Consider the following 57671-nt stretch of genomic DNA (forward strand, 5'->3'; position numbering starts at 1 on the left):
GATGGGGCGGGCCGGCGTCGGCTCCGCTGCCTGCCACCGTTGGTGGCATGCGAAGGCGACGGCCCAGACCTGCGGGCTGTCGGCGGGCCAGTTGCGACCGGGAGCGGTATCGCCTCAGTGGGACGGTGACGTGGCGGCGTCGGGGCGGCGGGTGAGGCCGCTCATCCTGATGGCGGTGTAGACAGCCGCCGCGAGCGCGACGTCGGACAGCAGCATCAGGCCGATGGCGTAGGAGCCTTCGAGGCCGTACACCCAGCCCATGATCAGCGGAGGCACGAAGCCGCCGAGGCCCCCGGCGGCACCGACGACGCCGGTGACGGTACCGACCTTGTCGGCGGGAGCGACCTTGCCCACCAGGGCGAACACGCCGCCACTGGCGGCGCCGAGCAGCGCGGCCATGCCGAGGAACGCGACCGTGGCGACCGGCATGAGGGGCGGTTGGAACGCCTGGGCGACGGCGAACACGGCGGTGCCCGCGAAGCACCAGACGAGCACGGGTACCGGGTGGAGACGGTCGGACAACCAGCCGCCGACGGGTCGGGCGACCACAGCGAGGACGACGAACCCGGCGGTGCGCAGCGCGGCGTCGTTGGTGGTCAGTCCGTAGACGGTGCTCAGGTAGGCGGGCAGGTAGACGCTGAAGGCGACGAAGCCGCCGAAGCCGACCGCGTACAGGAAGCACAGCTGCCAGGTCACCGCGAGCCGACCGGTCTCGACGGTACGCGCCCATGCGGAACCGGCGGAACGCTGTCGGTTCGGCACACTGGCATTGGCGCCGCTCACCGCCGGGCCCGGCGTTACTCGCCAGGCTCGGCTCCCGTCGCCATCGGGGAAGGTGAAGTGCGGTGGGTGACTGTCCGGCGGCCACCGTGCGTAAGGGGACCGGTCAGGGCCGGTCGACGGCGGCGGTCAGGGTCTGCGCGGTGGGGCGCTGCAGTTGGCGGCCGTTGACGAAGACGGTGGGCGTGCCGTTGACGCCGCGTTTGCTCATCGCGTCGGTGACCTGCGTGACCCAGCCGGCGTAGCGGTCCTCACCCAGGCACTGCGCGAACTCCTCCCGCGGCAGCCCCGCCGCGACAGCGAGGTCCACGAGTCGTTCGTCGGTGTGTCCGGGACCGCCTTCGGCGGGCTGCGCGGCGTACAGCGCTTGGGTGTACTCGGTGATCTTGCCGGCGTCGGCGGCGCAACCGGCGCCAGCGGCGGACCGGGAGGAGTACGCGTTGCTGGAGTACCGGTCGAGGATCGCCACCGGATGGTAGACAAGGGTGATCCGGTTGTCCGCCACCAACTGCTCGAGCGTGGTGCCGGCGTCTTCTTCGAACGCCCGGCAGGCCGGGCACAGGTAATCGAGGTAGAGCTCGACCGTCACGGGGCCGGAGCCGACGGTGAGGCCGGTGCGATCGGCGGTGGCCATCGCGGGCACCGCGCGGCTGCCATCAGGCCGCTGGGCGGAGGAGACGGCGAATCCGACGAGCCCGGCGGCGACCAACGTCCCGGCAGCCGCGGCTGAGATCCACGCGGTACGACGCCGACGGCGTTCACGTGCCAACTGTTCGCGGATCACCCGCGCGGCCTGCTTCTGACCAACCCGCTTGCTCACCTGTCGCCCTCCTCGTCGCTGTCTAGGCCGCCGCGGTGGGTTGCTGCGGGGTCAGCCGGTCCCAGGCCGGAATCGGCAGGGCGATGACCGCGGCCGGGAACAGCCCGTGCTCCTCGTTGTCGATGTGCCGGTGCAGCCGGTCCAGGGCGGCCAGCACCGCCGGCCAGTCCGGTGCCGCGCGATCGACGGCGCCGAGGACACCGTGGATGTCGTCGTGCTCGTCACAGAGCCGGTCCACCGCTTCGGTGAGGCTGCCCTCGGCGCGCAGCTCGACGAACAGACCGCGCTCCTCGACGTCGGTGTGCGGCGTCAACAGCGCGAGCAGCTCGTCGAGCCGGACGACGGGGTCACCGACGCCGGAGGTGATCGCCGTGCGCAGCCGCCCGGCGGCGTTGGCGATCGCCTCGTGTTCGGTGGTCAGCTGACCGATCAACGGGAACTCCCGGCAGCCGCAGTAGTTGCACATGACCGATCTCCCGACGCTGTCGTGGTGATACATCCAGCTTGCCCCGGAAAACCCCGGCTCAGTAGGGCCGTTGGGCCTGCGACGGGCCGCCCGGCCACGACCGGCAGAGCAACCCGACCATCGCCGGGGCGGCGCAGTCACCACCCCGGCGATCGAGGGTCAGGCCGCGACGGGCGCCCGGTGCAGGCGGATCTGCCAGACGTCCGGGCCGTTCTGCAGCCACTCGGCGGTTACCTGCCCGGCGTAGCGGGCGTCGATCTCGGCCAGCAACGGCCGGGGCGCGTGCGGGGCGACCAGAACCATGGCCCCGTCGGCGGGCAGGGCGTCGATCGCGGCCAGGACGCGGGCGTGCCGCTCCCGGTGGGGTACGTCCCGCACGTCGAGCCGGGGGTCGATGGCCAGCAGCGGAGCGTCGGCCGCCACGCTCGCGGCGTCCCCGCCGCAGCCACATTCGCCACCGCCGCCGCAACCGCCCGCCGGCGAGCCGGTCTCGGCCCCGATGATGTCGTGCATGCCGTCGAGCAGCCCGGCCAGTGACACCGTGTCGGCGGCGACCAGCAGGGGCACGACGAGGTCGTTCTCCTTGGCCAGGTGGGTGGCGAAGACCGCCTGCAGCGCGCGGGCGGTGGCCGCCGCCACCGTCGGGGAGCTGGTCTCGGCCAGTTCGTCGACCAACGCCGCGATGACACGGTGCTCGCCGAGCATCCCCTCCACCAGCAGCTTGCCCTCCAGCAGGCCGGCGGCGGCCGGATACAGGGCCGCCTCCTCGGCGTACGCGTGCGGCAGCAACTCGCCGCGCAGCCAGGTCACCAGCTCGTCGCGGCACACCCACACCGGCGGCTGGACGCCGGTGTCGACGGCGTCGACCAGGCGCGCGACGTGCCCGGTCAGCGCGGCGGCCAGTTCGCTGTGGTGGCGCACCACCGAGCGTGCGGCCTGTTCGTCGGCGACGAGGTCCGACTGTGACATGAGACCCTCCCAGGGTTTCTACGTCGTTTGACGTTGTAACGTTATTCGACGTGGAAACTCCGCGGAAAGGCCCGAGCGGGGAGACGATCGACACTCCGCAGCACCGGGCGTTGGGTTCGGCCAGTCGAGTGGCGATCCTGCGCCTGGTTCGAACCGCCGACGGCGGCGTGACCGCGGCCGAGGTCGCCGCGCGTACCGGGCAGCACCTGTCCACCACACGCGCGCACCTGGACCGGCTCACCGAGGCCGGGCTGCTGGTCAAGGCGCGCGCCAGCGGCGGAGGGCCGGGCCGTCCGCCGTGGCGGTACCGGGCGTCGGCCGCCGATCCGGCCCCGGCGCCCTACCGGGCTCTGGCGGCGGCGCTGCTCCACCACCTCTCCCACGCCGGCGGCGACGTCCGGGCCGCCGCCGCCCAGGTCGGCCAGGGATGGGGCCGGCAACTGGCCGACGCCGCCCCGCCCAGCGACGATCCGGTCGACGCGGTCACCGCAGTGCTGGACGGGTTGGGCTTCAGCCCACGGCGACAGCCGACCGGGGACGGCGGCGCCGCGGAGGTGCACCTGCTGACCTGCCCGTTCCTGGAACTGGTCGGTCAGAACCCCGACGCGATGTGCGGGCTGCACCTCGGCGTCGTCCAAGGGGTCCTGCAGCGCGACGGTGCGCCCGACGGGTGGGTGGCGCTGGAGCCCTTCGGCGCGCCGAGCGCCTGCGTCGTACGTCTGCCGTTCCCGACGGCGCGAGCGGCCGGGGAGCAGTCATGAGCCACTCGACCGGGGTGCCCGTGCGGTGGCGGCTGCCCGTCCTCGCGGCCGCCGGCGTCGCGCTGCTGGCCGGCCTGTACGCGGGCCTGCTGCTGCTCGGCACGCCCGTCGCCGCACCGCCGGTGGCGGTGGAGCAGGTGCACGGGCCGCTGATGGTCCTCGGCTTCGTCGGCACGTTGATCGCGCTGGAGCGGGCTGTCGCGCTCGGCACCCGGTGGGCGCTGCTCGCCCCGGCCTGTTCCGGGCTGGGCGGGCTCGTGCTGTTGACCAGCGGGCCGAGCCTGGCCGGGAAAGGGCTGCTCATGGCGGCGTCGGTGATCCTGCTCGGGGTCTACCGGGCGCTGTGGCGCCGCCAGCCCGGCGCTGCGCTGCTCGCCCAGGCCACCGGCGCGTTCGCCTGGTACGCGGCCACGCTGCTGTGGCTGGCCGGCTACCCGGTCGTCGAGACCGTGCCGTGGCTGGCGGCGTTCGTCATCGCGACCATCGCCGGCGAACGCCTCGAGTTGGCGCACGTCGCGCTGCGCGACCCGTACGCCGAGCGTTGGTTCCTCGTCGCGCTGGCCGCCCTGCTGGCCGGAGCCACGGCGGCCACGCTGTGGCCGGCGGTGGGTGCGCACCTGCTCGGCGCGGGTCTGCTCGCGGTCACGGCGTGGCTCGCGATCGTCGACGTCGCCCGACACACCGTCCGGGCGCGGGCGCTCCCCCGCTACGTCGCGGTGGGCCTGCTGGCCGGCTACGGGTGGCTGGCGCTGGCCGGTGTGCTGTGGGCCGGCGCCGGACCGGCTTCGGAGGGCCCCCGGTACGACGCCACCATGCACGCGGTCTTCCTCGGCTTCGTCATGTCCATGATCTTCGTGCACGCGCCGGTGATCCTGCCCGCGGTGCTGCGCCGGCCCCTCCCCTACCACCGGGTGCTCTACGTGCCCCTCGTCGTGCTCCACATCTCGCTGCTGGTCCGCGTCGGCCTCGGCGACGTCGCCGGCCTGGAGCAGGTGTGGCGCTGGGCGGGAGTCGCGAACGTGGCCGCGGTGCTCGGCTTCGTCGCCTGCGCCGTCGCCCTGTCGCTGCGGCATCGGCGGTCGGCGCGGACCACGCCGTCGCCGTCCTCGAGCAGGCAGCGCCTCGCTGCGGGTGTGTCGTGATGGCCACCGCGGCGAGGAGCGAGGTGTCCACCAACGACGGCGGTCCCACCGGCCGGGCGAACTGGCACCGCCGCGCCGGAATCCTGCCCGTGGCGTACCTGACCGCGCTCGTCGCCGTCGCGCTCACCCACCCGTTCCTGCCGTCCTGGCGGTGGCTCGCCATCCACCTGCTGCTGCTCGGCGCCGTCACCAACGCGATCGTCATCTGGAGCGCCCACTTCACCAACGCCGTACTGCGCAGCCCGACGCCGGCCAACCGGCGCGGCGAGAGCGCCCGGCTCACCGTGCTCAACCTCGGCGTCGTCGGCGTGCTCACCACCGACGTCGTCCACCAACCATGGGTCGGCGTCATCGGCGCCGGCCTGGTGTTCGGCGCCGTCACGGCACACCTGGCGTGGTTGCTCGCGCGGCTGCGCGCCGCCCTGCCCGCCCGGTTCACCGTCACCGTGCACTACTACCTGGCCGCCGCCGGCGCCCTGCTGATCGGGATTCCGGTCGGCGCCTGGATGCTCGTCGCCGACGGCGACAACCGGCCACGGCTGCTGCTGTTCCATGCCCACGTCAACCTGTTGGGCTGGGTAACGCTGACCGTGCTGGGCACCCTGCTCACCCTGTGGCCCACCGTGCTGCGTACCCGGATGGCCGACGGCGCCGCCACCGCCGCCCGTCGAGCCCTGCCGATCGCGGTCGCCGGGCTCGCCGCGCTCGGTATCGGCCTCCTGGCGTGGTGGCCGCCGCTGGCCACCGGCGGGCTGGCGCTGATCGCCACGGCCGCTCTACTCACCGCCCTACCGGCCGGACAGGCCGCCCGCCGCAAGACCCCGGCCTCGTTCCCGACCTGGTCCATCACGGCCGCCGCAGGATGGCTGCTGGTAGCGCTCAGCGTCGACGCCTGGACGCTGTTGTCCGCGCCCGACCCGGCCACGGCAGCCGACCGCTTCGGCACCGTGCTCATTCCGCTCCTCGTCGGCTTCGTCGGCCAGATCCTGCTCGGCGCCCTGGCGTACCTGCTGCCCATGGCTCTCGGCGGCGGCCCGGCCCTGGTCCGCGAGCGCACCGAACGGCTGGACCGCAACTGGCCGCAGCGCGTCACCATGGCCAACGCGGCCCTGGCCGTCTTCATCCTGCCCGCACCGCCGTACGTGCGGATCACCACCTCGCTGCTCGTCCTCGCCGCCCTGCTGCAGTTCCTCATCCCCGCCCTGCATGTCCTGCTCGCCGCCCGGAGACAACCGTGACGTCACCTGTCGCCACACCCCCGGCCCGACCGCCCCGCCCGCTCGGCGGCGTCGCGGTCGGCCTCGCCCTGGTCCTGCTGGCCGTGCTGATCGGCGTGGCCGGCCAACGCGTGACCGCACCGACCACCACCTCCGCCGCCGCGACCGGCGTGCCGCCGACCGGGAACACCACCACCGTCGCGGTCACCGCCGACGGCATGCGTTTCCACCCGGACCGCATCGCCGTGCCCGCCGGTGACCGGCTCGTCATCGAGCTGACCAACCGCGACCACCGCCGCCACGACCTCGTCCTGGCCACCGGAGCCAAGACCCCCACCCTCGCCCGCGACGGCACCACCCGCCTGGACGTCGGCATCATCGGCGCCACCGTCGAGGGCTGGTGCTCACTGCCCGGGCACCGCCAGGCCGGCATGACGCTGACCATCACCACCACGGCGACCCCGGCCGGGACCGACAGCCACGCCCACCACGCCGCACCGTCCACGGATCCGGCAGCCGCGCCGCGCATCGACGCCATGGCCGAACCTCCGGCCGGCTTCACCGCCCGCGACGCCACCGCCCCGCCCACCCCGACCGGCCGGGTCCACCGCGTCGAGCTGCGCGTCCAGGAGGTCGTGCGGGAGGTGGCACCCGGTGTACGGCAGCGGCTCTGGACCTTCAACGGCACCGCACCCGGGCCCGTCCTGCGCGGCCGGATCGGCGACACCTTCGAGGTCACCCTGATCAACGACGGCACGATGGACCACGGCATCGACTTCCATGCCGGTGCTCTCGCCCCCGACCGGCCCATGCGCCCCATCGACCCCGGCGAGCGCCTCACCTACCGGTTCACGGCCACCAAGGCCGGCATCTGGATGTACCACTGCTCGACCATGCCGATGCTGCACCACATCGGCAACGGCATGTACGGAGCCCTCATCATCGACCCGCCCGACCTGCCCGCCGTCGCCCACGAATACGTCCTGGTGCAGTCCGAGCTCTACCTCGGGGCCGACAGCCAACCCGGCGACCTGGCCAAGATGCAGGCCGAACGACCCGACGCGGTGGTCTTCAACGGCTACGTCGCCCAGTACGCGCACCGACCGTTGACCGCGGGCACCGGCGAACGGGTCCGCATCTGGCTGCTCAACGCCGGCCCCAACCGCTCTACTGCCTTCCATGTCGTCGGCGCCCAGTTCGACTCCGTCTACGCCGAGGGCAGCTGGCGGCTGCAGCCCAGCGACCCCGGGGCGGCGCAGGTTCTCGACCTCGCGCCCGCCGCCGGCGGCTTCGTCGAGACCGTGCTGCCCGAGCCGGGCAGCTACCCGTTCGTCACCCACGCCATGGTCGACGCCGAACGCGGCGCCCGCGGGGTGATCCAGGTCCGGTGACCGTACGCGGCACCGTTTGACCCTCACCCAGCCGGTGGTGGCGGTGTTCGAGTGGGCTGGTGACCGGCTGAGCTCATCGGCGCCCAACCCGGCCCGGTCGATTCGTTCGCCCCGGTGATGCTCCTCGCTGTCCTGTTCGGATGCCGTCAGCGATCAGCTCGCCTCGGCCGCCAACCCCGCCTGATGGTTCGCCTCCACCTTCGGCACCCCGGATGCTTGAAGCACCTCGCTGATGGCAAGACGCAGCCGCGAGACGAGGACCTTTCCACAGAACTCGATATCTTCGGCGCAGGCCCGCTCGACGTCCTTGATGGCCTGTTGCGCCCGGGCGCGCGCACGGTGCGGTTCGCGGTGGGCGAGGAAATCGCGATGCAGCAGCCTCACTGCCTGGCCGAGGTGCTCGATCGACTCGGGAATGCCGGCCGGTATCGGTTCACGCTGCCGTACGGTCGATACGATCCAATGCGCCATCTCCCGGCTGTTGGAGTAAGCGAGTTGGAGGTGTTCGGAGGCGTGCTGGTACCGGCGCAGGATGCCCAATCGCCGCCACCGCCAGGGTGAGAGAATCGCGATCTCCGCCGCCGCAGCGACCATCTCGACCGACCTGTTCCTCTCCTTCTCCGCCGCAACGAGGCGCTGCAAGGCATCCTCGGTCTGTTGGACGTCGCGCTGCTCCAGGGCCTGAGCGATAGCGGTGAGATTACGGGCGAAGATATCCAGCGTCGGGCCGGCAGAGCGGTGTACGACGCGTACGGGGTTGGCAGGCAGGATCAGCAGCGCCACGGCGATGGCGGTCGCCCCTCCGATCATTCCGTTGACGGTGCGCGCCACGGCCAGTTGGGAGTGTTCCGCAGTCAGCGTTCCCAGCAGCAGGGCGGTACTTCCTGCGTGCACCATGACCGCGCTGCCCCCGCGAATGACGGCGGTCGAGGAGATCGCGAAGGTCACGATCAGGCCGGTCTGAATCGGCCCCGTCCCGATGACCTCGATGATCAACTGTCCGGCCAACACTCCAACGATCACACCGGCGATGAGTTCCGCCGCTCGCCTGATCCGATTGCCGAGGGCGGCCGCGATCGTGCCGATCGCGGCCGCGGGTGCGAACAACGGCTGCGGGTTGTGCAGGACGTCTTCCGTGATGAACCAGGACAGGCCGGCCGCCACACCCGCCTGGACCGCGAGGATGAAGTAGGTGCGCAGCCGCGCGTAAGCCTCCCGGCTCTCTCGCCGCACCATCTCCGGCGGCACATCCGGATTCCGGCTACGCACGTCTCACCTCGTGAGGAACAGCGGGTTTCATCAGGCAACATCCTCTTACGCCCGTGCGGGTGCCGGGTCCGAGATCCCTGATCTGCCGCACCCTCGGTCGGTAGCTGGCGAGGTGCGCGGTCAAGCCAGGGCTGCTCACCATGCAGCCCGGCCGGAAATTGATCCGCGTCGTCCGGGGGTCCGTTGACGACCCGCCGCCCCGCAAACCGGGTGGGTCGGCAGGGTCTCAGCGGCGGCGGCGTCCGTCCCGCTCGACGAGGCGGGAGTAGTCGCGTATCAGCAGCTTGGTCGCCTCCTGATACGCCCTGGCTCGCACCGCCGCGTCGGCAGACTTGGCGTTCCGGGCCGTGGCGTGCCAGCCCTCCGGGGCGGTGGCACGTGTGGCTTCGCCGAGGGCGGCGCGGTACGCCGCCTCCCGGGCCCGCTGCCGCTCCCGCCAGGGACTCTGCAGGTCGACGCCCCCGATCAGGCCGGCGAGAACGTACCCCACCGTCGCCATCACGAGGAACGCGATCGTCACCAGCTCGCCGAAGGACGGCAGGCTCCCGTGGTCGGGGCGCACCAGACGCTCATCCCGGGAGACCAGGTAGTCGAGGGCGATCAGACTCGAGGCGAGCAGGGTGCCGCCGGCGATCGCCCCGGCGGTGAGGGCGGCGCGCCGGCGGGGCACCCAGGAGTTCCGTGCGTCCAGCGCGGGACGGTACGCGGCACCCAGGCGCGCGGCGTTGTAGGCCAGGCCGGCGGCGACCACCGCGCCGGCCGCCGACGCCTGCCGCGTCAAAACCACCGCGAGGTCGGCGTCGTAGAGGCCCCAGATGAGCCATGCCACCACGACGACGGCCAGCGTCCAACCACCGGTGATCGTCACGGCGAGCGCCGCCGCGCGTACCCGGGCGAGCGGGCCGAGCCGTTCGGCCTCGGCAGCGGCCCAGTCCTGCTTGAGCTGTGCCAGGTCGCGCTGCGCCTGCTCCAACAGTTCCCGCTCGGCGCGGTGACGCTGCTCCTGCGAGCGCTGCCGGCGTTCCTCTACCTTGGTGGCGATGAGGGCGTCCAGTTCAGCCTGCTTCACCATGAACGCGGGCGGATCAAGGACCCGGACGACACCGCGGTCGCGCAGGGGATGCCCGGTGGGTACATCGGCGGGCAGTTCGACCCGGCGTCCGGCCACGACGATCCGCATCCCCGCCTCGGGCCGCGCAGGCAGCAGCGCGGCGATGCTGTACGACTGCGCCCCCTCGCGAACGCCGGAGTCCTGGTCCAACCCGTCCACCAGCAGCACCAACCGCTGGCCCTGACGCCGGCACGCATGAGCCGCCCGGTTCAGCAGGCCGAGCAGGTGTGCCTCGCGGGTGGCCCCGGTCAGGTGCGCGGGCATCGACTCGCCCAGCAGCTCAACCAACTGTTCCAGGACGACGTCGACGAACCCGGCACGGTCGCGCTGCCCGGCGTGCCGGGTCGTGACAAAGAACGACACCACCCGCACACCTGGCGGAGGGTTCAGCACGAACCACGACATCAGGGCGGTCTTGCCGACGCCCGCGTCAGCCTGCCACCACAGGTACGGGGGCTGCTTCGCGCCGGTGCAGAACTCCGTCAGGTGCCGCAGTTCCGGCTCGCGGTCCTTCAGTTCGACGGGGGCGAACTGCCGTACCTGCTCCAGATACGCCGAACGCACCACCGAGCCGTACTGATGGAAGGTGTTGTACTGGATGTTGTTGTCGCCGACCTGCAGGCCCTGGGCGTTCGGCGCGTCGAGCGCCGGCCGGGCCGGGTCGGGCTTGCCCTTGTTGGCCATCGACAGCCGACCCGTCAGTTGAAGGTGTTGTGCTGGACGTTGTGGTCGCCAAGCTGGACTCCCTTGGCCTGCGACAGGTCCACCCGACGGCCGTCGAAGGGCCCGCCGGCGGCCTCCACCCGGGCCAGCAGTTCGCGGGCCGCCGCCAGGATCCGCTCGTCGCGGTCGGCGCCGCTGTCGATCAGATCCGGACCGAGTCGCACCCGCCAGACGCCGGGATCGCTGCTCTCGGCATCGAGTGCTCGCACCGCCCGCTCGCCGCGTTTGGCCAACGCCCGACGCAACGCCTCCCGCAACGACGCGTACCCATCCTGGATCGCGGTGCCGGTCACCTCGGTGACACCCGCCGCCGCGCCACCCGCCAACGCTGCCACGATCAACTCCACGCCGGTCACCGCAACCTCCGCTCCCCCGTGCCGCCAGGGTCATCGCCGGCCCGAGCACGACAGAGTAGAGCTAGCACCCGCGCCGCGACCGCCAATGACGGCTCTCGTAGTCAAACAGTTACCGCTGTCATCATCGGTGATCCAAGCCGTGCCGCGCCATCCGCTGCACCGGCGGCGGGCCGGCTCGTGCGTGGAAACAGGAACGGGTCGACGCACCGCCCTCGGCACGACCGGGAGCCAGCTCGATCCGTTGTGGCGGCGGTGGGTTAGCGTGTCGTCGTTCTGCTGGGGTGAGATCGAGCCCCAGAATCCTTCGGGGAAAGAAGCTGTCACGTGTCCTTGTGGAAGAAAACCACGGTAGTTGCGGTCTCCGCGCTCGCGGCGCTCGCCATGTCCGCCTGCGGCTCGGAGTCTGGCTCGTCCGACGCTCCGAAGCAGCCGATCGTGCTGGAGCTGCTCGCGACCGATCTCAAGGGATCGCTGCAGAAGACGATCGACGCGACCGGCAAGAGCGACTCCGTGACCGTGCAGATGGAGGGCACGACCGGCGGCGAGAAGGTCTCGATGCAGGGCGTCATGGACCTGGGCGACCCGGTCAAGGCCGAGGTGACGACGGAGGGCCCCGACGGCACCCCGACCACCGTGCGCATGATCGGTGACGTGGTCTACGTCGAGATCCCCGAGAAGGACCGCGCGGAGCTCGACGGGAAGCGCTGGATGAAGCTGGACCTGGCCGCTGCCGGCGCCGCGGCGGGGATGGACTTCAGCAAGCAGCTCGAGGACATCGACCCGACCAAGCAGGTCAAGACGCTGCTCGCCACCGAGGGCACCACCGTCGTCGGTGAGGAGACGGTCAACGGGGCGCGCACCGTGCACTACACCGTCACCGCGCCGGTGGCGACCTACCTCGGCCAGCTCGACGCCGAGATGCGGACGGACGTCGAGAAGGGCTTCGCCAAGCAGGGCGTCAAGGAGATCAAGCTCGATCTCTGGGTCGACGAGCAGTACCAGCCGCGCCGGGTGCAGATGGAGATGGGCAAGATCGGCGACATGACGGTCAACTACACCGACTACGGCAAGCCGGTGAACATCGAGACGCCCCCGGCGGCGGAGACCGCCGACCTCGCCGAGATGCTGGAGGGCCTGAAGGACCTGGCCGCCAGCTGACGAGAGCCGCAACACTGCCCGGCCGGCGAGCCTGTTCGCCGGCCGGGCAGCTTCGTCTTCCGCCCTGCCACCGCCCGGCGGAAGACGGGTGCGAACCAGGTTCGCGGTCAGTCCGCCTTCTGCAACTCCTCCGCGAACATCACGAGAATGCCGCTGGGACCGCGGAGATAGGTGAGCTTGTAGACATCCTCGTACGTGGCGACGCCACGGAGCGGGTGACAGCCGTGCCTGGCGGCGACCTCGAGGGCGGCGTCGATATTGTCCACGGCGAAGCAGACGCGGTGCATGCCGATGGTGTTCGGCTCGACGGGCTCAGCCTCGATCGCGTCCGGGTGCACGTACTGGAACATCTCGATGCGACCGTTGCCGTCGGGCGTCTGGAGCACGGCGATGTCGGCGGTGTTGCCATCCAGACCCACGGCGGTTTCGGCCCACTCGCCGCTGATCCGGGCGCGTCCGACCACCGTCAGGCCGAGGTCGGTGAAGAAGGCGATGGCGGCTTCCAGGTCACGGACGGCGATGCCGACGTTGTCGAGTCTGATGGACATGGGTGCTCTCCTGTGTCACGTGACAGTACGGTGGTCAGTCCGTCGCCGACGCCCCAGGAGGACCGGTCAGGACGGTGGGAACGAACTCCAAGAGCTGGAGCCTGCCGTCGAAGGTGCGCGAGTCGACCATCTGCAGCGCCACATCCGGCCAACCATCGTAGATCCGGTCGCTGCCGGTCGCGCCGTTGACGACGGGAAACACCACCACCCGGTACCGGTCGACCAGCCCTGCCTTCAGCAGCGACCGACACAGGCTGGGGCTGCCGATGGTACGCAGCGGAGACCGACCGTCCTGCTTCATCGACCGGACAACCTCCACCGCGTCCTGATCGACCAGCGTCGTATTGGCCCAGCTCAGCGGGGTGGTCAAGGTGCGGGAGAACACGACCTTCGGGATGCCCGCGAGTTCCTCGATCCCCTCCTGGCCGGATTCGGCGAAGCCGGCGAACAAGCGATACGTGTTCGCCCCCATCAGCAGGGTGTACTCACTCTTGGCGTCCTCGCCGAGCCACGCGAAGTACTCCGGGCCGCCCAGGCCCCACAAGCCCGGCCAGCCCTCGGCCGCACCGTACCCGTCCAGGGAGGTGATGTAGTCGATCATCAATCCTGGCATGTCAGTGCCTTCCGTGTCGCGCCTGCGGGTTCCTCACCAGCATTGACCGGTCAACGCCGCGCGGCTCATCGCGCCACGCCATCCCGCGTACCTCTTGGGGGTCATGTGGGCGCGTATGCACGAGCGCTGCGAACGCTGAAGCGGACGATGCGTCGACCTGCTGCGTACGCTGTCGTCAGTTCGACGCTGCGGGCAGGCCGCCCCGCAGGGCCCAAACCCCGGCGCCGCCGAAGACGGCGAGCAGCAGCGCCCGCAGTTCAGTGGCCACGGCCACGGCCCGGCCGGCTGCCCGGCGTGAACTGCAGCGATCTCGACACCCTAGCGCGCGGTGGCTGCGTCAAGTGGACGGCGTGCCGTCTTACCTCCGGGTGGCGCGCCCCGGGTCGCCCCTCAGCGCTGGGACCGCAGCCGGTCCAGCGCGATGTCGACGATCATGTCCTCCTGGCCGCCGACCAGCCGGCGGGCCCCCACCTCGATCAGCAGGTCCCGCGCGTCCACGCCGAACCGCTGTGCGGCCGTCTCCGCATGCCGAAGGAAGCTCGAGTAGACCCCGGCGTACCCGAGCGTCAGCGTCTCCCGGTCAACCCGCACCGGACGGTCCTGTAGTGGGCGCACCAGGTCGTCGGCGGCGTCCATCAGCGCGAACAGGTCGCAGCCGTGCTGCCACCCCTGCAGCGAGGCCACGGCCACGAACGCTTCGATCGGACAGTTGCCGGCACCGGCACCCTGCCCGGCCAGCGAAGCGTCCACCCGGAACACGCCGTTCTCAACCGCGACGACCGAGTTGGCCACGCCGAGGCCGAGGTTGTGGTGGGCGTGGATGCCGATCTCGGTGGCCTCGTCCAGCACCCGTCGGTAGGCGAGCACCCGGTCGCGGACGCCGTCCATTGTCAACCGTCCGCCGGAGTCGGTCACGTAGACGCAGTGCGCGCCGTACGACTCCATCAGCTTGGCCTGGGCGGCCAACTCCGCCGGCCCGCTCATGTGCGACATCATCAGGAAGCCCGCGACGTCCATGCCCAGCTCGCGCGCCGTCGCGATGTGCTGGGCGGCGATGTCCGCCTCGGTGCAGTGGGTCGCGATCCGGACCGAGGTGACCCCGAGCTCGTGAGCGCGCCGCAGGTCGTGCACGGTGCCGATGCCGGGCAGCAGCAGGGTGGTCAACCTGGCCCGGCTGACCGCGCCGCGGGCGGCCTCGATCCACTCCCAGTCGGTGTGGCGGCCCGGGCCGTAGTTGAGGCTGCCGCCGCCCAGCCCGTCGCCGTGCGACACCTCGATGGCGTCCACGCCGGCCGCGTCGAGGGCGGCCGCGATCCGGGTCACCTGGTCGAGCGTGTACTGGTGGCGGATGGCGTGCATTCCGTCCCGCAGGGTGACGTCCTGTACGTAGACCGTGCTCACTGCGCGACCTCCACTTGCCGCTGAGCCATCCGCTCCGCCACCCGCAGCGCAGCCGACGTCATGATGTCGAGATTGCCGGCATATGCCGGCAGGTAGTGTGCCGCACCCTCGACCTCCAGGAAGACGCTCACCAGCCAGAGCGGCGTGCCCGGCGGGGCGTCGATCAGCGTGTCGACCGGCACGTCGGCCCCGGCCGGGGTGAACTGGACCTCCTGCTTGAGCCGGTAGCCCGGAACGTACGCCTGGACGTCAGCCACCATCGCCTGCACCGAGTCCGCGATCGCCTGCTGGTCAGCCGCGCCGACCAGGCACAACACGGTGTCGCGCATGATCATCGGCGGTTCGGCGGGGTTCAGGATGATGATCGCCTTACCCCTGGCCGCGCCGCCCACCTGCTCGATGGCCAGCCGGGTCGTCTCGGTGAACTCGTCGATGTTCGCCCGGGTGCCCGGCCCGGCCGAGAGCGAGGCGATCGAAGCGGCGATCTCCGCGTACCAGACCGGGGTGACTGCCGAGACGGCCGCCACGATCGGGATCGTCGCCTGCCCGCCGCACGTCACCATGTTGACGTTCGGTTCGCCCAGGTGCGCGTCGAGGTTCACCGGCGGGATCACGTACGGGCCGATGGCGGCCGGGGTCAGGTCGATCAGGCGCTTGCCGTACGGTCGCAGCAGCGCGTCGTTGGCGTGGTGCGCTCCAGCCGATGTCGCGTCCAGCACCAACTCGATATCGTCGAAGTTCGGCATCCGGACCAGCCCCTCCACGCCTTCGGCAGTGGTCGGCACGCCCAGCCGGTCGGCCCGGGCCAGCCCGTCCGACCTGGGGTCGATGCCGACCATCGCGGCGACCTCCAGCGACGGGGACACCCGAAGTATCTTGATCATCAGGTCGGTGCCGATGTTGCCCGACCCGATGATGGCTACCTTTGTCCTGCTCATTACCGGCCTCCATCGCCGAAGCAAGCGGTCACTGATCCGAGGCCCGAGAGCTCCGCGTGGAACACCGCGCCAGGCTCAACCGGCACCATCGCGCCCAGCGCGCCGCTGAGCACGAGGTCGCCGGCCCGTAGCGGGGCGCCCATCTCGATGGCGGTGTTGGCCAGCCAGGCCACCGCGTCGAGCGGGTCGCCCAGGCAGGCCGCGCCGGTCCCGCTCGACACCACCTCGCCCCCGGAGGTCATCGTCATCTCGACCGTGCGGAGATCGAGTCCGTCCAGCGGGATCGGCGCGGAACCGAGCACCACTACCCCGCTGGACGCGTTGTCGGCCACGGTGTCCACGATGCTGATGTCCCAGCCGGCGACCCGGCTGTCGACCACCTCGATGGCCGCCATCACCGCACGGGTCGCGGCGGCCACGTCCGCCGTGCCGACCGGGCCCGTGGCAAGGTCCACGTCGAGGATGAACGCGATCTCAGCTTCCGCCTTCGGTTGCAGCAGCCGGGTGAGGGGCACCAGCTGGTCCTCGCGGTAGACCATGTCCGCGAAGATGGTGCCGAAGTCCGGCTGGTCCACCCCGAGTTGCCGCTGCACGACCGCCGAGGTCAGCCCTATCTTGCGGCCGATCGGTCGGCGGCCCCGGGAGATTCCCCGCTCCGCGATGGCCCGCTGGACGCCGTACGCGGCGGCGACGTCGCCCGCGGCGAACAGGTCCCGGATCGGCGGGCAGGGTCGTCCCTGCTCCTCCGCCTCGACGAGGATCCGCGCGGCCGCTTGGACGGGATCGCTGGTCCGGTCCACCATCAGGCCCCTCCCGATCTGGTCAGACATCGAGCACCAGCCGTGGCGACAGTGCTCGCGAGACACACGGCAACATGACCTTCCCAGCGGCCCGCTCGTCCTCCGACAGCAGCGAGTCGTGGTGATCCGGCACGCCGTCGATGACACGGGTCTCGCAGGTGCCGCAGATTCCCTCGCGGCACGCGCTCGGGATCCAGATGTCGACGGTCTCCAACGCGTCGACGATCGAGGTGTCCGCATCAACCTGGACGGTGCAGCCGGACTGTTGACACACCACCTCGAACGCCATTCCCGGACCGGTGGGCTGCTCCTGTGGCTTCGGCGCGAAGCGCTCCAACCGCAGGCTGCCTGGCGGCCACTCGGCACAGCGTGACTCCACCGCCGCCAGCAGCTGCTCCGGCCCGCAGCAGTAGACCAGGGTGTCCGCCTCGGGCTCACCGAGCAGGGCGTCGAGGTCGAGCAGGCGGCCCTGTTCGTCCTCGGCCACCACGCTGACCTGGTCGCCATATCCGGCCAGGTCGCTCAGGAACGCCATCGTCGCCCGGCTGCGCCCCCCGTACGCCAGCCGCCACGTGCGGCCTTCGGCGGCAACTTGACGGACCATCGTCAGGATCGGCGTGATGCCGATCCCGCCGGCGATGAACAGGTAGTTCGGGGACGGCTCCAGCGTGAAGTGGTTACGTGGGCCACCGATCCGCACCAGCTGTCCGGGCCTGAGCCGCTCGTGCACGAAGGCCGACCCGCCGCGGCTGTCCGCTGCTCGCAACACCGCGATGCGGTATCGGCTGCGATCGGCCGGATCGCCACAGAGCGAGTACTGCCGGATCTGGTCGCCGACATACAGGTCGAGGTGCGCGCCCGGCTCCCACGACGGCAGTTCGTGTCCGTCCGGGTCCACCAGGCTGACCGACACGACCCCGTCGGACTCCCAGGTGAGCTGTTTGACCCGCAGCTCCATCTCGTTCACCACCTTTGCTGAAGATCCGCCGCAACGGCCGCCGTCGCCGCTCAGTCGCGCCCGGTCAGGAACGGGATGTTCAGCTCGTTGAACCGGTCGGCGTGCTCGTGCTGCGGCCAGTGCCCGCACTCGGAGAAGATCTCCAACCGGGAACCGGGGATCGACGCGTGCATCCGCTCGGCCTCCGGCACCTCGCCGAACGGGTTCTGCGCCCCCCAGATGATCAGGGCTGGCGCGGTGATCCGGCCCATCTGCTCCACAGTCAGCAGGTCGGGCTGCCGGTTCTCCATTTCTTGGAGGCAGAGCAGGTTGTCGAGCGCCGCCTTGAACTCCGGACGGTGGTAGATCGCGTGCCGGACCTCGACCAACTCGTCGCTCACGTTGGCCGGATCGAACATCAACAGTTCGAGGCGCTTGCGGGTGAGGCCGATGTCGTCGCTCTCCACCGCCGCGCGGGTGCTCGTCTTGATCCGGTCCATCACCGCCGGGTTGGCGACGGTGCCGCCGGGGGCGATCAGGGTGAGCCGGCTGACCCGGTCCGGGTGGTCCGCCGCCAGCCGTCCGGCGACCCAGCCGCCCAGCGACTCACCGACCAGGTGGGCCCGTTCGACGCCGACCGCGTCCAGGTACGCCAGCAGATGGTCGACGTAGCGCGGAATCCGGTACGGGTAGTCCGGCCCTTCGGTGTACCCGTGCCCGAGCATGTCGATGGCGTGGCAGCTGAAGTGCTGCGCGTGCGACGGGATGTTGCGGACGAATGCCTCGAGGTGCCCGCTGGTGCCGTGCAGAAAGACGACGGCGTCGCCCTCACCTGCCCGGAGCGTGCGGGTGCGGATGCCCCCGGCGTTGACGAACCCGACGGAGTAGGAGACTCCGGTGAGGTCGGTCCAGATGGTCACGGCTCTCGCCTCCAGTGCTGTGTCGATTCGTGATCTCAGGCGCCCGGGACGGCATGCGGCTCGACCAACGCCACCGCCATCCCGGTGAGCCACTGCGGAATCGGGGCGTACGCGAGCGTGCGGCCCCGGGCCGGACCCACCGCCGCCGCCATCGTGATCCAGGAACGGATCTCCTGGCCGCCATTGCCCGCCTCGGTTTCGACCCGGTCGTTGCTGTAGGCGACGATCTCGTCGAGCTTGTCGACGGACAGCAGTTCGAGGAAATAGCGGTCGAATTCCGGGTTGATGTCCGGCTCGGCCGCCTGGATGATCTCCCGGCGGCGGACCTCGTACTCCTTCCAGGACTGCCGGCCGTTGATCCAGGCCTCGACCAGGAAGCGATCGTCGTCGGAGAACGTCTCGAACCACTTCGGCCAGGGCAGTCGGTGGGACAGTCCGCCCGAGGCGATCACGACCACCCGCTTGTCCGCGCCGTCGGAGCTGATGGCGCGGGCGATCGCCCGCCCCAGCGACTGGCAGCGCCGCAGGGTCGGCAGCGGTGGCGCGAACATGTTCAGCACCACCGGCACGATCGGTACGTCCAGCTCGGGCACCAGGTACTGCAGGCTGTGCGTGATGCCGTGGTCGACCTGCAGCCGTAACGAGAACGCGGCGTCGAACTCGTCGTCCAGCAGCGAGGTGCTGACGTGCCGAGCCAGGTCCACGTCGACCGGCAGCGGTCCTCCCGGGGTGCCCGACTCACCCGCTCCGACGCACTCGGCGACACCGATCGTGATCGTGGGCATCAGGTCGAGGAAGAAGCCGCGGAAATGGTTCGAGCCGATCACCACGATCGCGTCGGCCTCGGCGGCGGTGATCGCGGCGCGGGCATCCGCGAGGCCCTGCCGGAACCGGACCGCGTCGTCCAGGTCGGCGACCGCGTCCCAGTGGGTGTTCATCAACGTGCTGTGCGAGGCGCCAACCCCGAGAACGATCGAACTCATCACGTCACCTCCACATGCGGGGCGTGGTCACCGGATCCGCTTCTGGGTGCGGACCACCGTGCCGGTGCTCAGGACCAACAGCCGGCTCAGTCCCCGGCGTACGGGGGGCAGGCCGGCGACGGCCACGGCCGCCACGACGGCCACCAGCGCGGCCTTTCCACTCGTCATCTCGGGCTCACCTCTTGTCGTTGGGAGTACGGAAGGGGGCCGGCTGAACCACCGGCTTGGTCTTCTCGACGTGGCGCCGCCAGGCAGTGATCGACACGTCCGGCCGGTAGAGCCGCTCCGGCGGGGCGTCGGTGACGTCCACCATCCAGGCGTCCTGACCGGTGAACTGACCGTGGAAGAGCCACCGGATCGCGGCCAGGTATTTGAACTTGAATGCCGCGGCGGCCAGGCCGCTCTCGAACCGCACCATCATCTGGACGTAGCGGACATGGTCCTCGTCCACCGGCACGTACCACTCGTAGTGGATGAACTCCGGGTACGCGACCCGGAGAAGTCCGGGCAGCCGGATGGAGACGAAGCCCGGGATGTTCAGTCCGTCGATGACCGGGTTGATCCTCTTGCCCTTGCCGGGGCGGTCGGGCAGCGGCCGGCGCTTCCACCAGCGCTTGTTGGTCCACACGCCCAGCCCGGGGTATTCGGCCTCCCAGTGCAGTTCGTCCTGCACCCGAATCAGCCAGGGACCCTCCTGGACGATGTGGGTCTTGTTCCACGCGGGCATCACCTTGAACAGCCGCCACAGGGCGGTGTTGTGCAGGTACTTGGCATGCCCCTCGTCGAAGCCGTTCTCCGCGGCGAACCGCCAGTTGCCGTTGCGGATGTCGCTGCGGCCGCCCATCACGAAGTCGTTGTCGAGCAACTCGTCGGGGATGTCCCGTTCGACCGGTGGCACGGGGCCTGATCCCATGTAGACCCAGACCAGGCCCAGCCGCTGCTGCACCGGGTAGGTACGCACCTTCATCCGACCGCAGATCGGCGAGTCCGGCCCGTCGGTGAGGACGGCGCACAGGTTGCCGGACTTCAGGTCGAAGGTCCAACCGTGGTACGCGCAGCTCACCGTGTCCGGGAACTGCCGGCGCCCGTGCGAGAGCGGTACGCCACGGTGCGGGCAGCGGTCGTGCAGGGCGTAGATCTCAGCACCCTCCCGGACCAGCACGATGTCCTCGCCGAGCAGCTTGATCGGGACCGGCTTCTGCCCGATTCGCTCGGCCCACTGCACCGGGTACCAGTAATCTCGGAAGCCGAGGATCGCGCTGTCGTAAAGTGGCCAGGACTTCCAGTCCTGGCCCTCCCGAATTGGCGCCTGGCCGTCGGGGGTGTCGTTCTGCCAGAACGACGGCGTCGACTTCGGCGACGATTGTTCAGTGGTCATCTCGTGGGAACCTCCACCTAGGGATGTACCGGGCCGGAATCGGCGACCGCGTTGAGCCGCCGGTCGCGGTAGTTGTCACAGGGGCTGGGACGCGGTCCTGCGGCGGTCACGCCAGCCCTCGCGTCGACAGCCAGGCCACCGAGTCGTCCAACTGGATGACGTCGGCGTACTTGGCGTCCATCTCGTACAGGCTGACCGCGGCCGACAGCCGGGACCGGTCGAAGACCGCCTGCTCGACGACGAACGGCGCGAACCCGTGCGAGAACGCATCCACGACGCTGGCACGGACACACCCGGAGGTGGTGCAGCCGGCGACGACGACGCTGTCGACCCCGAGTGAGTGCAGGTAGGTCGCCAGCGGGGTGTTGAAGAAGGCGCTCGCCCGCGGCTTGTCGATCACCAGCTCGCCGTCGCGCGGCGCCGCCGCCGGGGCGAAATCGACCGCGCCGGGGCGACCGTTGACGTATTCACCGGCGAGTTCCCCCTTGACGGTGGGTCCGAGAAACCGGCCGGCCAGCCCGCTGGGTCGCAGGTGGACGATGGGCACGCCGCCTTCGCGAGCGGCCGCCAGCACGGCCGCCACCCCCGGCAGCGCCTCGTGGGCGGCGGGGCCGCACGCGGTCGGCCACTGCGCTATGGCGGACTTGAGATCCCCTCCCGGTGGGCCGACGAACGAGGTGACGACGTCGATCACCAGGAGCGCCGGGCGTACCCCACGGTCCTGGCGATGCGTGAAGGAGCGGTAGGCCGTACCCTCCGCACCGGCGAACACCTCGTGCCACCAACGGGTCATCGGGTCCCCTTCCCCTCGGTCGGCGCGGTGCCGATCTGCTCGATCTCGTTTCTGGGTCGCGCGCAGGCGTCGATCACCGCGGCGACCAGCAGCCGGGTCAGCTGGATCATGTTGGGCAGCGCGACCGCGTTCATGCCCATCGCGAAGTCGACCTCGGCGCCGTCGGCGTTGGAGACCCGGGGCATGCCGATCCGCGCGGTCGGGATGCCCCGGTTACGCAGGATGTTGCCGTCGGTGGCGCCGCTGGTCGTCCGATAGACTTCCTCGATCACGTGAGGCTGGTGCGTGACCGCCTCCCAGGCCCGCATGCAGGACTTGACGATCCACGCGTCGGGCGCAGTCGAGCTGCCCGGGATGGACAGGACCATCTCCCAGGAACACTCAACGTCACCGAGCCGGGCAAGCGCGTCGGCGATCGCCTCAGCGAACTGCCGGCGGGCGTCGACCGGCCGGGTGCGCGGGCTGATCCGCAGGTCGACGGTGAACTCGCAGACCGCCGGCGAGACCGCCGCCATCCGCTGCCAGCCGCCCCGGATCGACGCGACGTGCCCCTGCGGGGCGACCAGCCCCGAGGTGTTCCGGGCGGTGTACTTCGGGAACCACTTCTCCAGCTCGGCGATGAGCCGCCCGGCATCCACGATGGCGTTGCGGTACGGCAGGCGCTGCCGGCTACCGACGTAGTTGTACGTCCCGAACACCCGGACCGTGAACCAGCAGAGTCCGACCTCCTCCCAGGAGACCGACCAGCCCGGCTTGGCGAGGATCGCGTGATCCGCCTGCACGCCCTGCTCCAGCATGAAGGAGCAGCCATTGCCCTGTCCGGTGTTGGCCCGCGCGACCAGTTCGCGGCTGTTCGTCGGCATGCCTCCGGCACCGAGCCCGACCAGCACCGACCCGCGCAGCGGTACGCCGGCCGCGGCGACCGCCTCGGCGGCGGCCACCACGCAGGCGGCGTGGCCTTTCGGATTGCTCGCGCCCAGCCCGATCACCCGGTCGCCGTCCACGAAGCCCTCGGAGCGCATGTCCGGCCGCAGCTCCGGCCCCACCTGTGGCACGTCCTCCTCGGCCGTACCCACCGTGAGAGTGTCGATCGGCGCGTAGAGCAGCAGGTCGGCGCCGGTACCGTCGCCGGCCAACCGGCCGACCGCGTTGCCCTGCCGGTCGTCGATCTTCTGATACCAGGACTCCAGCCCGGACTTCGCCAGGTAGCCGGTCAGGAACTGCGCCAGCTCCCGCTCGTCTCCGGTCGGGCTCGGGATGGAGACCATCCGCACGATGAGGTCCCGCAGCCGGTCGCTGTCGATGGCCGCCCAGGCACGCTCGATCGCCGGCCGCAGTTCGGCCGGATAGCTGGCAAGGTCCGGCACGTCGCCGGCAACGGTCTGTCCCGTTGCCACGACCGACCGTGCTGACTGGTCCGACATCCGGTTTACCCCCTCTCGACTCTCGGGCCGGATCCCGCGCCGGACGGATGGGCGCGGAACTGGTGACGCCTCGCCCGGTCGACCGGGCGGCGGAACTCCCTCGGCGGGACCGATTCCCATGACGGACGGCCCCGGGACCCATAGGTTGCTGGTCCAACGGCTCGCTGGCCACCTCCGCATCCCGTTCAGTGGACCGTGCCGGCAGGCCAGCCGACCTGGAAGGATTAGCCTGAGCAGGGCACCTGCCGAACTGCCGCCGTCATCCGACAGCGAGGCCCCGACAGCGAGGATGAGATCCACGATGATCGCGCCGATGTTCTCCCCGCACTACGCCCGCACGCGCAGTGGATTGATCCACTACGTGGAGCTGGGGACCGGAGATCCACTCGTCCTGCTCCATCAGGCGCCGCGCTCGTGGGACGAGTTCCGCGAGCTGATGCCGCTGATGGCGGATCAACGCAGGGTCATCGCGCTCGACATCATCGGGTTCGGCGCATCGGAATCGATCGAGGACCACTCCATCGAGCGGTACGCCGACGCGGTGCTCGCCCTGCTCGACGAACTCGGCCTGGACCAGGTCGACGTGCTCGGGCACCAACTCGGCGGCATCGTGGCGGTTGAGGCGTCGGCCCAGCAGCCCGACCGTTTCCGACGGCTGATCCTGTCCGGCACCCCGTACGTGGACGAGGAGTTCCGGCAGCACCGCCCACAGATGCACCCGCTGAGCCTGGTCGAACTCTCCGACGACGGACGGCACCTGATGGAGATCTGGGTACGGCGCAGCGGCTTCTATCCGCCCGCGCGCCCCGACCTCCTCGATCGGTACGTCCGCGACGTTCTTCTTCAGGAGGGGCAGGCTGAGGAGGGACACCGGGCGATCACCAATTACCGCATGGAGGGACGAACCAGCTATCCCGGACCGGTGCTCTGCATCGGCGCCACGGCCGACCCGATCTCGTTCCACGAGGTGCCCCGGCTGGTACAGCAGTTGGCTGACGCGCGGTTGGAGGTCATCCAGGGTGGGATGGTGCCGCTGATGGAGCAGATGCCGGAAGAAGTGGTCGAAATTGTGACGAAATTTCTCGACGGGGCGCAATGACCACTCCTGGGGAGTCCGACCGACTCGACATGCGCTCGGTCGTCGGCAAGATCGAAATCATCCTCGACGCGTTCACCATCGACGACGTCCAGCTCTCGCTCGCCGAGTTGGTCCGCCGGACGTCGCTGCCCAAGACCACCGTCCACCGCATCTGCCAGGTCGCCACGACCTGGGGCGTGCTGGAGCGTGCCGGCGGCGATTACCGGTTGGGGCTGAGGCTGTTCGAACTCGGCCAGCGGGTGCCGCGGCAGCGCATCCTGCGGGACGCGGCCCGGCCGTACATGCAGGAACTGCTCTACAAGGCCAAGGCCGTGGTCCACCTGGCCATCATCGACGGACTCGACGCGCTGGTCGTGGAGCGGCTCTCACCGTACCGGCAGCCGACCCGGCTGACCCAGATCGCGGGTCGGATGCCGCTGCACTGCACGGCCGTGGGCAAGGCGCTGCTGGCCTTCTCGCAGGCCGATCTCGTCACCGAGGTACTGCGCGCGGGCCTGCCGCGACGGACCTCGCGCACCATCACCTCGGCCCTACACATCACCCGCGCCCTGGAGCGCGCCCGGGCGACCGGGATCGCCACCGAGGTCGAGGAGATGCATGTCGGCTACCTCGCGGTGGCTGCGCCCGTGCTCAGCTCCGAGAAGGTCGCCGTCGCGGCGCTATCGGTGACGGCTCCCCTGCACAGCAGCTCGATCGAGCAGCTCAGCGGGCTCGTCCGGGACGCCGCCGCCGGGACCGCGGCGACGCTGCGCGCATCGTTCGGCTGACCACCCGCGACGGCTCCGGCAGCGGAATCGGGCCGGACTTCCCGCACGAACCAGTCCGAGCGTGCCAGCAGGTCGAGCGCCTCCCGGACTCCGCGCCGGAGCAGGGCGGAGGCGAGCTGACGCGGATGCGCCCCGTTGCCCCGGCCGCCATCCGGCACCGTCTCCGCGACGGCCCCCCGCTTGCCGGAGCCCGGCCGCCCGCCGATCGGCACCGCGCGCAGCCGCGTCGCCCCCCGTGTGCCGTAGCGCCGAACAGCAGCCGGGCGGGTTCCGACGGGCACGCCCGACCGCGATCCCCCCGGACCGTCACCAGGAACCTCGCCGGGTCCGAAGGTGGCTCGCCGAACGCGAATCGCCGCCGACCTTGCCGGCACCGGGCGTTCGCCACGTGCCGCACGAGTCCGCCCAGTGGAACAAGCGGGTGCCCTGCTGGCCTGCGCGTTTGCGAATCTGGACCGGGCGTCACGGCCGGCCACCGGTCCCGGCGCCCGTCGCGACGGGCGCCGCAAGGGAGCCGGACGGACGGTGGGCGTGGGGAGAGTCATCGCAGCGGGCTCCGGCGGTCGTCGACGGCCGCCATCAGGACGGGGCGGCGGCCGGGCGCGGGGTACGACAGATCTCCAGCGCGGTGCGCAGGTAGATGCGGGCGCAGGCCACCAGATCGGCCTCCGCGATCGACACGTTCCCCGAACCGGTTCCCTGCCCGGGTCCGAAGGTCACCGCCGGCATACCCATCTCGTTCCAGACGTTCAGGTCACGCCACATGCTCGCCGGGGTGTGCCCCGGCGCGGCGATCCGGGCCGGGGAGACCTCCGCGCCGGTCGCGGAGCGCAGGGCCTCGACAAGTGGCTCGGCCCCGATGGCCTGGTAACCACGGCGGAACAGGTAGCACTCCACCTCCGCATCGATCCCGGCGCTGCGGACCAGGTCCCGCAGTTCCTCCTGGATCCCCAGCGGGTGGTCGCCGGGCGGCACCCGTACGTCGAGGTAGAGCGTGCAGGAGGCCGGGGTCAGGATGGGCTGGCTGGGATGTCCCGCCCGGATCGCGCCGATGTTCACCTTCGGCACCACCTCCCCGGCGTCCCGCACGGTCCGGGTCCGCTCCTGGTACTCGTACGCCCACTGCTCGATCAGCGGGACCAGCGGGGCGGCCTGGATGATTGCGTTGGGGTGCTGCCCGGGCTGGTAGGGGCGGCGCAGGTAAGGCGTGTATATGCCGCGGTCCCGGCCGCGCACCACGATCCGGAAGAACGCCTTGCCGGGCTCGACCCAGATGGGCGCGAACGAGGTGGTCTCCGCCACCACCACGAAGTCGGCGAGCCCGCCGTGTGTCGCGACGTACCGGCTGCCATGGTCCTTGCCGTGGTACCGCGGCCCCTGGAACTCGTCCACCGGCTCGTAGCCGATCTCCCCGGTCACCATCGTCAGCACCAGGTCCCCGGGGAGTTGTATGCCCGACCGGCGCAAGGTCGCGGCGGCCACCAGCCAGCACGCCATCGGCCCCTTGTCGTTGACCACGCCAACCCCGACCAGTTCGTCGCCGTCGCGCCAGGCCGTGTGGAACTCGGGCCGATCCGGCTCTCGGAAATAGGTGGTGTCCCCGCGCGCGACGGCGGTGTCCATGTGGCTGTTGAACAGCAGCGACATGCCGCCGCCAGCACCCGGTATCCGGGCCACCACATTGGCTGCCTGGTCTGGCAGGGCTCGGACGCGGCGGGGCGCGAGCCCTGCGTCGGCGCACCACTCGACGAGGTAGTCGCTGACCGCGTGTTCGCTGCCACTCGGGCTGTCGATCTGTCCCAGCGCGAGCGCCAGTTCGCTGACCTCGCGAGGATCGATCGCATCGATTACATCGAATATGTTCTTCAACGTCCCATTCCTCCGTGTATTTGAAAACTCACCGTCGAGAGAAGGACCGCACCGTGCCGAAGATCGCCGAGGTATTCGCCAGCTGGGCTGGCCAGTTGCGCCCGGAAGACCTGCCCGCCGAGATCCGCGACCGGGTTACGCTGCGCATCGCCGACGCGATCGGCCTGGTAGCCGCCGCCTGGTCGACACCGCCTGGCCGGGCGGTGCGTGACCTGGCCGGCGAGTTGGCCGGTCAGGGTGGGGCCACGCTGCTCTTCGATCCGCGGCCGATGCACCCGGCATCGGCGGCCCTGGCGCACGGCAGCCTCGTGCACGCCCTGGATTACGACGACACCTTCCCGGAGTCGGTGATCCACCCGATGGGCGTACTGCTGCCCGCCGCGCTGGCCGCTGCCACCGACGAGCGCGGCGGTGCCGAGGTGGTCGCCGCGATCGCCGCCGGCGATGAACTGCTCGCCCGGCTCGGCGCGGCTGCCGGGCGCGGGCTGCACGCCCGCGGCTTCCAGGCCACCAGCATCTTCGGCCCGCTCGCCGCCGCTCTCGTCGTCGGGGTGCTGCGGCGACGCGATCCGGCCACCATCGCCAGCGCGATGGGATTGTCCGGCAGCATGTCTGGCGGCCTGTTGGAGTTCCTCAGCGACGGCACCTGGTCCAAGCGCTTGCATCCCGGGTGGGCGGCCCACGGCGGCGTGATCGCTGACGGGCTCGCCGCCCGCGGTTTTCCAGGCCCGGCTTCGGTGGTCGAGGGCCGGCACGGTCTGTTCGCCTCGTTCCTCGCCGCCGAGGTGGACCCCACCGAGGTCACCACCGGGCTCGGCGAACGCTGGCTGTCCAGGGAGGCGGAGGTCAAGCTCTACCCCTGCGCCCACGTGCTGCACCCGTTCATCGCGATGGCCGCCGAGCTGCGCCGCCAGGGTGTCCGGGCGGCCGATCTCACCGAGATCGTCTGCGGAGTTGCGCCGTGGTACGTGCCGATTGTCTGTGAGCCGATCGCCGAGAAACTGGCGCCGGCGAGCGAGTACCAGGCCCGGACCAGCCTGCCGTTGGCGGTGGCGCTCGCCCTGCTGGACGAGGACGTCGACAGCGCCTCCTTCGAGCCGGCGAGCTTCCGCCGTCCTGAGGTACGCGAGTTGGCCCAGCGGGTCCGCTACGTCGTCGAACCCGAGCTCACCGAGGGATTCGGCGCCCGGCTGCGCCTGCACACCGCCGATCAGCAGATCGTCGGCGACCCGGGACTGCGGGTGGACGTGCCGCAGCGGGTCCGGCGGAAGTTCACCGCCGCGACCACCGCTGCAGCCGGTGCCGACGCCGGGCCGGACGACGTCACCGCCGCGGCCGATGCGCTGTGGGCGGCGGCTCGGGGACTCGACCGGCAGCCGGTCGGGAAACTGCGCAGCGCGGCGTTGCAGGTCGCCCGGCTCTGGGGCACGGCCCATCGTTAGCCGCCGTCAGCCGCGGTCGAACAGCGGCTGTATCCGCTCGGCATCGCGGCTCGTGGTCAGCGCCAACGCCAGCAACAACCTCGCCTTCCAGGGGTTGAGGTTGCCGGCGGTGACGAAGCCCCGGGAGAGATCCGCCGGCCGGGGCGTTACCCGGCCGGCGCCGACCCGGGTGGCCTGGCACACCACCACGCCGGCGGCGGCCGCCTGCTCCAGCGCGGCGGTCTCGGCCGGGGTCGGGTAGCCGGCCCCGGTGCCCGCGCTGACGATGCCGGCCGCGCCGGCGCGTACGCTCGCCTCGATCAACGCGCCGTCCGCACCCACGTACGACACCACCACGTCAACCCGGGGCACCTCCGCCAGACCGGCGACGTCGAACCGGCCCTGGGCCGGCCAGGGCTCGCGCCGGTGGTGGAAGACGACCGTCCCGTCGCCCTCGACGAACCCGAGCGGTCCCAGTTCCGCGCCCTTGAACGCCGACAGCCGGTTGGCCGACGACTTGGTCACGTCCCGAGCGGCGTGGATCGTGTCGTCCAGCAGCACCAGCACGCCCCGTTCCCGGGCGGCCTGAGACGCCGCGAGCCGGACCGCGTTGAGCAGGTTGAGCGGCCCGTCAGCACTGATTCCCGACGCCGGCCGCATGGCACCGGTCACCACGACGGGCTTGCCGGTCCGCGAGACCAGGTCGAGGAAGAACGCGGTCTCCTCCAGCGTGTTGGTTCCGTGCGTGATCACGACGCCGTCGATCTGTGGGTCGGCGGCCAGCCGCGCCACCGTCCGGCCGATGGTGAGCAGGTCATCGAGGCTCAGCGCGTGGCTCGGGGCGCTCGGCAGCGCGGCCGGACGGATCGCGGCGATGTCGGACAGTTCCGGGAGATCGGCGAGCAGCGTCTCCACCGCACGATGCTGGTTCGTCTCGCCGTACCGGGTCAGGTCGAGGCGGTTGTGCCCGACCGCCCCGATGGTCCCGCCGGTCGACACCAGCGCGACCTGCGGCACCACCGCCGGCACGGGCAGCGCGGTCGCCGTCAACGCCGGCTCCGGCGGCGCGCGAACGCGATGACGACGACCGCCGCCGCGATCGACAACGGTACGGCCAGCCGCTTGAGTACCGGCAGCACCCCGACCTCGAGCAGGTCGATCGCGTCGTCGGCCGGCGAGCGGACCGGACCGAACGGGTCGACCGACAACGATGGCGCGGCGGGCACGGTTGACGCGGCGCCGATGTTCGCCGCACCGGCAGCCGTACCGGTCGCCGCCGCGCCCGGCGCCGTGGCCTGCTCCCCGGCGGCGGATGGTGCCGTACCGGCGGTGGCGCGTCCACGGGCGAGCTCCTCCGCGAGTGCGGCGGCGAACCGGCCGATCAGCTTCTGGCCGACCTCGTCGATCACTCCGCGACCGAGCTGGGCGGGCCGCCCGGTGATCGCCAGGTCCGTGAGCACCCGCACGGTTGTCGCGTCACCGTCGGGCACGAGGGTCCCGGTCACCGTGGCCTTCGCCGTACCGGTGCCGCGACTTTCTTTCGCCGCCGCCGTCACGACCACCCGCCGAGCTGCCTCGTCGCGTTCCTCGAACCGTGCCGTGCCGCGGTAGACGACCTGCATCGGCCCGACCTTCACCTTGACGCTTCCGTCGAACTCGTCGCCGTCGACGCGGGTCACCGTTGCACCGGGCATGCACGGGGCGACGCGCTCGATGTCGAGCAGGACCTGCCACGCCTCCTCGACGGCCATCGGGACGGTGAACTCGTGTTCTAGCTGCATCTCCCCACCCAACTCGGCGTTGTTCCAAATGATCCGGGCGGCGGCGCCGGGCACGGCGGGCTCACCGCCCGCTCGGCCGCCAGCTCACCAGCAGAGCTCCAGCAGTTCCTCGATCTCCTCGAGGGAGACCTCACGCGGGCAGTACGACATCATCGGCTCCACCGATGTCGCCTTGGCCAGTTCCGGCAGGTCCGCCTTCGCCACCCCGACCTCACGCAGGGACGTCGGGATCGGCAAGGGCTCGAGCATCGCCCGCAGCCGCTCGGTGACCTGTGGCACGACCGTCTCGGGCGCGTCCCGGTCCGGCCGGGCCGAGACGCCGAGCGCGTTCGCCACCCGGTACAGCGTCCTTCCGGCGGCCGGGAGCAGCCGGCCGGCGACCGGGGCCAGGAAGATCCGGTGCGCCACGCCGTGCTGCAGCGCGTACCGGCCGCCCACCGCGTGACCGATCGAATGGACCAGCGACACCATCGCGTTGTCCGCCGCGATCCCCGACAGCATGGCGCCGATCTGCGCGTCGCCCCGGGCGGCGAGGTCGTCGCCGGCTTCGATCGACCGGGGCAGTGCGGTGGCCAGCAGGTGCAGCGCCTGGAGTGCGTAGCCGTCGGCGATCGGCTGCCGATTGCGCGAGTAGGTGGCCTCGACCGCCCGCGCCAGGGCGGTCACCCCGCTGGTCGCGGTCAGCCGGGGGCCGGTCGGTACGACGAGCAGCGGGTCGAGCACGGCAACGTCGGGCACCAGCAGCGGGTCCCGGAACAGCACCTTCTCCCCGTGCTGCTCGTCCCGGATGCCGGCCCAGGGCATCACCTCGCTGGACGACCCGGCGGTGGTAGGCACGGCGATGTGCGGGTGCGCCGTCGAGGCGAGCGCTCGTGCAGGGCGGCCCTCCCGACCCCGACCCTTGGGTACCCGGTACTCCTCCAGCGGATACTGATGCGACAGCAGCAGGATCAGGTACTTGGCGGTGTCGATGGCCGCTCCGCCGCCGAGGCTCAGCACCGCGTCGGCGCCCGACGCCTTGACGGCCTCGGCGGCGTCGGCCAGCGGGGTCATCCCGGCCTGCGGCCGGATCCCGTCGAAGACCCCGACGATCGCCTCGCCGAGCACCTCGCGCAGCGCGGCGAGCTGCGGCCCTTGGCCGACGGTGCGTCCGCAGACCACGAACACGGTGCGCGCGTCCAGATCGGCCAGTAGTTCGGGCAAGCGGCGGTGGGTGTCGACACCGGCGATCACCCGGGTACGTGGGTGGGTCTGCTCGAACCCGGTCGGTTCGGGCGTTGCCTTCGTCATCGTTCCTCCGTGAGTGCTGTCATCGCTACCGGCTCCGCCCCGGTTGGCGGCTAGCCCCGTCCCTACTGCCTCGGGCCCGGTCGGTGGTCACGGATCGGCCCGCCGGCCTGGCACGATCCACCGGCTCAGCGCCGGTATCGCGGCAAACGCCCCGATCACGGCCATCGCCGGCCCGAGCGGGAAGATCAGCAGCAACCCCGAGATGCCGAGCGGCGAGGTCAGCAGGGCCACCGCGCGGTAGGTACCGACCGTGGCGACCGCTCTGCCCCGCTCGTCCCGGGCCACTTCGCGCGCGGCCAGCGAGGAACTCAGGGTCTGCAACACTCCGGCCCCCACTCCGCTGATGACCAGCAGGACCGCGACGACCGGCAACGAACCCGGCCGCAGCCCGATGCCGGCGAGCCCGATGCCGGAGCCCAACGCCGCCATGACGTACAGGGAGCCCAGCGACCGGCCGGCGACGAGGCCGACCGCCATCGATCCGGCGATGCTGGTGGCCGACCCGAGACCGACGAGAAAGCCCACCGCCGAGGTGGCGTGCCCGGCACCGGCGAGCACCACCGGGACGTACGAGCTGAGCAGCCCGCGCCAGGTGCCGGCGGAGACCGCTGCCAGCACCGGAGCGTCGGTCCTGAGCCACCGCCGGCGACCGCGCCACCGGAGCTTCAACGGCCTGGCCGCCGCGGCGGCGGGCAGCGGCAGCGGGGCGAGGCGCAGCACCGGTAGCGCGCTCAGCGCGGTGGTCACGATGCTGAGCGCCAGGGTGGTGCGGACGGATCCACCGACCAGCCCGATCGTGGCCGGCCCGATCACCAGTCCGATCCCGCCGACGAAGTCCACCACGGCCAGCGGCCGTCGGGGTTCGGCCACCGTCCGAACCACCTGGGCCTGCAACCCGATCCAGAAGAACCCCCGCGCGATCCCCTGCCAGAGGTGCGCGAGCACGAACATCAGTAGCGACGGCGCGACCACGACGGCGGCACTGGACAGGCACAGCAGCAGCACCGCGGCCACGATCAGCCACCGCTCGGTCAGCCCACGTGGCAGCCACACAACCGCGATCCGGCTGCCGATCTGACCGGCTCCGGAGATGGCCACCAACAGGCCGACGGTCGTCGCCTGGTAGCCGTTGGCCACCGCCAGGAGGGGCAGCGCAACGGTGCTCGCCCCCAGCCCGTGACAGAACAGCAGTGCGATGGCCGCTGTCCGGGCCGCGTCCGCGCGGTCGCGCCATCTCACATCGCCTCGCCAGCCGTGTGCGCTTCGCTGTCAGACCTCCGCACTGCGGTCCTCGGCGCGCGTGATCAGCAGGTTGAAGACGGCCACCAGGACGAGGGCCACGAAGATGTACGCGTACAGCTCCGGGGTGCGAAACCCACCGGAACTCGAGGCGATCTGATATCCGAGTCCTTCCGTCGATCCGAGCAGTTCGCCGGCGAGCACGCCGATGAGGCACAGCGCCGCACCGAGCCGGATCCCGGAGAGCACGAGCGGGCGGGCCGCCGGGATGAGCACCTTGCCCACCAACTGGCGGCGGTTGGCCCCCAGAGCGGCAGCCGCGGTGACGTACCGGGTCGGCACGGCGGCGAGCGCCATCACGGTGTTCGCGGCGATTGGGAAGAAGCCGTAGAAGCCGCCGAAGACGACCTTCGACATCGGCCCGATCCCGAACAGCAGGATGCAGATCGGGTAGAAGAGAATGATCGGCACGGTCTGCGCCCAGGACAGCAACGGGGTGGCGATCTGCGAGGCAACGCTCCACCGCCCGACGATTACGCCGACCAGCAGACCGCTGACCGTGGCGAGCGCGAACGCGCCGACCAGTTCGAGCGCGGTGGTGCGCAGGCTGGTCCAGAACATGCTGTCGCGGAAGATCTCCGGGAACTCGGCGAGTACCTTCTCCGGTTGGGGTAGGAGGATCGGTGATACCCGGCCCTCCCGGGTCTGGAAGATCCAGATGGCCAGCACCACGACGGCGAGGCCGAGTTGGATCGCGACGACGGTCAACCGCTCACGCCTTTGCATGCCGCACGCCCTTCGCTCCCCCGGCCGGGCTGCCCAGTTCGGCGAGCGCGGCCGCCCGAACCTCCTCGTGGAGCAGGTCGAACAGGCCGTTCCGGGCGTGACTGAATGCTGTCGAAGTGGCGAATTCCGGCCTGCGCGGCCGAGGCTCTTCGATCGGGACGATTTCCTTGATCCGGCCGGGCCGCGCCGACATCACCACGACCCGGTCGGAGAGGAAGACCGCCTCCGCCAGGCTGTGTGTGACGAAGACGATGGTCTTGCCGGTCTGCTCCAGGATCCTGGCGAGTTCCTCGCCGAGCACCGTTCGGGTCTGCTCGTCCAGCGCGCCGAACGGCTCGTCCATCAGCAGGATCTCGGGGTCCATCGTCAGGGCGCGGGCGATGGCCACCCGCTGCTGCATGCCACCGGAGAGCTCCCCGGGGTACGCGTTGGCGAACGCGCTGAGCCCGACCAGGTCGAGGTTGGCCTCGGCCCGTTCCCGGCGCTCCCGCTTGCCGACGCCGCGGAACTCCAGGCCCGTCTCCACGTTCGCGATGATCGTCCGCCAGGGAAACAGGGTGTAGTCCTGGAAGACGAAACCGACCTTCGTCGGCACCGGGCCGGTCATGCGCTGGCCGTCCAGCAGGATTTCGCCCGAGGTCTGCCTGCGCAGGCCGCCCAGGATGTACAGCAGTGTCGACTTGCCGCAGCCACTGGGACCGATCAGGCTTACGAACTCGCCACGCCGTACCTCCAGGCTCACCGAGTCCAGCGCGGTCACTTGACGACCCCGCTGGCTCTGGTACTGCATCGAAACGTTCGTGGCGGCGAGAGCAATCTCAGTCATGGTCATCTGTGCCTTTGCTGTCTGCATACCTAGCCGGTCGTGGCGAAAGTCAGTTGGTGGTTCCTCGCCAGCGGCTCAGCCGCCGCTCCTGCCAGCGCCACAGCGAGCCGAGCAGGATCGCGAACAGCGCCATGCCCAGGACCAGGGCGTAAACCCGGTCGGAACGGAACGTGGAGGAATAGAGGCCGATGTAGTGGCCGATACCCTCCTGGGAGGCGAACAGCTCCATGATCAACACGCCGAGCAGCGCGTGCTTCATGCCGTACCAGAGAGCCGCCATCACCGCCGGCAGCGAGCCCGGAACGATAACCGTCCGCAGCGACTGCCACCGCGACGCGCCCATCGAACGCAGGGTCATCAAGAGCCGGCGATCGACCATGCGCACGCCCGCGGTCACCGTCACCGCCACCGGGAAGAATGCGGAGACCGCACCGTAGGAGATCTTCGAGGTGGTGCCGAAGCCGGCGATCAGGATGAAGATCGGAATGAAGATCATCTTCGGGGTGGAGAAGAGTCCGAGCACGATCGGGTGGAACACCCGGTAGGCCACCCGGGACAGACCCATCGCCGCACCGGCCAGCACGCCGGTCACTGCGGCGATGGCGAACGCCACCAGGAACATCCCGATCGCGCCGAGGAACGCGTTTCGCACGTCGGGCATCCCGGCGAGGTCGACCAGGGCCACGGCGACCTTGCTCGGCGGGGCGGCGAAGGTGTCGCTGATCAGGCCGGCCCGGACCGTCAGCTCCCACACCGCCAGCCACACGACCATGACCACGAAGATGCCGACCGCGGTGCGGGACACCCGCCACCGTGCCGGCGCCCCTTCGGGCTCTGACACGGCGGCGGTGTCACCTACCGCCAGACCGGCTGGCGTGCCCACCGTTTGGTTCGCGCTCATCCGGCCGCGACCGGAACGAAGCGCCCGTCCCAGAACGTCTCGATCGCCGGCTGCTTGTCGGTAATCCCCTGGTCGACCACCGACTTGGCGAGTCCTTCGAGGTTCTGCTGCGGGATGACGCCGTCCAGCGAGAGGTTGTCGATGTCGTGGTCGTAGGTCTTGGCCGCGACCGCCTGGGACACCTCGAACTTCTTCTGCATGAAGGCGATGGTCTCGTCGCGGTGGTCCTTCATGTATCGCACCGTCTCGTACCAGCCCTCGAGGTACGCCCGGACCGCGTCCTCGCGGTTCTTGATGGCGCTGTCATTGGTGACGATGTCCTCGAAGACGTTGTTCGTGACGATGCTGCCGAAGTCGAGCAGCACCCGGCCCTTGCCCTGCTCCTCAAGGGCGAAGCCGGCCTCGGCCGACCAGATGAAGGCGTCGGTCGCCTTCGACTCCATCGCCGCGAGTTGCTCGTTGAGCCCGCCCACGTTGGCCCGCTTGATCGAGTCCTCCGGCCAGCCCTGATGGGTCGCGATGCTCTTGGCCAGGTAGTCCGTCAGGGAGCCGGCCGCCGAGACCCCGATGGTCTTGCCACGCAGGCCGTTGATGTCGGTGATCGTGGAGTCCTTCGGCACCACGACCAGCATCATCTTGAAGTCCTTGCCGATCAGGCCGGTGATCTTGGCGGGAACACCGCTCAGGATGGCGTCCACGCCCGACGCCCCGGCGGTCAGGCCCATGTCCGCCTGGTTCGCGGCCATCGCCTGGGAGACCTGGCCGCTGCCCTGGACATACAGGTTCTCGACCTTGAGGCCCCGCTTCTGCCAGACGCCCATCTCGAGGCCGTACTCCGCAGGGAGGAACTCGAAGGTCTGCTGCGTACCGACTGCGACCTTGATGGTTCCGAGTCCGCCGCCCTCGCCCCCATCCCGGTCATCGCCGCTTCCGCACGCCGCCGCGCCAAAAAGCATCAAAGCCGCCGCCGCGGCAACCAACGAAACCCTCTTCTTACCCTTCATGCCGGCCCTCTTCTCATCAGTCAACATGAGATCGAAAGTGCACCTGAGGAACTGATGGCAGCGAGTGCCATCCACCGGCGCACCAGTTTCGAGCCAAACCCGAACCAGAGCGGTGGTAATGGTTCCTAGGCGGACTCGACCCGGTCGTCGCCCCGGTACGACAGGTTGGTGTGCGACAGGTGACGAAGCCAACATCCTGACCTTGAGCAGGGGCAAGGGCACCATCCCGGTCAGCGGAACGACCAGGCGCACGGGCCGGCGAGCATCGCTTCCTCAACACGAAGCGCAACGACTCAACCCCCTCTCGTGCCCGGCGCGCAGGAGATCTTGGACACTGTACGGACGGTGGCGGTCGAGGACAATGAGTTGGCACCGGAAGCGGACACCAGCCGCGGCCGGGCATGTAGAAACGCTAACTGCACCAAAACCGGACGTGGCTCTTCATTCACCGGGTCCGTGTTGCGTGGATTCGCCTCCGATCGGCCAATTGCCCCGCCCAGAATCGCGCGATGTGGCGCCACGGGGTGGCCCGGATATTGGGTTGACAATCCTCGATGATTTGCGCCCCGCACCGGTGGCTCCCACCGACGAATTATCGCTCTTGGTCGATGCCGGGCCACGGCAATCCGCTCCAGCAAATGCGACCAGCGCACAGGACACGGCCCGAAAGAGCGGTTAATCGAGCTGAACCGTAGAGCCCTTCCTTGAAAGACCGAGATGCGGCTGCGGTTTTGCGTTGACTGGCTTATCTTCTGGACAACTCAACGGCTGACTCCATGGTGAGCTCGGGCCTGCCAACGGTCAGGCGTCCGACCGGGCCAAAAGCCCGAACCTCACGGCGGTCAACGCCATCGCCGACAAACGGGAGCCTTGATCGAGTGTCACCCGGTACATCTCCAGTTCGGCAGAGCCGCACCGGCGTCGGCTCCGCAAGGTCCCGTTGGAGTGCGCGCTGAGTGCCGTTGCCGGGTTGGTTCTCGCGGCCGGCGGTGGTCGACGCTGGAGGTGCCATGCGTGACGTACTGAACGACCTGCTCGCCTGGTGGCGGGCCGGCCAGAAGGTCGGCCTGGCCACGGTCGTGCGGACCTGGCGCAGCGCCCCCCGCCCCGCCGGCGCGACAATGGCGGTCGGACCCGATGGCACCGTCGTGGGCAGCGTGTCCGGCGGCTGCGTCGAAGGCGCCGTCTACGACCTGTGCAACGAGGTCATCCAAACCGGCCGACCCCGCGTGGACGGGCCAGAAGACCAGCTCGGTTCCCGCCTACTGGTCTGGACCGACCGCCACGCCGGCTCGCTGGGATCCGCGCGCCTGGACGCCGCCGCCGCCAACGACGCCCGAGGCCTGCTCGCCGCCGGCCGCACCGGCACCCTTCACTACGGCCCCGACGGCCAACGACAAGGCGACGCACTGACCCTGTTCGTCGCCTCGTACGCACCCCCGGCCCGGATGATCGTCTTCGGAGCCATCGACTTCGCCGCCTCCGTAGCACAGATCGGCACGTTCCTCGGCTACAACGTCACAGTCTGCGACGCCCGACCCGTATTCGCGACACCCAAACGATTCCCCAGCGCCGACCAGGTCGTCGTCGACTGGCCACACCGCTACCTACGCACCGAAATCGACGCCGGCCGCACCGACAACCGCACCGTGGTCTGCGTCCTCACCCACGACCCCAAATTCGACGTACCAGTACTACAGATAGCCCTACGCCAGAACCTCGCATACGTCGGCGCAATGGGCTCCCGCCGCACCCACAACGACCGCCTCACCCGCCTACGCGCGGCCGGCCTCACCGACCAGGAACTACAGACACTCTCCTCCCCCATCGGCCTCGACCTCGGCGCCCGCACCCCCGAAGAAACCGCCATCAGCATCGCCAGCGAAATCATCGCAGCCCGCTGGGGCGGCACCGGCGCCAGACTCACCACACTGCCCGGCCGCATCCACCACGACTGACACCCATCACGGATCGGCCGTCCAGGGCGCGGCCGCGAGGCGTTCGTTGGCGACGCTTGTGTCACGCCAGAGGAGTTGGCGCCGGATCAGAGCGACGGCTCGCGGTAGCGGGGCTCGCCGACGAAGCCGCGACGGGGACGGCAGGAGACAGTCGTGATGTCGCCGTCGCCTCCAAAGCCCGTGAAGGCAGGGCAGATTTGACAACGGTCGATATCGATATCGCCCTGACGCAGTGGGCACCAAACGACACCGTTATCGACGATGCGAGTGCTTTTCCTGAGGTAGCCACTTGGTCGCCAGGGCATTTCGAACTCCTTGGTCCAGGTAACGAGCAGTCCGATCATCCGCTGACGCAAGTGCAGGAGTCAGGGTCAAAGGTCCCATGCACCGGGCCTATCCGACCCGGTCCAACTCCTGCCGGATTGTCGGGTCGAGCAGTCCGCGTCGTTCGTCAGATGAGCACCGGTCGGCGGCAGATCAGCGAGGCGCCTAACCGGCCGCCGCAGTACGGAAGTGGTGAGGCCGGATGAACCGAACCCGCTCGTGCCCGTCCACCAGCGCCGCCTTCTCGTGGCCGCCACGACGAACGCCGGGGCGTTGGCGCTCACCCGACTGAATCGAAGTGCGCCGAGCGGCACCGGCGCTTTCCCGCCAGGGCGTGGTCCGCGGTTTCCATGCCCTCGCCCGCCGCGATCAGTCGCGCGCGTGCAGGGTCGCCAGCGCCTCCGCGGTCGCGCGCCGGACCAGCACGGAGGTGAGCTGGCGCAGGTACGCCTCGTCGCCCTCAGAAGCCACCAGCATCGTTTCGGCCGTGGCCACCCCTACCTGGCGGAGCAGTTCATCCCCGGCATCGACACCAGCGCCGAGCAGTAATCCCGCGGGCTCGGTGAGGCTCGCCGGCACCGGCGTGGCCGCGCCCACGGCAACCTGCGCCGCGGTGACGACCCCGTCGGCGGCGGTGAGCAGGACCGACGCGACGACGGCGGGCCGCTCGGCCAGCACGAACCGCTGGTGCGCCAGGGCGCTGCCGGGAGGCGGCAGCGGCACCTCGATCTGCACGATGAGCTCATCGGGCGCGAGCACGGTCTGAAACGGCTCAGGCAGCAGGTCCGCCGCCGACACGGTACGGGTCGCCCCGCCTGGTCCCCGGCAGGACATGCGCGCGCCGACCGCAACCAGGAACGTGGCCGGGTCGGAGTGCGGCTCACCGAAGGCCAGGTTCCCACCGAGGGTCCCGCTGTTGCGCACCCGCGGATTCGCCACCTGCCGCTCCGCGGCGGCGAACGCGGGTAGCACTCTGGCCACCTCCGGCGACCGCTCGATCTGCTGATGGGTCGCGGTTGCCCCGATGCGCAGCGTGCCGTCGGCCACCGCAATGCCGGCGAGGTCCGGAACCCCCTTGAGGTCGACCAACACGGGGTAGTCGGCCAGGCCGAGCTTCATCGCCACCACCAGTTCAGTGCCGCCCGCGTAGGCGACGGCGTCACCGTCGTACTCGGCGAGCAGGTCGCAGGCCTCCGCGACCGACTCTGGCCGGCAGATGGTGAAGGTCGGCAGCATGGCGCTCCAATCTCGACGGGTCAGGCCGGGTCAGCGCTGGCCGGGGTCTGCTGGATCCACCGCCACACTCGGTCGGGGGACATCGGTAGCTCACGAACTGGCACGCCGGCGTCGGTCACAGCGTTGACCAGCGCGGCGGTCAGGCCGCCGAAGACTCCCTCGCCGCAGCCCTTGGCACCGAAGGGGCCGGGTCCGTCGCCGTTCTCGACGATCACGCAGGTCATCTCGGTGGGAGCGTCCAGGACCGTCGGCACCCGGTAGTCCAGCAGGCTGTCGTTGAGCAGGACGCCGTCCTCGCTGAACCGCATCTCCTCGAAGAAGGCGTTGCCGATCACCTGGAGCGTGCAGCCCTCGTCCTGGCGTTCGACGAGGCTCGGGTTCATCGCCCGTCCCACGTCGGCCACGGTCACCACTCGGGGCACGTCGACCTGCCCGGTCTCCGGGTCCACCGACACCTCCGCGCCGGCCACGCAGACCTCCCAGAACAGGGCCGGCCCGGGTCCGGTCAGCTCGTCGGCGTCGCCGTCCGCAGCGATCGATCCGCCCGCCGCCAGTTCGGTGAGATCCCAGGACTGGCCGTCCGCGCTGATTCGCCCGTCCCGCAGGGTCAGTTCACCGATCGGCACACCCCAGCGTTCGGACGCCGCGGCCAGCACCGAATCCCGCAGCCGTTGGCTGGCCCGCTGCACCGCCAGCCCGGCAACCGTCGTCGAACGGCTGGCTCCGGTGGAACGGTCGTACGGCGTCCGGCCGGTGTCGGTGGGCGGTACCTCGACCCGCTCCACCGGAAGGCCGAGCACCTCTGCCGCGATCTGGGCGTGCACGGTCCGGGCGCCCTGCCCGATCTCCTGTGAGCCGACGTGCACCGCCACGCGGCCGTCCGGCTGCAGTTCGACCCGGGCCTTCGACCGGGGCGACACACCGGCCGGTGAGACGCCGACAGAGATACCCCGCCCCCGCCACGCGGGCAGCTCGCCGCCCCAGTCCAGGCGCCGGGCCACCTCGCGCAGGTCACCAGCGAGGTCGGCGTCGAGCGGGCGCTGCCCCGGGATCAGGGTTTCGCCCCGGTCGAGCAGGTTGCGCAGCCGCAGCTCCAGCCGGTCGATGCCGAGCAGTGCCGCTACCTCGTCGACCTGCGACTCACCCACCCACTGCAGGTGGGCGGCACCGAAGCCACGGTACGACCCGGACGGCGGTAGGTGCGTGTAGACGCAGGCGGCGTCGACGTCCACCTGCTCCCATCGGTACGGGCCGACTGCGGCCATCCCGGCCACAATGGTGACCGTCGGTCCGTTGTCGGCGTACGCCCCGGTGTCCATCCAGATGCGTGCCTGGCGGGACACGAAGCGCCCGTCCGGGCGCACAACGGTGCGCATCCGGCAGCGCATTCCGTGCCGGCGGGTGGTCACCATCGCATCCTCGACCCGGTTCACCAGCCGAACCGGGCGGCCTGTTGCCCGGGCGACCGCGACCGCCACCGGTTCCATTTTCGCGTACGACTTGCTGCCGAAGCCGCCGCCGACGTACGGCACCTGCACCCGCACCTGCTCCGCCGGCAGGCCGAACACGGTGGCGAGTTCCTGCCGGACCAGGAATGGGTGCTGGCAGGAGGAGTGAACGCTGATTCCGTCCGGCTCCCAGCTCGCGATCACTACATGCGGCTCCATCGCGTACTGGTAGACCGCGGGGAACAGGTACTCGTGTTCGACCACCACGGCGTCGGTCTCGTCGACCTTGGCGTCCCGCTCGTGCTGGACCCGGTAGTGGTAGAAGTCGTTGTACGTGCTCAGTTGGGTGTCTGGCGGGCAGGAAAAACCCCTACGTGGTGGCCGGTCGTGCACCCGGGCCGCGCCCGGCGCTGCCGCCGCGGCCACGTCGAGCAGGGCGGGCAGTTCCTCGTAGTCGACCTCGATAGCCGTCACCCCGGCCGCCGCCGCCTCCTCGGTGTCGGCTGCGACCGCGGCCACGATCTCGCCCACGAAGCGCACCACCCCGTCGGCAAAGATCGGCCGGTCGCGTACATAGTGACCCCACATGGCGTCGAGGTCGGTGAGGTCGGCAGCGGTGACCACCGCCACCACGCCCGGCACCTCAAGGGCGGCGCCGGTGTCGAGGGCAGCGATCCGGGCGTGCGCGACGACGCTGCGCAGCAGTTTGACGTGCAGCACTCCGGGTGCCGGCAGATCGGCTCCGTAGAGCGCCGCTCCGGACAGCTTGGCGGCTAGGTCGGGCCGGGTGACCGAACGCCCGACGGTGGTACCGGGGGGCGTCACGGCTGCTCCCCGGTGGTCACGGCCGCGTCGGGTCCTGGCGCCGGCGGGATGCCGGCGATCTCGCAGATGGCGTCCACGATCGCCCGGTAACCGGTGCACCGGCAGAGGTTCCCGGCGAACTCCCGCTGGACGTCCTCGCGAGAGCGTAGGGCGCCCCGCTCAAGGAGCGGCTTGAGAGTCATCACGAAACCTGGCGCACAGTAGCCGCACTGGAACGCGTTGTGGGCGGCGAAGGCGTCCGCCACGGCTGCAAACCCGTCCTCAGCGGCAAAACCCTCGATTGTCTGCACCTCGTGGTCCCCGGCGTCGTGCGCGAGCAGACAGCAGGAGCTCACCGGCTCCCCGCCGACCAGCACGGTGCAGGTACCGCAGACCTGCATGTCGCACGAGCGCTTCGCACCGGTCAGTCCGAGCCGGTCACGCAGAACATCGAGCAGCAGGGCGTTATCGGCCAGCTCCAGCTCGTGTACGGTGCCGTTGACCTTCAGCCGTACCCCCACGCGGGGCTCCTTTCCACCTGGGCACGCCACCGGCGACCAGTACACCGGTACCGGCAGGGCCTGCCTACCGCGCCCGCCCACTCAGCGGAACGACCGGCTCCCCCAGCAACCGAATGCCATGATTCCTCACCGATCCGCCGCCCGGGCCGCCCGGCTGCGGGGCAGAGGACCTGCTCAAACCGGGGGTCGTCGACCGAATAGGTTCAACCGGTCCCGGCAACCACGCTGATCGTCCTCCGTTGGTTATCACCTCGTCCCGGGAAGAGGGACGCTCAGCGCCGATGCCGGCGCCGGCGGAACAGCCCTGCCACCACGAGCGCCGCCAGGGTGACCGCGGCCGCCGGCAGAGCGAGCCGCTTCAGCACCGGAACCGCCCCGACGTCGAGCAGGTCGATCGCCTCCTCGGTGGCCCGCCGATCCGGCCAGTAATCCGCCGGGGCAAACGGGGCGGCGGACGGTGACGCCAAAGCGGGTGCCGGTGCCGCGGCCGTCGCCGGTTGACGGTGGGCCAGCTCGGCGGCCAGCGACTCGGCGAACCGGCCAATCAGCTTCTGCCCGACCTCGTCCATCACCCCTCGGCCGAGTTGCGCCGGCTTGCCCGTGATGGCCAGGTCGGTCAACACCTGCACCCGCGTCGCGTTCTCGGCCTCGGGGACCAGCGTTCCGGTCACCTTCGCTTTCGCCGTACCCGTGCCGCGCGCCTCCTTGCCGCTGGCCGCCACGACCACTCGCCGGGCTGCGACGTCACGTTCGACGAACCGGCCCGTGCCCCGGTACATCACCTGCATCGGACCGACCTTCACCTTGACGGTGCCGTCGAACTCGTCACCGTCGACCCGGGTCACCGCCGCTCCCGGCATACACGGCGCGACGCGCTCGAGGTCGAGCAGCACCTGCCACGCCTCCTCGATGCCGACCGGCACGGTGAACTCATGTTCCAGCTGCATGGCTCTCCACCTTCCCGTTGCCTGCCGGCGACCATCACCAGCAGGACTTCAGCAGTTCCTCGATTTCCGGCGCCCATAAGGTCGAGGCCAGCGACCGGGGATCGTCAGCCCCGGCCGATGAACGGAACAGCCTTGTTCTCGGTTCGTTCGAGGTAGCGCGCGAACGTGTACTTGTTCTCGGCAAGATCTGTGGTGGGTCGTGGAATCTCCCGGTGCAGAAAGCTCTCTTCGACCTTGCAGACATAGAATCCAAATTCGTCTTCGTCGAGCGCGCGGAGACCCCTGTTCCTGAAGTCTTCGATGTCCTCAATCGTGTGCGCATTGGTGATACCCGCACCCCGCGCGATGGCCGTCAGGTCGGCATTGCCGGCCGTTGCGGTCGGATAGCTGATCCGGCTGCCGCTGTAAACGCCGTTGTCGAAGACGTATACGAGCAGGTTCTTCGGCCGCATGTTGCCAAGGGTCGCCAGGTTGAACAACGACAGCAACACACTCCCGTCGGAGTCCAGCGCGATCACCTTCCGGTGCGGCAGTGCCTTGGCCAGTCCCGTCGCAACCCCTATCGCGCAACCCATCATGCCGACGAGCAGGTTGCCCTCATGCTTCGACAGGTTCGACCACTCGATACGCTGGCCGCTCTGCGACGTGACCACCAACTGGTCGGTCATCCTGTCCGCCAGCAACTTCAGGCACTCATTGCGGTTCATACGGAGAACTCCCCGGAGAAGAGAAGGGCGAAGGGCGAGCGCCGGGCATTGCCTGTTCGCACGGCGTCGGCGATCTTCGTTTCGAGCTGGTCGCCGTCGTTGACCGTCGTGTACCCGATGTCCAGCCCGTCCAGTACCGGAATCGTGTGCTTGCCGATAGTCGCGTAGAGGAAACTGTTGCGCTGGTCCTGCACGCCGCCCAGATGTGCGATAACGAGGAGAATCGGCACACCGAGTTGTTTGCCGATCACGAGCAGGCTGTAGGTCGACACATAGATTCCGGTGCTCTCCATGTATACGGCAGCCTGCTTGCCGCCCAAGGTGGCGCCAGCCGCGATGGTCACGGCTTCTTGTTCACTCGCCGTCGGGACCAGCTCCATCTCCGGATCGTCACGTATCAGTGGGACGATCTGACTCAGGCGGGTTTCGGGTAGGTAGGTGACAAAGTTGATACCGGCGTCCTTCAGGCCTTGCACAAGGCGTGCGTCAAGTCCGTTCTCCATAGCGCATGCTCCATCGACTTGGTAGGGGTATCGAGCACGTGACCCGCGGCTCCCACCCGGCGGTGGGGGCCGCGGTCAGCGGTCGTAGTAGCCGGACGTGATGGCGTCGAACCAGATCTTGGCGCCCACCGCGGCGACGCCGCGCGGAAGCTCCGGTGTGGCCTTGTTGTAGTTGTGGATGCCGGCGCGCAGGTAGTAGACCTGCGCTTTCGGGGCCGGGTCGAAGGTTCGCAGCGTCGGCAGCAGGATGTTCGAGTAGTTGTCGAGCCGATGGTCCCGACTCCCCTCGTTGATGATGTAAAGCAGCGGCGGCACCGGAGGGTTCCCGGGGACGGGCAGCGGCTTGGTGTAGCTGAGGTACCGGTCGACGAGGGCCCGGCGGGCTTCAGCGTCGTAACCCTGATCGTCCGCGACGGCGTTCGCCGCCGCCGTGAGCGCCTCTTCGCCAGCGAACTGGATGAACTGCTCGGACTTGAATCCGGGATCGCCCGTGCGCCGCTCCCAGGCCTCGAAGACCTGCTCCATCAACAGCGGGAGGTGACGCCTGGCCATGTCACCGGCCTCCCACCCCAGGTAGCGAGCGGTGTCGCGCCAGGTTCTCATGGTCAGGTAGTTGAACGGGAACTGCTCGCCCCCGGATCCCGGCGGGTCCATCTTCTTCTTGATGATCCCGAACGAGCTGGTCTCCAGGCCGATCAGCCCACGCGCGTTGCCGATCCGCTGCAGCAGCATGTGCGCCTGTGGTCCGCCGGTGGAGTGCCCGTGCAGGTACAGGGAGAACTTGTCCGCAGGGAAATTGCGGGTGCAGGCGTCGAGGTACGCCGACTCGTAGGCCAGGGGCCACGCTGCCTGACGCCGGTAGAACTGGGTGCCCGGACGTGCGGCCAGGAAGAACGCGGTGCCGCCGTTGGCCCGGAGCACCGGGTCGTCGGCGTATGTCACGAGTTCGTACTCGTCGTGGCCGATCGGATCCGTGCGGTCCCAGATCGGCAGCCTCGGCCGTCCGGTGCCGTCGTCGAGAGGCTCGCCGGGCCATTCGTGGTCATCGCTGTCGTAGTGCCAGTGGCCCGGGTACGTGAGGGTGAGCGTCTTGATACCGAGCTTCCCCGCGAGGATGCTGGCGAGGTTGTCGAGGAACCGGTGGTCGCTGCCGCCGCCATGGAGGAGCAGGGCGCCGACCGCCTTGCCGTCCGAGCCGTGCAGCAGGTGCCCGGCCTCCGGCTCGTACAGCCACCCTGCGACGTCCCAAGCCATACCGGCACAGTCGATCCGGAAGTGCTCGTCGCGTCGTTCGAAGGGGACGTCGGGGCGGTCTAGCACGTCGGCCGACAGGACGGCGAGCTGACCGGCGTCGATCTCGATGATCTCGTCCATCACGAACTCGCCGCAGTGGCCCTCGGCGCGACCGAAGCGAGGTAGTCGCCGGCAGCCGCTAGGTCGATGACGTCGGCGTACTTCTGGTCCATGTCGAAGAGGTTGATCCAGTGCGACGCCTCGGTCCGGTCGAAGCACGCGTCGGCGACGACACCGACCTTGTAGCGATGCGTGGCGGCATCGACGACCGACGCGCGGACACACCCGCTGGTGGACTCTCCGCAAACGATCAACGTGTCGACCCCCAAGGCGGTGAGGTGGAACTCGAGCGGGGTTCCCTGGAAGGCGCTCGGTGCCGTCTTGTTGACCACGAGCTCACCTTCGCGCGGAGCGACCTCGTCCACGAACTGGTACGCCCGCATCTCCTCCTCGGCGGTCAGCCTGCTGAGGACGTTGCGAGTCTCGCGTGCCCACGGGCTGAGGAAGCCTGTCAGCAGGCCGATGTGAACGACCGGGACGCCGAGGTTGCGAGCTTGCTCCAGCAGCGTTGCGGTGCGGTCGACCGCCTCCCAACCCTGACTCCCGCACGACATGGGCCACCGCTCGACCGACTCCAGGATGTCGGCGCGCTCAATGCCCAAGGCGGCGTAGTAGACATCGACGAGGAGCAGCGCGGGCTTCGTCCCGAAGCCGAACGGCTGTGTCTTCTCGCGGCCTGCCCGCCGCAGGACCTCCTTGTCTCGGTCGGTCAGGAACCTGTCCCATCCGGCTTGCTCCATCGGTCTTCCTCTCATGCACTCGCCCGCGCGGCGGACGGCCCCACTTCGACGGCGTCTCTACGGACCAGAAGCGCGGCGCTCTCCAGGGGAGCCACCCACACCTCGTCCCCGATCTCGAACAGATGGCCGCTGCGGTAGACCCGCACCTTCACGGTCTGCCCACCCGTCTGCACCTCGTAGTCGGTGTGCTCGCCCCGATAGACGACCACCTCGACGACGCCCTTCCAGGCCGTGGAATCGGGCCGGCTCGCGCGCAGCTCAAGGCTCTCCGGGTGCAGGTAGACCTCGACCGCGTCACCAGTCGTCAGCTCGGCACCGCAGGGAGCCGACAATGTGCCCAGCGACGTTCCGACCGTCGCCATCGCGCCGTCCACCGCCTCGATGCCGCCGTGAACGACATTGCACACACCCATGAAGCGCGCGGTGAAGGCGTCCTGCGGCCCGGCGTAGATCTCCCGGGGCGTGCCCTGCTCGACGATCTCCCCGTCGCGCATGACGACGATCAGGTCGGACATCGCGAGCGCCTCGCCCTGGTCGTGGGTGACGAAGACGGTGGTGATGCCGAGGCGGCGCTGCACGGAGCGCAGTTGGACGCCCATCTGGTCGCGCAGGCCGGCGTCGAGGTTGCTGAGCGGCTCGTCCAGCAACAGCACCCGGGGCTCACGGACGATGGCGCGCGCCAGCGCGACGCGCTGCTGCTGTCCACCGGAGAGGTCGGGCGCCGGACGGTCAGCGAGCGCGCTCAGCCCGACCAGCTCCAAGACCTCCATGGCCTTCTCCCTGGCGTAGGCCTTCCTCGTGCCGCGCCGGATCGCCAACGGGTAGGCGACGTTCTCGAGCACCGTCATGTGCGGCCAGATGGCGTAGGACTGGAACACCATGCCAATCGGCCGTGCGTGGGCGGGGACGTAGCGACCGGACTCCTGCGAGTAGACGAGGTCTCCATCGATCCAAATGCTGCCGTCGGTCGGCCGTTCGAGGCCCGCGATCATCCGCAGCGTCGTGGTCTTCCCGCAGCCGCTCGGACCCAGCAAGGTGACGAACTGCCCCTCGGAAATTTCGAGTGATACATGGTCGACGGCGAATTCGCGATCGATGCTGTTCCCTTTGGTCGGGAACCGCTTCGAAAGACCAGCGAGCGAGATCATCGGCGCATTGACCCTTCGGAATTGGTGGGATAGAGCGAAAGTCCCTGCCCACGACTGATGCGATACATCAGCAGCAGAAGGCATACGAGCAGCAGGGTCATCACGACTCCGAGAGCGGCCACGAGCGGATAGGAGTTTCCGTTGGACCAGAGGTTGTAGACCGTTACCGCCAGGACCTGGTTGTCGTTCGTGTAAAGCAGGATGATTGCCGAAACCTCTCGGAACGAGAGCATTATCGTCCAGAGCGCGGACGCCAGCAGCGCCGGCCGAAGCAGCGGTAGGTAGATCCGCCAGATCGTCTTGCCCCAGGTGCCACCGCTGGTCGAGCTCGCGTCCTCCATGTCCTGGTGGATCTGATTCATGCCCGCCACCATGTACTGCATCGAGTAGGGCAGACCCACGGTGACGTAGGCGACTACGAGGATGGTCAACGTTCCGTACAGGTGAATCGGAAGCGGGGCGACGAGGTACCAGAACAGGATCCCGACGCCGATGATGATGCTCGGCACGGCGATCGGGACCATCGCGAGGAAGTCGAGCACACCGCGCCCGCGCGTCTTCGTCTTGACCGTGATGAAGGCGACCACCATGCTGATCGCGGTGACGATCAGCGCCGAGATCAGCGCGGCGAGCACGGTGTTGCGCGCCGACGCAAGCAATGACGGCGTCTGGAACATTTGAATGTAATTGTCGAACGTGAGGTGGCTCAAAGCTTCGATGCTCGGCGAGCGGTATCCATCGGTGATTGATGACCACAGCAGCATGAGCATCGGCAGCACCGCCGTTATGACGAAGAACGAGCCGGCTACGGTCATGCCGAGCCAACGCCACCGCCCCAGGGGCACTTTTGTCGGGCGAAAACCCTTGCCGGTGATTGTCTGCGCTCGCGACTGACGCACGAAGTACTGCGAGACCAGCAGACCGGCTGTCGCGATAATCAGGATGTACGTGCCTATCGCGCCGATCATGCCGTAGTCGGGAGGGAACTCCTTGGTAGCGGCGAAGATCTTCGTGACAAAGACGTGATTGCGACCCGGGACGCCGATCATCTGGGGCACCTCAAACGTCGAGATGGCCAGCACAACCATCAAGAAGCCGGCCGAGATGATGCTCGGTCGCACGAGCGGCAGGGTGACACTGGTGAACACCTTGAGCGGCTTCGCGCCCGACATGCGCGACGCCTCCTCCATGCTCGAGTCGAGGCCGGTGAACGTGGCCAAGCCCATGAGGAAGGCGAGCGGCGCGAGGCGGGTGCCCTCTACGAACACCATTCCCGGGACGGTGTAGATGTCGAAGGTCGGAAGTCCAACCCCACGGAACAGGTTGTTGAGAGCCCCGGCGTCGGGGGCCAATAGCAGCGTCCACGCCATCGTGCCGAGGATGCCGGGCAGGATGATCGGGAAGAGCGCGGCTCCCCAGATCAGCGGCTTCCACGGGCAGTCGGTGCGGGCCACGAGCCAGGCGAGACCGAAGCCCAGCGTGGTGGCGAGCACGGCGGAAGCCACCGAGTAGATGACGGACGTGGCGACGAGGTCCCCGAACCCGGGATCGCGAACCGAATCCACGAAATGGTCGAACGTCCACGACGACGTCTCAGCCGAAAGGAACGTCGTCCGGAAGCTGGCATACAACATGGTCGCCACCGGCACCAGCGCCAGGTAGCCGACCACTAGAGCGGAGACAATCAGAGCGATGCTGCGCACCGAAATGCGCTCGAGGATTCGACCGCCGAGGGGCGGCCGTTCCGCTTTCTCCGGCACTGCCGCAGGTTTCCGGGTGCGTGGTTGCGTCAAGACAGGGGGATGAGTCATCGCAGCGGGCTATCCCTCATGCTCAATGGGCGTGGGGGCACGGACGTGATCGCCGTGCCCCACACTCGGTAGGTCAGGGGACATTGATGGCTTCGCGGTACTCGTCGAGCTTCTCGTTGTACCCATCCATGCTGAGCATCGGGGCGAACACCGGCCGCCACTTGTTGGGATCCCAGATGGTGGGGTCGTTTTTGGCGTCGTTGCGCACCGACGTGAATCCCGTTGCCTGGATCATCACGTCCTGACCTTCCTGGGTACCCCACCAGTTGATGAAGAGCCGAGCCGCTGCCGGATTCGGCGCGTTCTTGGCGAGCACCTGGAAGTAGGGCACCGTCAGCAACGGATTGGTGTTGAAGAAGTCGAGGCGGTCCGGGGTCGACGCCTTCGCCGGCGCGGCGTAGGTGCCGTACGAGATCGCCGCAGCCGGCTCGCCGGACTGGACCTGCGTGATGGCCTGGCTGTTGCTCTCGACCAGCCGAGGCTCGTTGGCGCCGAGCCGGTCCAGCAGGTCTTTCGCCTGGCTCTCCCCCATCGCCGCGATGAGACTGGTGTAGAGGTCAGCCCCGTGCGGTGTCATGGAGAAGTTGCCCTTCCATTCGGGCTTGGTGAGGTCCTCGAGCGATGTCGGGGGCTCAATGCCCTTCGCCTGAAGGCTCTTGGGGTTGAAGGCCACTGCGCGCGTCGTGACGAAAGCGATCGACCGATAACCCTCGGGAATGTCGTCCACGCCCTCCGGAAGATCGGGCATCGTCTGCGGCGTGTAACGCTCGAGGCCATCGATCGAGACCAGCTGACTGGTGTGGATGCCATCCTCGGTGATGACGTCAGCGACGAACTTGCCACCTCGCTGTTCGGTGTTCACCCTCGCGACGAGGTCGTCGACGCCGAGCGTGATCGTCTCGACCTTGATGCCGGGATACGTCTTGTTGAACGCCGCGGCCACGTCCGCCATCGCCTTCGCGTTGATCGGGGTGTAGATGGTGAGCTTGCCTTCGTCCTTCGCCTGCTCGTACAGCTCTTCGACAGACAGCGAGTTCAGGCCGTCGGAACTACCACCGCCGCCGTCCCCGTCGCCACCTCCACAGGCGGCCAAGCCGAGTGGGAGAATCGCGATGGCCATCGCAAGCGCCAGGTGGCGGCGTCCCCGGACCGCACGCCGCCCCCAGCGCTCCCCTGCGCCTGCAGTGCTTCTCATTGCCATGTTCGCTCCTATCCAAGGACCGAGATCGGCCACTGAGGTGCGGACCGAGGTCCTGAGTTCGCCGTCGCTCGTTCGCGATCGTGGGAGCAAACCGTGCTGTAGCCGGGGCGGACAACCGCCCTGTACCGACCACTGGAACGCACGAGCCATGTCAGCTTGACGCGGTTATCGCCGCCGCCTTCGCTCCGCGACACCATTGCCGCAAGGGCAGACAGTCGCGACAGTTTCCCCAAAAGACAGACTGAGGTACTAAGCTCCCGCGTCCCCGCGCAGCGCTCGGAGCCGGCGCCGCTTCAAGATCATCGCTGAATGGATCGCCGAAGTTGAGGCCGATCGCCGCCGGTCCGCGCAGTGCTGCGCCAGAACCGGTCAGCAGTGCCGGCGCGACCACCCGGCCCCTTCGCACGGGCCCAGGTCGCGCCGCGTGCGCACCAGCACCATGCGGGCTCCGATTGCCCGGGCTTGCGGTCTGTTCGCCGCGCTCCGTGGATCGGTCGGGGTTCTCGCCTAGGTTTGCCCGCTCCCTGGCATGGAGCTTCAACAGGTCGTGACGGCGGTATCGGTTCGGTCCACTGCGGGCCAGCGCACGTGCAGCCCCACAGCGATTCCAGGTGGGGGCACGGGGGCGGCGTGGTGAGGCGACTGGCCGCCGCGTCCAGCGAGATGTCAGCTCCGCGGTGGCGGCCAACCAGCCGGAAGACCCGCGCCGTGTCGGGGTTCAACGTCTTGTAAGAGAAGACGATCCTTACGGCCGACAGCTCGTCGTCGTCGACGGCCAGGGGCGCCGTGATCGCTCTGCTGACCGCGGTCGTGGTGGGCCGAGCCCTCCCCCACCACGGCGCCCTCTGCCGGGTCAGGCGACATCGCGGCATAACCCGGTGGCCAGGTCCCGGCGGGAATCTCCGTCATTGCCTCGCCCGCCAGGTGTGGGACCACATCCGCTCCCGGCCGGGTATCCGCCTCCGCCACAACCAGCACTCACGCCCACCGTCAGGACAGCCTGCCCGTCCACGGAACCGCGGTGACGGCAGTGCCGCCACCGCGGTCCGCACCCGGTCGACGTCGATCCGGCGATCAACGCCTAGCCCTGCGGCTGGTAGACCTGCATGCCCTCGACGTTGTTCGTCGAGGCTTCCCTCGTCATCAGAGGGGGCGGAGCCTGAACTGCTGGTTGGCTTGTCCGTGGCAGTCGTACAGCTGGACCTGTGCTCCGTTGGCCGTGCTCCAGACGTCCAGGCAGCGCCCGGACTGAACGCCACTGATGGTGCCGTTGGAGTTGACGTTCCACTGCTGGTTGGTCTGGCTGTGGCAGCTGTAGATCTGGATCGCGGCGCCATTGCCGGAACCACCCGCGTCCAGGCACATGTCCCCGTACACCCGTAGCTGCTTGTTGGAGGTGTACGTCCAGGACTGGTTGGGCTGCTTGTTGCAGTCGTAGAGCTGAACTCGGGTGCCGTTGTTACGTGAGGCGTTGGGTACGTCGATGCATCGGCCCGACTGCGTACCGAAAATCTCGTTGGCGGATCCGGGTGCGCTGGTCGGTGTAGCGGTGGGGGTGGAGGTGGGGGTTGGCCCGGGGTTGGCTGCGTTCAGGGCATCCAGGGTGGCCGTGTAGGCGGCCTTCTTGTTGCCGTTGCACTCGAAGAGCAGCGGGGTGCCGCCGGAGCGCCACGAGTCACAGTCCCGTACCCCCCACACGGTGATGCCGTTGCACCGGGGAACCGCGAGACAGTCGTTGACCACGCTGCGGTAGGTGTTGGCCTGCGTGGTGCCGGAGCCCTCGATGTCCAGCTCGGTGATCTGCACGTCCACGCCGAGCGCGGCGAAGCTGGACAGCGTGGTGCGGTAGTTGCTGTTGTAGGGCGAGTTCGCGTTGAAGTGTGACTGGAACCCGACGCAGTCGATCGGCACGCCGCGCTGCTTGAAGTCCTGGACCATCCGGTACACGGCCTGGGTCTTGGCCCAGGTCCAGTTGTCGGTGTTGTAGTCGTTGTAGCAGAGCTTCGCGTTCGGGTCGGCGGTTCGAGCGGCGCGGAACGCCGCCTCGATCCAGTCGTTCCCGGTGCGCTGCAGGTTGGAGTCGCGCCGGGCGCCGCTGTTGCCGTCGGCGAACGCCTCGTTCACCACGTCCCACGAATGGATCTTGCCGCGGTAGTAGGTGGCGACCTGGGTGACGTGGTTGAGCATCGCCTGGCGCAGCGCGCTGCCGGACATGTTCTGCATCCAGCCGGGCTGCTGGGAGTGCCAGGCCAGCGTGTGGCCGCGCACCTTCCAACCTCGGTTGAGGGCGTGGTTGACGATCCGATCGGCGTTGGTGAACGTGAAGTTGTTCTGCTGCGGCTCGGTCGCGTCGATCTTCATCTCGTTCTCGGGCGTGACCGAGTTGAACTCGCGGTTCAGGATGCCCACGTACGTGCCGTCGGAGAGCTTGTTCGCCGCCACCGCAGCACCGAAGTACCGACCGGACTGGGCCGCAGCCGCACCGAGGGTGGACTCGGCAGCTTGGGCGAGACTTGGCAGCAACGACGCGACGAGGATCGCAACTGTGGCGGCAGTTCCGGGGACAGCGAGCGCTCGAAGTCGACGCCCGGAGGGACGGGTCCGGGAGATCATGCTGATCCTCCACTGGTGGGATCGGGGATGTTTGTCGCTGTTCGGGGGTGCCCGGAAATGGCGGCGACCCACGATGCGGGTCCGCCGACCGGGCCAGGACTCACGTCAGGCGTCCGCCGGAGGCGAGTCGGCTCTGGCCGCCTGACCAGCAGACGAAGGGTTTCGATGAGTGGTCGCGGTCGCCCGCCGAGACGTGGCTGCGGGCGTTGGAGCCGCGTCGCGCCACTCGCTGAGAGGCGACCTGCACACCGACAACCTCCAGGTGGTGGATGTGCCACCCGGGCAGTGGGTGGGCCTGATGGTCGTAAGGCACCTCCAGGGTCCGGACGACAATGTTAGCGATCACATTGATCTGTGGCTATCAGGTTGGCAGACCCTTGCAGGGTTTTCAAGCAGGGATTCCGGAAAATTACCGGTAGCGGTTCGATCGATGCTCGGGAGTCGGCGAACCCGGCGCATCTGGGGGCGGGCGGGTACCGCCAAGTCCAGTTCCCCGGGCCACGCCCGGGATCGCGTGGGGACCCGCGGCACCGGGAAGGTCTCGGAGCTGTCCGACCGAACGGAGGCCCTGGCCTGCGTCAAGCGTCCGTGATTATGACGTGGTTGGCGCTTCCCGGCTCGGGCTGGAACATGGTCAGGAGGCTCTCGCCCTCGGCGATGACAGCGTCGCACTCGTCCGTCCTGAGTGCGCGTAGCGGGCTGATCCGCAACGTCGCCGTGCCGCCGTCGGCGGTGACCGCCCAGGTGCCCGCGACCCGGCCGTCGACCAGCAGGAAACGGGCACCCGTGACGCTCAGCCCGCGATGCTCGGTGTCGATGACGCGGCTGCGGTCGTCGTAGCCGAGCACCGCGTTGTCGAACGCCGGCAGGAAGCGCGGGGGCGCCGGGGTCTCGGGGTCGGGCAGCGGGCCGTCGGGCACGTCGAGCAGCTCGCGGCCCCGCTCGTCGCGGAACGTCCGCAACGACGGGCGCAACCGTTGGATGGACTCCCGCAGCCCGCTCAGCCCGGACCAGGCGCGGATGTCGGCGCTGGCCGCCGGGCCGTAGGCGGCCAGGTAGCGCAGCACCAGCGCGTCGACGGTTGCCGGAGAGCCCGGCTCCAGCGGGCGGCCCAGCCACGCCTCGATCGTGGTGTTGTAGGCCGCGCCGCGCTCGCCCCAGACACCGCGGGGTGGCACCTGCACGAGCGGCACCAGTGTGCTGAGGGCGTCACCCAGCCAGCGCGGCTCCACACCCGGCCAGCGGTCAGCGATTGCGCGGGCGGCCTCGGTCAACATACGTGGCCGCTCCTCGAACAGCGGCCGGCCCCGCTTCGTCAGCTCGTCGAGGTCGACGCCGGGCAGCATCCGGCGCAACGTCGACCACATGCGTTTGACCAGCATCTCCTGATGTACGGGCCGTAGCACAAGGCAGTCGCGTGCGGTCACCAGGTGCAGGGTGCGGCGCATCAGCAGCGTGCGGACCGCTCGGCGGCTCAGCAGCAGCTCGGCCAGCGCCTGCGGCCGGAAGCCGGCCAGCCGGCTCCACAACCCGACGTACGGTTCCAGGGGCTCCTGCGCCTGCAACCCCACCAGGTGGTCGAGGGCGTCGGCGACCGGCATGTCGTGCCGCTGCAGCAGGAGCTGGCGGGCCAGCAGCGCCCGATTCAGGGTGCGGCGGTCAAGCACGATCATGGCGGCACGCTAACGCCCGCCCCGGACACTTTCCCGCCGGCGTCTGCGGATGTTCATCGCAGTCGGCCTGGGCAGTTGAGGCAATCTTGAGCTTCGCCGACACCGTGGCGAGGGCTGATTCCGAGCAGGCGTACGAGCGCCAGCCTGCTGGGCGGAGCGCAATGCAGTCCGGTGACCGCGATGGTTCCACCAGCGAGCCGAGCCGATGACGGCATGAGCGCGGCTCCTGAGTCCAGGCCTCCGGCGTCAGGCCCGGAGGGCTGTGACGCCGATGGGTCGATCAGGAGCCGCGCTCGTCCCTGCACTGCGATCTGTCCTCTACTGCCGGGACGTTTCGAGCCGGCGCGGTGTTGGGTCGCGAGGTTGGCCCCGCTTGCCGTCGTCCCTGTGTTCGATGTGTGATCAGGTCTGTCAGATCACTCGAACGCCGAAGTCTCCGCCGTAGACGCTGGTGACGTGGACGCTTGTCGAGTTCCGGGGCCAGGATGCCTCGACCATCTGGCCGTTGCCGAGATAGATGGCTACGTGGGTCGTGCTGCCCTGGGGGCTGCCCCAGAAGATCAGGTCGCCTCGTTTGATGCTGCTCATCGAGACTACCGTTCCCTTGTGCTGCTGAATGCCGGTGTAGCCGCCGATGTCGATGCCGGCTCCCTGCCAGAAGGCGTACTGCGTCAGGCCGGAGCAGTCGTAGCCGTAACGGTTGCGGTCGTCGTACCCACTGGGGCTGCAGCAGATCCCGTAGGACGGCCCGGACTTGCCCCCGGCGCCCCAGGAATAGCTGTAACCCTTGCCGGTCTGCGACAACGCGGCATCGATGACGCGCTCGATCTTCTCGGAGCTGGAGCCGCCGGTGTCTCCGCCCCCGCCTCCTCCACCGCTGCTGGAACAGGCGCTGGAGCTCGTGAGGAACTGGTGCGAGGCGTTGCCGTTGTACAGGGTGCTGTTCAGCTGGCCCTGGTAGCCCGGCGCCACCTCTTGGCAGGAGCCGCCGTAGTAGCTGTTGAAATAGACACCGACCTTCTTGCTGGATCGGTTCCACACGGAAGCCGCGTTGTTCTTGATGCACTGGCCCTGTCCGCTGCCCGCACCCTTGTAGTCGTAGCAGGACGGCTGGGAGACACCGTAGTCGCTGACCGAGGTGGTGAAGTCGGAGACAGAACCCTGGTTGTTGCTGTTGTAGTAGTAGCAGAACTCACCACTGTCGCAGGAGCCGTTGCGCCCGCCGCTCGTTCCGGTGTCGCCGCTCCCGTCGTCGGTGGTCGTGAGGAACCGGTGTCCGGCGTTGTTGTTGTACAGCGTGCTGTTCAACTGGCCCTGGTAACCGGGCGCCACCGACTGGTACGAGCCTCCGTAGTAGCTGTTGAAGTAGACCCGGACGGTTTTGCCTGACCGGTTCCACACGGATGCGGCGTTGTTCTTGATGCACTGGCCCTGTCCGCTGCCCGCACCCTTGTAGTCGTAGCAGGACGGCTGCGAGACACCGTAGTCACCGACTGAGTCCGTGAAGTCCGAGACAGAACCCTGATTGTCGCTGTTGTAGTAGTAGCAGAACTCACCACTGTCGCAGGAGCCGTTACGTGCACCGTCGGAACTTACGGGGCTGCCGGTAAACTGATGTCCGGCGTTGTTGTTGTACAGGGTGCCGTTCAACTGGCCCTTGTAGCCCGGCGCCGCCGACTGGTACGAGCCTCCGTAGCCGCTGTTGACGTAGACCAGGACCGTCCTGTCTGACCGGTTCCACACCGATGCGGCGTTGTTCTTGACGCACTGGCCCTGTCCGCTGCCCGCGCTCTTGAAGTCGTAGCAGGACGGCTGCGAGACACCGTAGTCACCGACTGAGTCCGTGAAGTCCGAGACAGAACCCTGGTTGTCGCTGTTGTAGTAGTAGCAGAACTCGCCGCGGTCGCAGGATCCGTCACGCGAGCTACCGCCTGCGGAGGTCGAGAGGAACCGGTGTGAGGCGTTGTTGTTGTACAGCGTGCCGTTTAACTGACCCTTGTAGCCCGGCGCCACTTCCTGGTAGGCGCCGTCATGATTGCTGTTGAAGTAGACGCGGACGGTCGTGCTCGACCGGTTCCAGACAGACGCGGCGTTGTTCTTGACACAGACACCCTGCCCGCTACCCGCGCTCTTGAAGTCGTAACAAGACGGCTGCGCAGCGCCGTAGTCGCTGACCGAATCGGTGAAGTCCGAGACAGAACCCTGATTGTCGCTGTTGTAGTAGTAGCAGAACTCACCACTGTCGCAGATGCCGTTGCGATCCGCGGCAACCGCCGGCCCCGCCGCGACAGCGAGCCCTGCCATCTGAACCACCAGCGCTACCGCTGCGAGAACCGCAACGCGGACTCTCCTCATCCAACTTCCCTTCATCTCGACCAGAATGCTCGGTGTACCGTCCGCCGTCGGCTAGGCCGGGCTCAGCGTGCCCGCGACCACCCCTTGCTGGCCGCGGGCATTGCAGGTGTACGGGTTGCTGGTCCTCCTCCTTGCCGAACACCAGCGGCTCCGGGCGTGTGTCGAGGCGGTTGCCGTCGGCGGCGATCCCGACCGCATCGGTCGCACGAGGCCCATCGGCGCGATCGCGCCTACGGCTACTCGGGCTCACCCGCCACGGACTCGGCTAGTTGATGTTGGACACATCTTGCCGCACCTCTCCGAGGGAGGTGCCGGCCCTCCCCCGCCGGCGTTCCGCCCCGGGTACCGCGCCCTGGTCGCGGCCGCCGCCGTCGCCACCCGCACCCCGGGCGGCGGGCCCACCACCCCCGGTGGCGCTGTTGTCCTACCTGGGCTGGTCTCACCGTCG

General features: G+C 69.3%; 51 protein-coding genes and 1 pseudogene. 9 read left to right on the top strand and 43 right to left on the bottom strand.

Features of this window, described 5'->3' with window-relative positions:
- Positions 1-114: 114 nt before the first annotated feature.
- From EV376_RS22655 to EV376_RS22670, 4 genes and pseudogenes are all read right to left on the bottom strand, one after another.
- A pseudogene (locus tag EV376_RS22655) lies at positions 115-759 on the bottom strand (MFS transporter); the annotation flags it as partial.
- Positions 760-886: 127 nt separating this feature from the next.
- Positions 887-1600: a thioredoxin domain-containing protein gene (locus EV376_RS22660; protein WP_130326336.1), complete on the bottom strand. Its 714-nt coding sequence runs from the start codon at positions 1598-1600 to the stop codon at positions 887-889.
- A gap of 22 nt (positions 1601-1622) precedes the next feature.
- Positions 1623-2066 carry a hemerythrin domain-containing protein gene (locus EV376_RS22665; protein ID WP_130326338.1) on the bottom strand — a complete coding sequence of 148 codons (444 nt, stop codon included), beginning with the start codon at positions 2064-2066 and terminating at the stop codon, positions 1623-1625.
- Between the two features lie 159 nt (positions 2067-2225).
- Positions 2226-3035: a DUF2249 domain-containing protein gene (locus tag EV376_RS22670; RefSeq protein WP_130326340.1), complete on the bottom strand. Its 810-nt coding sequence runs from the start codon at positions 3033-3035 to the stop codon at positions 2226-2228.
- 50 nt (positions 3036-3085) lie between these two features.
- Between EV376_RS22670 and EV376_RS22675 the strand changes: the two genes are divergently transcribed.
- The 4 genes from EV376_RS22675 to EV376_RS22685 are packed head-to-tail and all read left to right on the top strand — an operon-like array spanning position 3086 to position 7546.
- Positions 3086-3796: a helix-turn-helix domain-containing protein gene (locus tag EV376_RS22675; protein ID WP_130326342.1), complete on the top strand. Its 711-nt coding sequence runs from the start codon at positions 3086-3088 to the stop codon at positions 3794-3796.
- Positions 3793-4938 (top strand): hypothetical protein, encoded by a 1146-nt coding sequence (locus EV376_RS22680; protein WP_130326344.1) that lies wholly within the window; start codon positions 3793-3795, stop codon positions 4936-4938. The genes EV376_RS22675 and EV376_RS22680 overlap by 4 nt, the downstream gene beginning before the upstream one ends.
- A 23-nt stretch (positions 4939-4961) precedes the next feature.
- Positions 4962-6176, top strand: coding sequence for a hypothetical protein (locus EV376_RS30530; protein WP_486482760.1), 1215 nt, complete (start codon positions 4962-4964; stop codon positions 6174-6176).
- Positions 6173-7546 (top strand): multicopper oxidase domain-containing protein, encoded by a 1374-nt coding sequence (locus EV376_RS22685; protein ID WP_207228309.1) that lies wholly within the window; start codon positions 6173-6175, stop codon positions 7544-7546. The genes EV376_RS30530 and EV376_RS22685 overlap by 4 nt, the downstream gene beginning before the upstream one ends.
- Before the next feature lie 153 nt (positions 7547-7699).
- Here EV376_RS22685 and EV376_RS22690 read toward each other — a convergent pair whose 3' ends face one another.
- The 3 genes from EV376_RS22690 to EV376_RS22700 form a co-directional block, all read right to left on the bottom strand.
- On the bottom strand, positions 7700-8815 hold the full coding sequence (locus EV376_RS22690) for an FUSC family protein (protein WP_486482761.1): 1116 nt from the start codon (positions 8813-8815) through the stop codon (positions 7700-7702).
- A gap of 226 nt (positions 8816-9041) precedes the next feature.
- Positions 9042-10610, bottom strand: coding sequence for a P-loop domain-containing protein (locus EV376_RS22695; RefSeq protein ID WP_130326348.1), 1569 nt, complete (start codon positions 10608-10610; stop codon positions 9042-9044).
- Between the two features lie 14 nt (positions 10611-10624).
- Positions 10625-11005 (bottom strand): hypothetical protein, encoded by a 381-nt coding sequence (locus EV376_RS22700; protein WP_130326350.1) that lies wholly within the window; start codon positions 11003-11005, stop codon positions 10625-10627.
- A 324-nt stretch (positions 11006-11329) separates the two neighbouring features.
- Between EV376_RS22700 and EV376_RS22705 the strand changes: the two genes are divergently transcribed.
- Positions 11330-12163 (top strand): SCO4651 family lipoprotein, encoded by an 834-nt coding sequence (locus EV376_RS22705; RefSeq protein ID WP_130326352.1) that lies wholly within the window; start codon positions 11330-11332, stop codon positions 12161-12163.
- A 107-nt stretch (positions 12164-12270) separates the two neighbouring features.
- Here EV376_RS22705 and EV376_RS22710 read toward each other — a convergent pair whose 3' ends face one another.
- From EV376_RS22710 to EV376_RS22760, 12 genes are all read right to left on the bottom strand, one after another.
- Positions 12271-12711, bottom strand: a complete 441-nt coding sequence (locus EV376_RS22710; protein WP_130326354.1) for a VOC family protein — start codon at positions 12709-12711, stop codon at positions 12271-12273.
- Between the two features lie 34 nt (positions 12712-12745).
- Positions 12746-13312 (bottom strand): dihydrofolate reductase family protein, encoded by a 567-nt coding sequence (locus tag EV376_RS22715; protein WP_207228311.1) that lies wholly within the window; start codon positions 13310-13312, stop codon positions 12746-12748.
- Between the two features lie 402 nt (positions 13313-13714).
- Positions 13715-14725: a 4-hydroxy-2-oxovalerate aldolase gene (dmpG, locus tag EV376_RS22720; RefSeq protein ID WP_130326358.1), complete on the bottom strand. Its 1011-nt coding sequence runs from the start codon at positions 14723-14725 to the stop codon at positions 13715-13717.
- The gene (locus EV376_RS22725; RefSeq protein WP_130326360.1) at positions 14722-15663 is read right to left on the bottom strand and encodes an acetaldehyde dehydrogenase (acetylating); all 942 of its coding nucleotides are present in this window, start codon (positions 15661-15663) and stop codon (positions 14722-14724) included. The genes dmpG and EV376_RS22725 overlap by 4 nt, the downstream gene beginning before the upstream one ends.
- Entirely contained in the window at positions 15663-16466 is an 804-nt protein-coding gene (locus EV376_RS22730; protein WP_130326362.1) for a fumarylacetoacetate hydrolase family protein, read from the bottom strand. Before EV376_RS22730 ends, EV376_RS22725 begins: the two co-directional genes overlap by 1 nt.
- A gap of 19 nt (positions 16467-16485) precedes the next feature.
- Complete coding sequence (locus tag EV376_RS22735; RefSeq protein ID WP_486482762.1) at positions 16486-17550, bottom strand: PDR/VanB family oxidoreductase; 1065 nt, start codon at positions 17548-17550, stop codon at positions 16486-16488.
- Complete coding sequence (locus EV376_RS22740; RefSeq protein WP_130326366.1) at positions 17472-18320, bottom strand: alpha/beta fold hydrolase; 849 nt, start codon at positions 18318-18320, stop codon at positions 17472-17474. The genes EV376_RS22735 and EV376_RS22740 overlap by 79 nt, the downstream gene beginning before the upstream one ends.
- A 35-nt stretch (positions 18321-18355) precedes the next feature.
- The gene (locus tag EV376_RS22745) at positions 18356-19303 is read right to left on the bottom strand and encodes a DODA-type extradiol aromatic ring-opening family dioxygenase (protein ID WP_130326368.1); all 948 of its coding nucleotides are present in this window, start codon (positions 19301-19303) and stop codon (positions 18356-18358) included.
- A 27-nt stretch (positions 19304-19330) separates the two neighbouring features.
- Entirely contained in the window at positions 19331-19471 is a 141-nt protein-coding gene (locus EV376_RS30315; RefSeq protein WP_165438057.1) for a hypothetical protein, read from the bottom strand.
- Positions 19472-19478: 7 nt separating this feature from the next.
- A complete protein-coding gene (locus EV376_RS22750) occupies positions 19479-20681 on the bottom strand; it encodes a Rieske 2Fe-2S domain-containing protein (protein ID WP_130326370.1) in 1203 nt (400 codons plus the stop codon).
- Between the two features lie 106 nt (positions 20682-20787).
- Entirely contained in the window at positions 20788-21474 is a 687-nt protein-coding gene (locus EV376_RS22755) for an isochorismatase family protein (RefSeq protein WP_130326372.1), read from the bottom strand.
- Entirely contained in the window at positions 21471-22871 is a 1401-nt protein-coding gene (locus tag EV376_RS22760; RefSeq protein WP_207228316.1) for a peptidase dimerization domain-containing protein, read from the bottom strand. The genes EV376_RS22755 and EV376_RS22760 overlap by 4 nt, the downstream gene beginning before the upstream one ends.
- A 328-nt stretch (positions 22872-23199) precedes the next feature.
- On the opposite strand from EV376_RS22760, the gene EV376_RS22765 reads away from it, so the two are divergent.
- The gene (locus EV376_RS22765) at positions 23200-23997 is read left to right on the top strand and encodes an alpha/beta fold hydrolase (RefSeq protein ID WP_207228318.1); all 798 of its coding nucleotides are present in this window, start codon (positions 23200-23202) and stop codon (positions 23995-23997) included.
- Positions 23994-24764, top strand: coding sequence for an IclR family transcriptional regulator (locus tag EV376_RS22770; RefSeq protein ID WP_130326379.1), 771 nt, complete (start codon positions 23994-23996; stop codon positions 24762-24764). Before EV376_RS22765 ends, EV376_RS22770 begins: the two co-directional genes overlap by 4 nt.
- Positions 24765-25343: 579 nt before the next feature.
- On the opposite strand, the gene EV376_RS22775 is transcribed toward EV376_RS22770, so the two are convergent.
- Entirely contained in the window at positions 25344-26633 is a 1290-nt protein-coding gene (locus tag EV376_RS22775) for a M20/M25/M40 family metallo-hydrolase (protein WP_130326381.1), read from the bottom strand.
- Between the two features lie 14 nt (positions 26634-26647).
- Here EV376_RS22775 and EV376_RS22780 point away from each other — a divergent pair, with 14 nt between their 5' ends.
- Positions 26648-28075, top strand: coding sequence for an MmgE/PrpD family protein (locus EV376_RS22780; RefSeq protein ID WP_165438058.1), 1428 nt, complete (start codon positions 26648-26650; stop codon positions 28073-28075).
- A gap of 6 nt (positions 28076-28081) precedes the next feature.
- Here EV376_RS22780 and EV376_RS22785 read toward each other — a convergent pair whose 3' ends face one another.
- From EV376_RS22785 to EV376_RS22820, 8 genes are all read right to left on the bottom strand, one after another.
- Positions 28082-29104 (bottom strand): asparaginase, encoded by a 1023-nt coding sequence (locus EV376_RS22785; RefSeq protein ID WP_130326386.1) that lies wholly within the window; start codon positions 29102-29104, stop codon positions 28082-28084.
- Complete coding sequence (locus EV376_RS22790; RefSeq protein WP_207228320.1) at positions 29101-29889, bottom strand: SRPBCC family protein; 789 nt, start codon at positions 29887-29889, stop codon at positions 29101-29103. Before EV376_RS22790 ends, EV376_RS22785 begins: the two co-directional genes overlap by 4 nt.
- 30 nt (positions 29890-29919) lie before the next feature.
- Positions 29920-31125: an iron-containing alcohol dehydrogenase gene (locus EV376_RS22795; RefSeq protein ID WP_130326388.1), complete on the bottom strand. Its 1206-nt coding sequence runs from the start codon at positions 31123-31125 to the stop codon at positions 29920-29922.
- Between the two features lie 87 nt (positions 31126-31212).
- Positions 31213-32364, bottom strand: coding sequence for an MFS transporter (locus EV376_RS22800; protein WP_130326390.1), 1152 nt, complete (start codon positions 32362-32364; stop codon positions 31213-31215).
- A gap of 30 nt (positions 32365-32394) precedes the next feature.
- The gene (locus tag EV376_RS22805) at positions 32395-33150 is read right to left on the bottom strand and encodes an ABC transporter permease (protein WP_130326392.1); all 756 of its coding nucleotides are present in this window, start codon (positions 33148-33150) and stop codon (positions 32395-32397) included.
- Positions 33137-33976, bottom strand: coding sequence for an ABC transporter ATP-binding protein (locus EV376_RS22810; RefSeq protein WP_130326394.1), 840 nt, complete (start codon positions 33974-33976; stop codon positions 33137-33139). Before EV376_RS22810 ends, EV376_RS22805 begins: the two co-directional genes overlap by 14 nt.
- 49 nt (positions 33977-34025) lie before the next feature.
- Positions 34026-34817, bottom strand: a complete 792-nt coding sequence (locus tag EV376_RS22815) for an ABC transporter permease (RefSeq protein WP_165438059.1) — start codon at positions 34815-34817, stop codon at positions 34026-34028.
- 56 nt (positions 34818-34873) lie between these two features.
- Positions 34874-35956, bottom strand: coding sequence for an ABC transporter substrate-binding protein (locus EV376_RS22820; protein ID WP_165438060.1), 1083 nt, complete (start codon positions 35954-35956; stop codon positions 34874-34876).
- Positions 35957-36891: 935 nt separating this feature from the next.
- Here EV376_RS22820 and EV376_RS22825 point away from each other — a divergent pair.
- On the top strand, positions 36892-37839 hold the full coding sequence (locus EV376_RS22825) for an XdhC family protein (protein WP_130326400.1): 948 nt from the start codon (positions 36892-36894) through the stop codon (positions 37837-37839).
- A gap of 86 nt (positions 37840-37925) precedes the next feature.
- On the opposite strand, the gene EV376_RS22830 is transcribed toward EV376_RS22825, so the two are convergent.
- The 15 genes from EV376_RS22830 to EV376_RS30535 all read right to left on the bottom strand — a co-directional run bounded on the left by EV376_RS22830 (position 37926) and on the right by EV376_RS30535 (position 57223).
- On the bottom strand, positions 37926-38183 hold the full coding sequence (locus tag EV376_RS22830) for a hypothetical protein (protein ID WP_130326402.1): 258 nt from the start codon (positions 38181-38183) through the stop codon (positions 37926-37928).
- 349 nt (positions 38184-38532) lie between these two features.
- Complete coding sequence (locus tag EV376_RS22835; RefSeq protein ID WP_130326404.1) at positions 38533-39399, bottom strand: FAD binding domain-containing protein; 867 nt, start codon at positions 39397-39399, stop codon at positions 38533-38535.
- Positions 39400-39419: 20 nt separating this feature from the next.
- Positions 39420-41672, bottom strand: a complete 2253-nt coding sequence (locus EV376_RS22840) for a xanthine dehydrogenase family protein molybdopterin-binding subunit (RefSeq protein WP_130326406.1) — start codon at positions 41670-41672, stop codon at positions 39420-39422.
- Positions 41669-42172, bottom strand: coding sequence for a 2Fe-2S iron-sulfur cluster-binding protein (locus EV376_RS22845; protein ID WP_165438061.1), 504 nt, complete (start codon positions 42170-42172; stop codon positions 41669-41671). The genes EV376_RS22840 and EV376_RS22845 overlap by 4 nt, the downstream gene beginning before the upstream one ends.
- A 272-nt stretch (positions 42173-42444) precedes the next feature.
- On the bottom strand, positions 42445-43119 hold the full coding sequence (locus tag EV376_RS22850; RefSeq protein WP_130326410.1) for an SRPBCC family protein: 675 nt from the start codon (positions 43117-43119) through the stop codon (positions 42445-42447).
- Between the two features lie 104 nt (positions 43120-43223).
- Positions 43224-43826, bottom strand: a complete 603-nt coding sequence (locus tag EV376_RS22855) for a thiamine pyrophosphate-dependent enzyme (protein WP_130326411.1) — start codon at positions 43824-43826, stop codon at positions 43224-43226.
- Entirely contained in the window at positions 43823-44329 is a 507-nt protein-coding gene (locus EV376_RS22860; protein WP_130326413.1) for a thiamine pyrophosphate-binding protein, read from the bottom strand. The genes EV376_RS22855 and EV376_RS22860 overlap by 4 nt, the downstream gene beginning before the upstream one ends.
- A 75-nt stretch (positions 44330-44404) precedes the next feature.
- Complete coding sequence (locus tag EV376_RS22865) at positions 44405-45703, bottom strand: hypothetical protein (protein ID WP_130326415.1); 1299 nt, start codon at positions 45701-45703, stop codon at positions 44405-44407.
- Positions 45703-46422, bottom strand: coding sequence for an isochorismatase family protein (locus EV376_RS22870; protein ID WP_165438062.1), 720 nt, complete (start codon positions 46420-46422; stop codon positions 45703-45705). Before EV376_RS22870 ends, EV376_RS22865 begins: the two co-directional genes overlap by 1 nt.
- Positions 46423-46433: 11 nt before the next feature.
- Positions 46434-47570 carry an ABC transporter ATP-binding protein gene (locus EV376_RS22875; RefSeq protein ID WP_130326419.1) on the bottom strand — a complete coding sequence of 379 codons (1137 nt, stop codon included), beginning with the start codon at positions 47568-47570 and terminating at the stop codon, positions 46434-46436.
- Entirely contained in the window at positions 47567-49330 is a 1764-nt protein-coding gene (locus EV376_RS22880) for an ABC transporter permease (protein ID WP_165438063.1), read from the bottom strand. Before EV376_RS22880 ends, EV376_RS22875 begins: the two co-directional genes overlap by 4 nt.
- A gap of 124 nt (positions 49331-49454) precedes the next feature.
- Complete coding sequence (locus EV376_RS22885) at positions 49455-50501, bottom strand: extracellular solute-binding protein (RefSeq protein WP_165438064.1); 1047 nt, start codon at positions 50499-50501, stop codon at positions 49455-49457.
- Positions 50502-51725: 1224 nt separating this feature from the next.
- Positions 51726-53024, bottom strand: coding sequence for an endo-1,4-beta-xylanase (locus tag EV376_RS22890; RefSeq protein WP_486482763.1), 1299 nt, complete (start codon positions 53022-53024; stop codon positions 51726-51728).
- A gap of 749 nt (positions 53025-53773) precedes the next feature.
- The gene (locus EV376_RS22895; protein ID WP_130326427.1) at positions 53774-54868 is read right to left on the bottom strand and encodes a winged helix DNA-binding domain-containing protein; all 1095 of its coding nucleotides are present in this window, start codon (positions 54866-54868) and stop codon (positions 53774-53776) included.
- 411 nt (positions 54869-55279) lie between these two features.
- A complete protein-coding gene (locus tag EV376_RS30535) occupies positions 55280-57223 on the bottom strand; it encodes a peptidase inhibitor family I36 protein (RefSeq protein ID WP_207228322.1) in 1944 nt (647 codons plus the stop codon).
- Between the last annotated feature and the right edge of the window lie 448 nt (positions 57224-57671).

It is taken from the genome of Micromonospora sp. CNZ295 (genome assembly GCF_004217535.1).

Bases quoted from the DNA above. Each gene is read 5' to 3' on its own strand.
- EV376_RS22665 (WP_130326338.1), bottom strand. From the start codon at position 2,066: ATGTGCAACTACTGCGGCTGCCGGGAGTTCCCGTTGATCGGTCAGCTG.
- EV376_RS22680 (WP_130326344.1), top strand. From the start codon at position 3,793: ATGAGCCACTCGACCGGGGTGCCCGTGCGGTGGCGGCTGCCCGTCCTC.
- EV376_RS22715 (WP_207228311.1), bottom strand. From the start codon at position 13,312: ATGATCGACTACATCACCTCCCTGGACGGGTACGGTGCGGCCGAGGGC.
- EV376_RS22795 (WP_130326388.1), bottom strand. From the start codon at position 31,125: ATGACGAAGGCAACGCCCGAACCGACCGGGTTCGAGCAGACCCACCCA.
- EV376_RS22875 (WP_130326419.1), bottom strand. From the start codon at position 47,570: ATGATCTCGCTCGCTGGTCTTTCGAAGCGGTTCCCGACCAAAGGGAAC.
- EV376_RS22830 (WP_130326402.1), bottom strand. From the start codon at position 38,183: ATGATCGGACTGCTCGTTACCTGGACCAAGGAGTTCGAAATGCCCTGG.
- EV376_RS22765 (WP_207228318.1), top strand. From the start codon at position 23,200: ATGATCGCGCCGATGTTCTCCCCGCACTACGCCCGCACGCGCAGTGGA.
- EV376_RS22855 (WP_130326411.1), bottom strand. From the start codon at position 43,826: ATGAACCGCAATGAGTGCCTGAAGTTGCTGGCGGACAGGATGACCGAC.
- EV376_RS30535 (WP_207228322.1), bottom strand. From the start codon at position 57,223: ATGAGGAGAGTCCGCGTTGCGGTTCTCGCAGCGGTAGCGCTGGTGGTT.
- EV376_RS22835 (WP_130326404.1), bottom strand. From the start codon at position 39,399: ATGCTGCCGACCTTCACCATCTGCCGGCCAGAGTCGGTCGCGGAGGCC.
- EV376_RS22850 (WP_130326410.1), bottom strand. From the start codon at position 43,119: ATGCAGCTGGAACATGAGTTCACCGTGCCGGTCGGCATCGAGGAGGCG.
- EV376_RS22860 (WP_130326413.1), bottom strand. From the start codon at position 44,329: ATGGAGAACGGACTTGACGCACGCCTTGTGCAAGGCCTGAAGGACGCC.
- EV376_RS22770 (WP_130326379.1), top strand. From the start codon at position 23,994: ATGACCACTCCTGGGGAGTCCGACCGACTCGACATGCGCTCGGTCGTC.
- EV376_RS22870 (WP_165438062.1), bottom strand. From the start codon at position 46,422: ATGGAGCAAGCCGGATGGGACAGGTTCCTGACCGACCGAGACAAGGAG.
- EV376_RS22745 (WP_130326368.1), bottom strand. From the start codon at position 19,303: ATGAGTTCGATCGTTCTCGGGGTTGGCGCCTCGCACAGCACGTTGATG.
- EV376_RS22725 (WP_130326360.1), bottom strand. From the start codon at position 15,663: ATGAGCAGGACAAAGGTAGCCATCATCGGGTCGGGCAACATCGGCACC.
- EV376_RS22805 (WP_130326392.1), bottom strand. From the start codon at position 33,150: ATGCAAAGGCGTGAGCGGTTGACCGTCGTCGCGATCCAACTCGGCCTC.
- EV376_RS22825 (WP_130326400.1), top strand. From the start codon at position 36,892: ATGCGTGACGTACTGAACGACCTGCTCGCCTGGTGGCGGGCCGGCCAG.
- EV376_RS22710 (WP_130326354.1), bottom strand. From the start codon at position 12,711: ATGTCCATCAGACTCGACAACGTCGGCATCGCCGTCCGTGACCTGGAA.
- EV376_RS22730 (WP_130326362.1), bottom strand. From the start codon at position 16,466: ATGGTGGACCGGACCAGCGATCCCGTCCAAGCGGCCGCGCGGATCCTC.
- EV376_RS22810 (WP_130326394.1), bottom strand. From the start codon at position 33,976: ATGACTGAGATTGCTCTCGCCGCCACGAACGTTTCGATGCAGTACCAG.
- EV376_RS22885 (WP_165438064.1), bottom strand. From the start codon at position 50,501: ATGGCCATCGCGATTCTCCCACTCGGCTTGGCCGCCTGTGGAGGTGGC.
- EV376_RS30315 (WP_165438057.1), bottom strand. From the start codon at position 19,471: ATGACGAGTGGAAAGGCCGCGCTGGTGGCCGTCGTGGCGGCCGTGGCC.
- EV376_RS22750 (WP_130326370.1), bottom strand. From the start codon at position 20,681: ATGACCACTGAACAATCGTCGCCGAAGTCGACGCCGTCGTTCTGGCAG.
- EV376_RS22865 (WP_130326415.1), bottom strand. From the start codon at position 45,703: ATGGACGAGATCATCGAGATCGACGCCGGTCAGCTCGCCGTCCTGTCG.
- EV376_RS22670 (WP_130326340.1), bottom strand. From the start codon at position 3,035: ATGTCACAGTCGGACCTCGTCGCCGACGAACAGGCCGCACGCTCGGTG.
- EV376_RS22755 (WP_130326372.1), bottom strand. From the start codon at position 21,474: ATGACCCGTTGGTGGCACGAGGTGTTCGCCGGTGCGGAGGGTACGGCC.
- EV376_RS22895 (WP_130326427.1), bottom strand. From the start codon at position 54,868: ATGATCGTGCTTGACCGCCGCACCCTGAATCGGGCGCTGCTGGCCCGC.
- EV376_RS22695 (WP_130326348.1), bottom strand. From the start codon at position 10,610: ATGGCCAACAAGGGCAAGCCCGACCCGGCCCGGCCGGCGCTCGACGCG.